The organism is Winogradskyella eximia (assembly GCF_003386165.1).
Lineage (GTDB): Bacteria > Bacteroidota > Bacteroidia > Flavobacteriales > Flavobacteriaceae > Winogradskyella > Winogradskyella eximia.
This window is the reverse complement of record NZ_QRDV01000002.1, coordinates 230,687-288,357: the sequence shown is the minus strand read 5'-3', so window position 1 is coordinate 288,357 and position 57,671 is coordinate 230,687. Positions and strand designations below refer to the sequence as shown.

Below are 57,671 nucleotides of genomic sequence, written 5' to 3'. Positions count from 1 at the left end.
CTAAGGCTAAATCTACCTGAAAATTTTGTTCATTTGTTAAGTTCTCATTTCCAATTTCATAACGGTTAGTGCCTTCATGAGTACCATCTGAGGCTAGTTCTGCAAGATTTGGTGCTCTAAATCCTGTGGCTAAATTTAATCTTGTAGTTACATTTTTTAAAATATTGGTTTTAAAACCTAACGCGCCATTAAAGGAATTATAAGTTTTATCAAAATTATTATCAATATCAATGGATCTAAAATCGTAACGTGCACCTAATTGTATATCAATTGTTTCAAAATGTATATGAGAAGTTGCTAAAACTCCAAAATCGTTGGTAGTTGCATCTGGTATTAAACTTTCTTCACCATGATTAGAATTAGTTTGGTTCATACCTTGCACACCAACAATAGTTTCAAATTTACCAATAGTTGGTAAATTGTATTTAACATCGTAGTTAAAGGTTTTTAGTTTCATGTTTAAAGCAGCTTCCAATTCTTCGTGTTCATCGTGCTCCTCATCTTCATGACCGTCTTCATCTTCATCATGATGATGTTCTTCTTCAAATTCTTTCCTATTATTATAGATAAAACCTAAAGTAACATCTAAACTAGAATTGTCAAAAAACAAAGTAGATTTTGAACTAAAAATATGATTGTCAATATTTTGATATGGTAATAACGGTGTTTTTGCAGTAGATTGAATTCCTATCTCTTCTGGTAAACCTAGCTTGGCGTTATTTAAATTATAACGAAATTCGGTTTTAAATTTTGAAGCTTGATAGCCAAAGCCAGCTTTAAAATCTTGTTCTCTGTAACGTGTATTCGTCACATGATAATCTTTTGTGTCGTAATCTGAATGTTCTGTTAAACTTCCTCTAAATAAAAACTTGAATCCGTTGCTAGACGCTTTGTAACCAGCATTTGTGCTATACCCTTTTGTATTAGTAAAATAATTAACAGAAGCATCAGCAGACGACGTTTCCATATTAGCAAAACGCTCTGGATTGAGATATAAAACACCACCTAAAGCATCGCTACCATAGAGTAGGGAAGCGGGACCTTTAATGACTTCAACACTCTCAATACCAGCGTCATTAATACCAAGACCATGTTCGCTACCAAATTGCTGATTTTCTAATCTAACTCCTTGTGTGTATACCAATACTCGGTTTGAGCTTAGCCCTCTAATTACTGGTTTGCCAATACTGTTTCCTGTGCTTACACTTTCTACACCTGCTATTGAGGTAATGCCTCCTGCAAGCGTAAGAGCACCAGATGCTTTTAATTCGGTCATCTTTTTCTGTTCTACTTTCATTACGTTTTCACTTTGTAGTTTGTGAAAAGGTGTAGAGATGATCACTTCTTCCATCTCCATGGCAGATTCAGATAATAAGAACGTTAAGGTCTCTTTAGAAGGAACAGTTATACTTAAAGATTGAGTTTGAAATCCGATGTAAGAAATAACAATTTTATAAGTTCCTTTTGAAAGCTCTAATGAGAATTCTCCTTTATCATTAGTCGTTGTTCCTGTTTCTAGTTCTGGTAAATATATAGTAGCGTAAGGTATTGCTGTTTGAGTTGTTTTGTCTAAAACTTTACCCTTAATTTTGTTTTGAGCATAGGTGTTTAAACACAGTATGCTGAATACGATGAATAGTAATCGATTCATAAATAAATGATTTAATAATTAATAAAAATGAAATTTTAATTTCTAAAATATTAAATCATTTGAGGAGGTCCTCGAAGTGCTGTTTGAAGTCTCTGGAAATCACTAACAAATTCGTATTGTGACTTTGAAATTTTGAAGTTATTTACAATCGAAATAATTTCGAAGGGTTGCAATGGCTTATAGTATTGCGTTGTTAATTTAAATTTATAAAAATCACAATCTAAATCAGACTCATGAAAGTGAGTTTGGTGATCGTTGTCTTTGTCACAAACCTCATGCTTATGATGATTAAATGCATGCGTTAATTTTACTGCAGAAGGTAATAATACGGCAAGAGCAAGTACAATTGCTGTAATATTAAATACTGATGTAATAATTAATTTTAAATTCAATCTAAAAACCGTTTAAGTCCAAATCTTCTAAGCATTTTCTTTTCAAATTTCCAGAAAAATTTGAATTGCCCAAAAAGCCATCCAAAGGATACTAAAAGAATCTGATAGAAAACGAGACCAATAATAATATATAAAACCCAATAAAGCATAGGATTTAAGTTTTCTTTAGTAATTCCGATGAGTTTTATTATAGGTCTACCTACAATTAAAGAAGATGAACCTGTAATTGCAAAAACCATGAATACACGGATCATTTCCCATTTGTAGTCTAGAATCCATTTCTTTTCTAGCTTTTTGAATATTATTAGAATGAATTTTAATAAAAGGAAAAAAACTAAAAGTGAAGCGACTATAGTTAAAGTTAATCCATAATTCTTTAAAAAAGCATTCGAGATTTTAAAAGCAGAATAACCTAATATAAGTAGACCAAAAAAGGGAAATAACAACTGCCAATTGTGTTGTATTTCCCATTGTTTTTTAAATTTTTCCATAGCATTAATTTCGTTTTGCAAAATTAATGAAATTAGATTTACTTATAGCTTAAATCCTCGGTGCAAAAGAAGACAATCGTTGTTTGTGTTTTATTTGAAAATATACAAAGTAGTTATATAATTTGTAATTCACTTCATAACCATAATCTGTTCTAGTATCATAATCTATACGAACCTCATAAAGATTTGGGTCGTAAGTTAATGGCTGCAGGTTCCGTTGATTCCAGGTTTGAACCATTAGTGCATTTCTAGATTCTAACCATTGTTGAGAATAATAGCCTTCTGGTCTAGCAGTACTGGCTAGCCATGCGTTAAAACCAGGTTCTATAATTATGATTTCATAATCATTTTCGTCACTATCAATTATAACAGTATCATTTTCAACTAAACTGTTGGTGTTATCATTATTGATAGTTGGTGTGTTATTGTAAGATTTACAACTTACAATAACTATGAGTACAATAATAAATGGGATAATCTTTTTCATAAGTATTAAAGGTATTAAAAAAAATGTGTGAGTGTTTAAAATTTTACTTCGATTTAACATTACAAAGCAACGTGATTAATGAAAGAAATACAATTGTGAATGTGTAAACACGGTGTTTCAATGCGTGACACTACCTTTTCTTGAAGGGAAATATTAAAGCATAAAAAAAAGCAGCTCGTTAGAACTGCTTTTGTATATATGGGTAGAGAATTTTACTTTCCAAATAAACCTCCTAAAAGACCACCAAGTCCTCCAGAGCTTTTGCTTCCGCCTAAAACCATACCAGCTACATCATCAATAACACTACCGTCACCATCTGCATCTAATATTTTTTCTAAGAAACTTTGTTCGTTTGCTGTATCGTTACCTCCAAGTAAACCTCCTAAAAGACCAGTGATACCACTTTGAGAATTTACATTGTTTTGGCTAGCTTGCTTACCTAGAACTCCCATTAAAATTGGAGCAGCAACTTGTAAGATACTTGCAACAGAGCTAGAATCTAAACCTGCTTTTTGTCCAATAACTTGCTCAACACCTTGTTGTTTGTTACCTAAAACATGACTAAGAATCTTTGAACCATCGTTTTTAACTTCTTCATCAACTCCACCACCAAATAGGCCACCTAGGTTATCTAAAATACTTCCATTATGTTTACCGCTTAATGCTCCCATTAGGCCTTGTGCACCTTCTGGAGTAGAAGCGTTACGTTCCATAGCTTTCATAAGTACAGGTAACGCCATTGTTAATACGCTACTTGTTTTATTTTGATCTGTTCCTGTAGATCCAGATACACCGCTAATAATTGTTTTTCCTAAGTCACTGTTTAATAAGTCTAAAATTCCTGCCATTTTGTAATAAGTTAATTGTTGTTAATATAAAATTGTTTGTTAAGGTACAAAAAAAGTCCCACGTTAGTAGGACTCATAATATTTGAATTGGTCACATTTTTATTTTAACCTAGTATAGAAATGATTTGTTCAGCCAGTTCTGTACCAATTCTATCTTGTGCTTCATTAGTAGCAGCACCAGTATGTGGAGTCAATGATAGAGCAGGATTCATTAATAACTGAATTTCTGGTTGTGGTTCTTTTTCAAACACATCTAATGCAGCTCTAGATACTTTACCACTTTCAATAGCTTTTACAAGTGCAACTTCGTTTACAACTCCGCCACGTGCAGCATTAGCGATAATAACACCATCTTTCATTTGGTTAAATTCAGCTTCATCAATCACGTAATCTTTTTGTGCTGGCACATGCAACGTTAAAAAGTCTGATTGCTTTAGTACTTCTTCTTTAGAAATGGTTTTAATTTCAAAATTCACTTTTTGACCATCAAAGAAATCTAATTGTAAATCTGCTTTTTCTAAAAACGGATCAAATGCAACAACTTTCATTCCTGCACCTAAAGCAACTTTAGCTGTGGCTTGACCAATACGACCAAATCCAAGAACACCAAGTGTTTTTCCTTTAAGTTCAGTTCCTTTAGCGTATGCTTTCTTTAAGTTTTTAAATTTTGAATCTCCTTCTAAAGGCATATCACGATTAGAGTTATGTAAGTAACGTGCTAATCCGTAAAAATGTCCAAACACTAATTCAGCAACAGAATGCGATGATGCAGCCGGAGTGTTAATAACGCTTAAACCTTTACTGCGTGCATAATCGACATCGATATTATCCATACCAACGCCACCACGACCAATTATTTTTAGGCTAGGGCAGTTGTCTATTAAATCTTTTCTTACGGTTGTTGCACTTCTTACTAAAAGAACATCAATATTTTTATCGTTTATGTAATTTTCTAATTGTTCTTGGGCTACTGTTGTTGTTAATACTTCGTAACCAGCAGCTTCTAATGCATTAATTCCACTTTGAGAAACTCCGTCGTTTGCTAATACTTTCATTTAAAAACTTGTTTTTTATTTCCGTAAAAAAGGAAATATCTTAATTTATTAATTTTTATACTTTTTTGAGTCACTTAATGTGTGGACTCCAAATTGTTTTATGCTTTACTTTCTAATTCACTCATAACTTCAACCAAAGCTTTTACGCTATCTAAAGACAATGCATTATACATTGAAGCTCTATAGCCACCAACACTTCTATGTCCATTAATACCACTAATACCAGCTTCTAAACACATGGCATCGAAGGTTTCTTTAAGGTTTTCATTTTCTAAAGTGAAAGTTGCATTCATCATTGAACGGTCTTCTTTTACTGCGTAACCTTTAAATAATGGGTTGAGATCTATTTCAGAATAAATTAAACGCGATTTTTTATCATTTGCTTCTTCAATAGCTTTTACACCACCAAGATTTTTTAACCATTCTAAGGTTAACATTGAAGTGTATACTGCAAAAACAGGCGGAGTATTAAACATACTACCCTTACTGATGTGCGTTTTATAATCCATCATTGATGGAATTTTACGAGATACTTTTCCTAAAATATCTTCTTTTATAATCACTAAAGTGGTACCAGCTGGTCCCATATTTTTTTGTGCTCCAGCATAGATTAAATCAAATTGTGAATAATCTATATGACGAGAAAAAATATCACTACTCATGTCACAAACCATAGGGATTGGAGACTTTGGGAAATTTTTCATCTGTGTTCCAAAAATGGTGTTGTTTGAAGTGCAATGAAAATAATCGTAATCTTCAGGAATATCGTAACCTTTAGGAATATAATTGTAGTTCGCATTTTTAGAAGATGCTACCTCATATATATCATCGTAAATTTTAGCTTCTTTGATGGCTTTATCTGCCCAAGTACCAGAGTTTAAATAGCCTGCTCTTTTTTCTAATAAGTTAAGAGCTACCATTAAAAATTGAGTACTTGCACCACCTTGAAGAAATAGCGCTTTATAACCTTTTCCTTCTAAGCCTAATAATTCTAATGCTAAAGAACGCGCATTCTCCATAACATCAACAAATGATTTGCTACGATGCGATATTTCTAAAATTGACAATCCATTATCAAAATTTAAAACTGCTTCTGAAGCTTTTTCCATTACCGATTTTGGTAATACACTTGGGCCTGCACTGAAATTATGTTTTATCATTAAAATTGTATTTTAATTTCCTTTTATCTATTCGTTTGTGATATTAGGAAAAGTTTGTTATTATTCTTTTATAGAGCTACAAAGGTGCTAATTTCTGATGTATAATTAATTATGAATTTCGTAAAATTTACCCTATATTTTTAATAAGAACTCAATAGTGTCTAAATTATCGGCATAATCAGATAGTTGTGGATTCTGTGTTTCACCAAAGGCTATGTCGCTATCTGTAAGCTTATTAGAAACAATACATTGTATTTTATCTTTATCGGCAATTAGTTTATCTTTTATTTCGTGGATATCATTATAATACTCATAAAATAATGTAGCGATAGGCGAGGCATAACTCTCATCTTCTTTAATCATTAAAAAGCCATTTTCTAACATTTCAAATTCACTCATTAAGTAAACAGCTTTGTTATAATCGTAATTGTTAGCATATTTTGATTCATTTATAATAGGATGCCACTTGTATACGGCATTAAAAAATGCATCGAAATTATAATTTTTAGGAATAAATATTTTAGAAACATTTCTACAACCTAAACCATAATACCTAAAAATATCATCGGATAAGGCTTCTAATTGTTCAGAGGTTTCGTTTCCGGTTAAAACGGCTACAGAATTTCTGTTTTTTCTAATTATTGAAGGTTTGTTTTTAAAATAATATTCAAAATAGCGCGCTGTATTATCGCTTCCTGTAGCGATAACAGCATCAAAATTTTCGAGTTTTTCTTCTGTAAATGTAATTCTGCCCTTAAAACTAGGTTCAATAACTTCTAAATATTTCGCTAAAAAAGGGAGTAGGTGTTTATCGTTAGATGATTGTTTTACTAAAACATTATGTCCGGAAATTAGCACAGATAAAAAATCATGAAAACCAACCAAAGGTATATTACCTGCCATTATTATGGCAACTGTTTTTGGGTTTTTACTATTAAAGTTGTACTTACTAGTCCAGCTGTTAATTTTACTGTCAGTTAGTTCTTTAGACCAAGAATTTAAAGTATAAACAATGTTGCTTTCAGTAAACCATCCATTATGTTCTTTAGCGAGTTTTATTTGATGTTTAAAGCCATCAAAAAACAAATCGTTTTGTAAAACATGTTCTTGTTTAGCGAATGGAATTGTTGCAAATTGGTTAATAAATTTACCTAATTCTACAAAAGCATTGCTTATGTAATTTTTGTTACTCATTATTATTTGTATAACAGCCTTTTTGGCTTTATTTTTGCAATTGCAAAATTACGGAAAGTAAAAAGAAAAGATAGAATACTATGGCAATTATAATAACAGACGAATGTATAAATTGTGGAGCGTGTGAGCCAGAATGTCCAAATACAGCTATATATGAAGGTGCTGACGATTGGCGTTATTCTGACGGTACAAGCTTATCTGGTAAAATAGTGCTAACTGATGGTAAAGAAGTTGATGCAGATGAAACGCAAGAACCTATAAGTGACGAAGTGTATTACATTTCTCCAGACAAATGTACAGAGTGTATGGGCTTTCATGAAGAGCCTCAATGTGCTGCTGTTTGTCCTGTGGATTGTTGTGTGCCAGATGAAGACCATGTAGAAACTGAAGAGCAATTATTAGCAAAACAACGTTTTATGCATCCAGACGGTCATTAAATAGTCGTTTGCAATATATAATATCAATCCTGAGTCTTTGGCTCAGGATTTTTTTGTTTCCAACTTCTTTTGCTTACTTTTTGCAATCCTCTAATCCCCATTTATCTAAACTTCTTAAAATAGCTTCCAAAGATTTGCCTCTAGGACTTAATCTGTATTCTACTTTAGGAGGTACTACTGGGAAAACAGTTCTGGTAATCAGTCCGTCTTTTTCTAATTCTCTAACTGTTTGTGTAAACATTTTGTTAGAAATACCTAAAATTTTCTTTTGCAAGACGCCAGAACGTAAACCTCCTTCTAATAGATGAAATAAAATTAGGGGTTTCCATTTTGTTCCTATTAAACTCATGGTATAATTTAATGGGCAAATAATATTTTTATTCAAAATAGTGTATTTATAATATTGGTAATCATTATTTTACTCTTTTTGGTTACTATACTACTTTTTAGTAAGTTATTGCCAAAAGGGTAAATATATGTTAATTTTGTAGTTCAAAATATAAAACATGAAATCGAAAAAAAATTATCCAAAATCATTTTCTCATATAGGAATAACCGTTCCAAATATAACCGAAGCCGTAAAATTCTATTCTGAAGTTATGGGATGGTACATTATTATGGAGCCTTCTTTAGTAAAAAAGGTAACTGAAACTGCTATTGGCCAAATGTGTATAGATGTGTTTGGTAACGACTGGGAAACTTTTGAAATTGCACATATGTCTACCTCAGACGGCATTGGTATTGAGTTGTTTTCGTTTCCAAATGGCTTAAAAGAAGCGCCAGAATTCAATCCTTTTAATACAGGTCTTTTTCATTTTTGTGTACAAGATCCAGATATTGAAGGTTTGACGCAAAAAATCGTTGAATATGGAGGGAAGCAACGTATGCCTATTCGTGAATATTACCCAGACGACAAACCCTATAAAATGGTGTATGTTCAGGATCCTTTTGGAATTGTGTTTGAAATTTATACACATAGTTACGAGTTAACGTACTCTTCTGGAGCTTATGCTAAATAAAGAATAATGTTATTAAGAACATTGGGAATAGCTTGAAGATTTTTTGTGATTAATTATTTATGGCGCATTGTTGTGGTATTATATTTAGAAGAACTAATTTCGCTGCGGAGCTTAATTGAGCTTTAACACAGATTAACTGAAAAAATATTACCTAAGACATGGAACAAGCAGAATTTTTAGAAAAAAATATATTTATAGATCTAGAAAACATGAATGATGGATTTGCAGATACGTCTATTCATTGTTTTTCTGAAGCGGATTTTAACACCGTTCTTAAAAAGTCCGAACACTTTGGTCTTAGTCTTTATACAATTGAAGCATGGTTTGAAGGAGCGGCATTTGATACGACCTCTCATGAAGCTTATAAGAAGAAAGCTACTGATCCAAAATGGTACACAAAAGCATTTTCAGACTTAAAAAAACGTCAAGAAGGATTAGTTTATTCTGCAACTTATAAAGTTTCTAAAAAATTATTAGAGCGAAATTAAAAGCTTAATAAATCAACTCTTATATTAAATAAAAATCCTGAGTCATAGACTTGGGATTTTATTTGTAAATTTATTAGTAGAAATTTAACTTAAGCTTAAAAATCTTGAGAACAGCTAATAAAGCTTAATATTATTATATATTTTTAATTATATGACATATCAAGATGTTTTTACGGTGTTCTGGGAACAAGTAAAAGAAAGTATAAAAGAAGGAACCTTTGCAAAGCTAACGATGGCAAAAACCATAGGTAAACCTGAATTAAAAAACATATTTATTAGACCAATTTATGCTGATGAAGACTTTAAGGTTCTACTTAAATACAGTTTTAGACCTAGAGAAGTAGAGGATATAGAAGAAGAGCTGTCTCTAGATGAGTCATTGACGATTGTAAAATCACATTTAAAAACCCATTTTTTATCAGTTTTATTATTTTCTACAGTAAAGGATGTTACTTTTAAAGTAAATAAGAAAGGATTAGGTAGTATTACCGAGACGTATCCGACATTTAAAAATGTAACACAAGCTTAGATTTTATTAAGTTCATTTTATTTAATAGAAATTATTCAAATAGACCTATTATATAAAAGAGATGTAGGACGAAATTCATTTAAGAATCATTTCAAAAAAATATAATTCAACTATTCCACTAATTAACTACATTTGCACTCGCAAAAAATAGATTCTCGTTATTACGGGAATAAAAAATATATTTTCAATGAAAGCCGGAATTGTAGGATTACCAAACGTAGGAAAATCAACCTTATTTAACTGTTTATCTAACGCTAAAGCGCAAAGTGCTAACTTTCCGTTTTGTACAATAGAGCCTAATATTGGTGTGGTAAATGTACCAGATCCAAGGTTAGAGAAATTAGAAGAATTGGTAAATCCAGAACGTGTATTACCAGCAACGGTTGAGATTGTTGATATTGCAGGTTTAGTAAAAGGTGCTTCTAAAGGTGAAGGTTTAGGAAATCAGTTCTTAGCCAACATTAGGGAAACTGATGCTATTTTACACGTTTTGCGTTGTTTTGATAACGAAAACATTGTTCATGTTGATGGTTCTGTAGATCCTATTAGAGATAAGGAAACTATTGATATGGAGTTGCAGTTAAAAGATTTAGAAACTGCAGATAAGAAGTTAGAAAAAGTGAAGCGTGCTGCTAAAACAGGAAATAAAGAAGCGCAAAAAGAAGAAGCTGTTCTTTTAAAGATAAAAGAAAACTTAGAAGCAGGTATTTCAGTTAGAGCATTAGAGTTTTCTGAAGAAGATTACGAAGATTACGTAAAGCCCTCTCAGTTTATTACGGACAAACCAGTAATGTATGTTTGTAATGTAGATGAAGGTGCTGCAACTACTGATAATGCTTATGTTGACAAAGTAAGAGAAGCAGTGAAAGACGAAAACGCAGAGGTTTTAGTTTTAGCTGTTGGTACAGAAGCTGATATTAATGAATTAGACGATTATGAAGAACGTCAAATGTTTTTGGCTGATATTGGTTTAGACGAACCTGGATCTGCAAAATTAATTCGTTCTGCATACAAACTTTTAAAACAACAAACCTATTTTACAGCAGGTGTAAAAGAAGTAAGAGCCTGGACAGTAAATGTTGGAGCAACAGGACCACAAGCGGCTGGTGTTATTCATACTGATTTTGAAAAAGGATTTATTAGAGCAGAGGTTATTGCTTATAATGATTTTGTAGAATACGGAAGTGAAGCTAAAGTAAAAGAAGCAGGTAAAATGCGAGTAGAAGGTAAGAATTACATTGTTAAAGATGGTGATGTAATGCACTTTTTGTTTAATGTGTAACTTGCATAAATGATAAACGATATAAAAAGAATAAGCTTTAAACAGATTTTATTTTTTTTGGTGTGTGTTTTGGTAGTTGAATTTTTACTACTAAAACACACACCTTTTTTTTGGGATGCTGTTAGTAAATCTGGTCGTGCCAGTTGGATTTATGCTCATGGTCTTTCGGAATTTATTGTGCCAACTGAACTTAATTCTGGTCATCCACCATTATGGGTCGGTTTATTGGCTGTTTTTTGGACTATATTTAATAAGGCTCTTTGGTCTTCAAGATTATTATTGCTGCTAGTTAACATAGGTGTTGTGTGGCAAATTATTGTACTGTGTAAAAATAATTTTTTAAAAACAGTTTCTGCTTTAGCTGTTTTTTTAGTCTGCTTAGAGCCTACTTTTTTAGCTCAAACAACAAATTTAAACAACGATATGCTATTGTTGTTTTTTACTTTATTAGCCTTAAATTCTCTTATTAAATCAAAATCAGTACTATTTACATTAGCATCAACAGGTTTGTTGTTTACCAACCTTAGAGGAATTTATATTGTAATTGCCATTGCTATAATTCATGTCATATATGCGAGATTCAAATTAATTGAAATTAAAAAGTCCATCTATTTTGGTTATCTATTTGCTGTGTTAACTTTTGCTGTGTTTTGCTATTTTCAATATGAAAAATTAGGATGGTTTATAATCAGTCAAAATGAAAACTATAATGAGCATAGGCAATCTGTAGGTTTAAAACAAATACTAACTAACATTGTTGTTTACGTTAAAATTTTTCTAGAATATGGACGGTTTATAATAGCCATATTTCTATTGCCATTACTCTTTAAATATCTAAAAGATAAAACAAGAAATGATGTTAGAATAGATAGAATGATTGTTGCCTTTTTTGTATTTGTATTGGTTTACTTTTTAGGGATGGTGCCATTTTCTAATCCATTTGGAGATCGGTATTTTATGATATGCTACCTATTAGCTATTGTATTGCTTGTTAATTTAATAGAGTATTATAATGTTCGTAAAAAAATAGTAATTTATACGCTGATAGTCTTCATGTTTGTTATAGGTCATTTTTGGATTTATCCGGCAACACTATCGCAATCTTGGGATAGCTCGTTAGCTTATTTAAATATTTATAATGTGGAAGAGCAAATGGAACATTATATAAATTCTAGAGGCATTAAACCTTCTGATATTGGAACACGAATTAATCTTAATAGCCGTGATTATTCAGAATTTAAGATGTTAGCAGAAACGGATCGTTATGCTCAATTTAATATAGAGACCAATAAATTTATATTGCTTTCAAATATTGAAAACCAGACTAAAGATGAAGAGTTAAATTACGTAATAACACATTGGAAGTTGGTTAAAACTTATTCTCAGTTAGGTGTTTTTATGTCTTTATATCAAAAGGAGTAGTCTAAATGATGGTTTTATAAAGTTTTTCGCATTATTCTATTTTTTGTTGATATTAAACCTATGCTTATCAAAAAAAACTAGAGGAATTAGCCGTGAGAAGACTAAATTATCAAGTTTTAAGATTATCTATTCAAAACATCAATGTTCTCAACATAGTAATGCATTATTGTTAATTACTTTACGTCAACCTTATTTCATGTTTTAAGGTATAGTCTTATATTAGCATTTCATCTAAATTTTACCAACTTTTATGTCAGAACAGTCTAATTATACTGAAGATAATATACGCTCACTCGATTGGAAAGAACACATCCGTATGCGACCAGGTATGTATATCGGGAAATTAGGAGATGGTTCTTCACCAGATGATGGTATTTATATTCTTCTAAAAGAGGTTTTAGACAACTCTATAGATGAGTATGTAATGGGCGCAGGTAAAACCATTGAGATTTCTGTGCAAGGCGAACGCGTTATAGTTAGAGATTATGGACGTGGAATTCCATTAGGAAAAGTGGTAGATGTTGTGTCTAAGATGAATACAGGTGGAAAGTACGATTCTAAAGCTTTTAAGAAATCAGTTGGTTTAAATGGTGTAGGTACTAAGGCTGTAAATGCACTGTCTTCATATTTTAGGGTAGAATCAACTAGAGATGGAAGATCTGCTTCTGCCGAATTTGAACAAGGAAATCTTACCAACCAAGATTTATTAGACGATACATCAAGAAGAAAAGGGACTAAGGTTTCGTTTATTCCAGATGAAATTATCTTTAAAAAATATAAGTATAGAAACGAGTATATCGTTAAAATGCTTAAAAATTATGTATACTTAAATCCAGGTTTAACCATAGTTTTTAATGGCGAAAAATATTTTAGTGAAAATGGCTTAAAGGATTTATTATCTGAAAATATAAATGAATCAGATATGCTGTATCCTATTATTCATCTTAAAGGTGATGATATAGAAATCGCTTTAACACATAGTAAAACGCAGTATAGTGAAGAATATCATTCATTTGTTAATGGTCAAAACACCACACAAGGTGGAACGCATTTAGCTGCCTTTAGAGAGTCTTTAGTAAAAACCATTAGAGAGTTTTATGGTAAAAGCTATGAAGCTTCGGATATTAGAAAGTCTGTAGTGTCTGCGATTGCTATTAAAGTGATGGAGCCTGTTTTTGAGAGTCAGACCAAAACCAAATTAGGTTCAACTGATATGGGAGGCGAATTGCCTACGGTTAGAACTTATATTAATGATTTTGTAAAGAAATATTTAGACAACTTTTTACATAAGAATCCAGATTCTGCTGAGAAAATTCAGCGTAAAATTCTTCAAGCTGAGCGAGAGCGTAAAGAATTATCTGGTATTAGAAAATTAGCAAAAGATAGAGCTAAGAAAGCGAGTCTTCATAATAAAAAGTTACGAGATTGTCGTGTGCATTTTGGTGATATAAAAAATGAACGCTATTTAGATACCACTTTGTTTATTACTGAGGGAGATTCGGCTTCTGGTAGTATTACAAAGTCTCGTGATGTCAACACTCAAGCGGTTTTTAGCTTAAAAGGAAAGCCCTTAAACTGTTATGGATTAAGTAAGAAGATTGTTTATGAAAATGAAGAATTCAATTTACTGCAGGCCGCTTTAAACATTGAAGAATCACTGGAAGATTTACGTTATAACAACGTTGTAATTGCAACAGATGCCGATGTCGATGGTATGCACATTCGTTTATTATTAATAACATTCTTCTTGCAATTTTTTCCAGAAGTGATAAAAGATGGTCATCTGTATATATTACAAACGCCATTGTTTAGAGTTAGAAACAAGAAGGAAACTATTTATTGTTATTCTGAAGAAGAACGAAGAAATGCCATGGAGAAATTGAAGCCAAAACCAGAAATTACTCGATTTAAAGGTTTAGGGGAAATTTCGCCAGATGAGTTTGTGCATTTTATAGGTGAAGATATTCGTTTAGATCCTGTAATGTTAGATAAGGATATGTCTATTGAAGAATTATTATCTTTCTATATGGGAAAAAACACACCTACACGTCAAGAATTTATAATTGACAATCTAAAAGTTGAATTAGATGTTGTTGAAGATACATTATGAGAACAGATAATCGAAACGTAAAAAACACCATAATTTCAATCTATTTTGTATTGGTAGTTGCTGCAGGTTTGTTAGCTACCGTTTTTAACTCTATTAACTTATTTGAAGGGAGTTCGTTGTTTGTTTTAGTGGGTTTGATTTTAGCAGTTATTATTGTTCATTTCTTAGCTAGGTATTTTGAATATGATAGTGATGGCTCTAAAATTGTGATTACTAATAGTGGATTAATCTTAACGGATTTTATTAACTACAGAGAAAACAAAGTAGAAATTTCTAAGCACAAATTAATGGGTTTTAAAATTCATAATTATTTGTTTTATAGGGTTTTGGTGGTTGCGATAGAAAACAGTGATGGTTCGTTTATTAAAGAACGTTTTAATATTACACTTTTAAAACGAAAAAAATTGAAGTACGTAAAACAATCATTACGCAAAATTTTAAAACAAAACATAAAGCATAAAGAAGGATAGATGTCAGAAGAACATGAAGAGTTGTTAAATGAAGATAATGGTAGCCAAGAAACGATTACAAAGGTTACCGGAATGTACAAAGAGTGGTTTCTAGATTATGCATCTTATGTAATCTTAGAGCGTGCTGTACCTGCTATTGAAGACGGTTTTAAACCAGTGCAGCGTCGTATAATGCATTCTATGAAAGATTTAGATGATGGACGTTACAATAAGGTAGCAAACATTGTTGGTCATACCATGCAATATCATCCGCATGGTGACGCAAGTATTGCAGATGCCATGGTGCAAATTGGACAGAAAGATTTGTTAATTGATACTCAAGGGAACTGGGGAAACATATTAACAGGTGATAGGGCAGCAGCATCTCGTTACATTGAAGCTCGTTTATCTAAGTTTGCTTTAGATGTTGTTTATAATCCTAAGATTACAGAATGGCAAGCATCTTATGATGGTAGACGTAAAGAACCAATAAATTTACCAGTAATGTTTCCTTTGCTTCTTGCACAAGGAGGAGAAGGTATTGCAGTAGGTTTATCTACAAAAATATTGCCTCATAATTTTATAGAACTTATTGATGCATCTGTAAAACATCTTAAAGGCAAACGATTCACTATTTTACCAGATTTTCCCACTGCCGGAATTGCAGATTTCACAAACTATAATGATGGTTTAAGAGGTGGAAAAGTTAGAGTTAGAGCACAAATTTCTCAGCGAGATAAGAATACTCTCGTCATTACAGAGATTCCTTTTGGTACTACAACATCTTCGCTTATAGATTCTATTCTTAAAGCGAATGATAAAGGTAAAATTAAGATTAAGAAAATTGAAGATAATACAGCTGCAGAAGTAGAAATCTTAATTCATTTACCTTCTGGTTTGTCGCCAGATAAGACAATAGATGCATTGTATGCTTTTACGAGTTGTGAAACGTCAATTTCTCCATTGGGTTGTGTTATTGAAGATAACAAGCCGTATTTTGTAGGTGTTACTGAAATGTTGCGTCGCTCAACTGATAATACAGTTCAACTTCTTAAGAGTGAATTAGAAATAAGGCTTGGTGAGTTTCAAGAGCAATGGCATTTTGCGTCATTAGAGCGTATTTTTATTGAAAAAAGAATCTATCGTGATATTGAGGAAGAGGAAACTTGGGATGGAGTTATTAGCGCTATAGATAAAGGACTTCAACCGCATATTAAACATTTAAAACGTGCTATTACAGTTGAAGATATTACACGTTTAACAGAAATTAGAATTAAGCGTATTTCTAAATTTGATATCGATAAAGCACAGCAAAAGATTGATGCTTTAGAAGATCAAATCGCTGAAGTAAAACATCACTTAGCTAATCTAATCGATTATGCTATAGCATATTTTGAAAGATTGAAAAAAGAATATGGTGAAGGAAAAGAGCGTAAGACCGAAATAAGAGTCTTTGAGGATGTTGATGCTACTAAGGTTGTCATTCGAAATACAAAGCTTTATGTTAATAGAGAAGAAGGTTTCATTGGCACTGCGTTAAAACGAGACGAATATGTTTGTGATTGTAGTGATATCGATGATATTATTGTGTTTACCAACGATGGCGTTATGATGGTGACAAAGGTAGATTCTAAAACTTTTATTGGTAAGAATATCATCCATGTAGCTGTCTTTAAGAAAAAAGACAAACGTACAGTCTACAATATGATTTATCGCGATGGTAAAGGCGGACCGTCTTACGTAAAACGATTTGCAGTAACTAGTATAACCAGAGATCGTGAATATGATTTAACTAATGGAAGTAAAGGTTCTGCGCTTTGGTATTTTTCTGCTAATCCAAATGGAGAAGCTGAAGTAGTTACTATTTTGTTACGTCAAGTAGGTGGAATTAAGAAATTGAAATGGGATTTAGATTTTGCAGATGTGCTAATTAAAGGAAGAGCATCTAAAGGTAATCGCGTAACAAAACATGCTATTAAACGTGTTGAATTAAAAGAAAGAGGTGTATCTACTCTTAAGCCACGTAAAATTTGGTTCGATGATACGGTTCAGCGATTAAATGTTGATGAAAGAGGAGAGTTGATTGGAGAATTTAGAGGAGAGGATAGATTGCTTATAATAAATCAATCTGGAATGGTTAAATGCATCATCCCAGAATTATCGACTCATTTTGATAGTGATATGATTGTTTTGGAAAAATGGATTCCTAAAAAACCAATTTCTGCTATATATTATGATGGTGAAAAAGAACGATATTATGTTAAGCGTTTTTTAATAGAGCAAGAAGGGAAAGAGGAGTCTTTTATTTCTGATCATGCAGATTCACAATTGGAGATTGTTTCTACGGATTGGAGACCTGTGGCAGATGTAGAATTTACCAAAGAACGTAGTAAAGAGCGCAAGCCAAATCTAGAAGTTAATCTTGAAGAATTTATTTCAGTGAAAGGAATTAATGCTCTTGGTAATCAGTTGACTAAGGATAAGATAAATCAAATTAATTTATTGGACCCATTGCCTTATGAAGAACCAGAAGAAGTGCATGCAGATGAGTTAGAAGTTGTTGATGAGGAAACCATTAACACTTCGGAAACTAGTTCTGAAAACATTAAAAATGAATCTGAGCCAAAGACAATAGTTAAAAAAGATGATGTTGATGATCAGGATTTAGATATTGATGATAAAGGGCAGGTGACGCTATTTTAAATTTTATTGGATTTATATTTATCTAATAAAAATATAGAAAAAGCTTCTGCTCCAGTTTTAGACATATGAGTTTTGTCTTTCCAATAGGAATTGTCTTTATTGTCTTTATATAGATTTGTGAAATCCCAATAGGTTAAGCCTAAATCTTGCATTATTTCTCCAAGCTTTTTATTGTCTGTACTGCAAGTGTCATTGTACATAGGTGAGGTTACAAACAAAAAGGTTTTATTCGGTGATTTTTCTGTAAACGTTTTAATGGATTTTAAATATCTTAAAGCTAAAGGATTAATTTTAGGATTATCCACGCATTCATCATTTTGATTGTCTTTGGACAATACTAAGTCTCTCATTGTTTCCTGATCTGAATTTACGATAAGTGGATCGTAGCCATTATGAGTTTTGTAATCATAACTAGGTTTAAAATAATTTTTTAAAATACCTATGGCATTTCCATTGTAATTCATGCTATAAAAAACGCGTTGTAATTGAGATAGCTCACCAGATTCATTTAAGGCATCAGTGATTTTATCATCTCTCTGGTATTTGGTTTTTAAACCTCTAATATCAGATCCGTCATAATTTGCATCAATGAAATTTTTAGTGTCAATATGTACTAGTATAAGTTGCTTTTTCTCTTCATTTAAAGTGTTAATGAGTGTACTATTATAAGCAATCCCTACACCATCAATTCCCATATTGAATCCATTATCACTAAACAATTCAACATCAATATGTCTGTTAGCTCTAGAATTTCCAAACACTAAAAAGTCAGTATTATCCTTTAATGATAAAAAATGATTGAGCTTGCCAATAGCTTGACCTGTCATTACTTTATCACTAATTTTGTTTAAACCAAAGAAAACTAGCTTATCTAGTCCATAACTAATTAATAGTGTTAAGACGACGATTTTTAAAAGCTTTTTAATTATTTCTGAATTCATAATCTAAAATTGAAAATAAATAAAGTTCTCAGCTGTAGAATAGAACAGACAAAGCATTAATATTATAATTGATACAATAATTGAAAGTTTAACCGAACTGAAGCGTGTGCCATACTCTTCTAAAGAAACATCTGATCTAAATATTTTTAAATCAATTAAAAAACCTATTAAAAGTAATAAAACAGCATTTACAAAGGCATTAATATTACCAATAAAAAGAGGGCCATAATCAAAGCTAAATATTTCAGTTATTATTGTTGATGCTGAATGAAAATCTGGTGCTCTAAAGAATATCCAGGCAACAAGGACAACAACAAAAGTATAGATGTAGCCAAAAGCATTAAATGTTTTTATATTTAGTGCTGAAAATGTATATTTTTCTAAACTCAAGAAAAGGCCATGAATGCCTCCCCAAATTACAAAATTCCAAGAACTACCATGCCATAAGCCACCAATTAGCATTGTTAATAGTAAATTTCTGTATGTAATAATAATGCCTTTTCTATTTCCACCTAAAGAAATGTATAAGTAATCTCTTAACCAAAATGAGAGCGACATGTGCCATCTTCTCCAAAATTCAGTAAGTGTTCTTGAGAAATATGGAAAATTAAAATTTCTATTAAATTTAAATCCAAAAAGCTTTGCGCTACCAATAGCAATATCTGAGTAGCCAGAAAAATCAAAATAAATTTGAAAAGCATAGAAAATAGTAGCAACCAATAATGTGGAGCTGTTGTGTATTTCGTAATTACTATAAACAGAATCTACATAAATCCCTAAATTGTCTGCAATAGCAACTTTTCTAAATAAGCCAATAAAAATTTGAAAAATACCAGTCTTTATTAGTGTAATATTAAGATTACGCTTTCTTTCTATTTGTGGTATTAAGTTAGAGGCTCTCTCAATTGGACCAGCAACTAGTTGAGGAAATAAACTAACAAAAGTAAAAAAGCCAACAATATCTCTGCTTGCCTTTATTTGATTGCGATATATATCTATACTATAGCTTAGTGTTTGAAAAGTATAAAAGCTGATACCAACAGGTAGGATTATATTTAACGTTAAATCGTTAACTTCCCAGCCTATGTTAGACATTGTGCTCGCAAACGAATCGGCGAAAAAGTTGTAATATTTAAAAACACCTAGTAATCCTAAATTAGAAAAAAGACTAACTAGTAACCAGTGTTTTTTGTTTTTATCTCCTATGGCATCTTCAATCTTTTGTCCAACAAAGTAATCTAAAAAAGAACTAAATATAATTAGTGACAAAAATCTATAATCCCACCAGCCATAGAATATGTAGCTAGATATAAGCAATAAGATATTCTGCTTTTTGTAGCTATTCTTAAGCAACCAATAGATAATAAAGACTACAGGTAAAAAAATGAGGTATTCTAGTGAGTTAAATAGCATTAACTTAGTGTTTTATAGATTTGGGTCTGTTTTAAAAACATGTTAATTTCGTCGAAATATAGTGATTCCAAATTGGCATATCCAAATAAGTGGTGTAAATTTAGTTAAGCGGAATAAAAACAACGTTCTATAGCTATAATACTAGAGAATCTATGATTTTTTATTTTTAACGGTTTTGAAATTAATAAATTCGACAAAAATCGAAAAGGCAATAGCAAAATATAAGTAGCCTTTAGGAATCGCTCCAACGGTTTTACCGAATAGTTCCGTTTCAGATAAATGTGCAGCTTCTGTGATAAGCATAAAGCCTATAAGAATTAAAAAGGCTAATCCTAAAATTTGAACACTTGGATGAGTGTCAATAAATTTTCTAATTGGATTTGCGAAGCCTATCATTATACCAATTGATATTATTACAGCAATAATCATTAGGATAAGCGTGTAATTATGATTTGGATGTAAGCCATTAGTCATACCTACAGCTGTAAGTATTGAGTCTATTGAAAAAATAAAATCAATGACCATTATTTGCACAACGGCATTACTTAATGATTTAATTGGTTTCGATTTTACTTGGTCTTCATCATGAGAAGGGTTTTCTACTTTTTCTCTAATTTCAGAAGTGCTTTTGTAAATTAAAAACAAGCCACCAGCAAATAATATTATTGCTTGCCAACTAATACCAACCGATAACCAACTCGTTTTAATAGAATAGAAAGGTTCACTAAGCCCAACTAAAAAAGACACAAAGAATAATAAGATTATACGCTGAACCATAGCAAGAAGCAACCCGACATTAGTCGCTTTACCTCTTTGGTGTTCTGGTAATTTATTTGCAGCAATAGAAATAAATACAATATTATCTATGCCAAGTATAATCTCTAAAAACGTTAAGGTTAATAATGCCATAATAGCATCGGAAGTCAGCAGAAAATCTAGCATAAGGCTAATTTATTTTAGTTGCCACACCTTTTTCAACATTTAAAGGTTTGTTTGGTCTTTTTGCAGCAAGTTTATATTCAAAAGTATAAGAGTTTTCTGAGGTGGATAGGATTTTCATATGAATAGCATCCTTCTCTGAATTACTTGTAGGATGTAGCTTTTTCAGTATGAATTCGCAATCATTAATCCAGCGCACTGAAGAAGAATCTGCAATACCATTATGATAATCTATATTGTAGTTTTCTGTTCTTTTAAATTTACTCGTTTGCTCAACACCATCAATAGTATAAGAGAACTCAAACGTACCCGTTTTAAAATCTGAACATTCTCTTTCAATAGAATAGCAGCTTGTTAATAATATTAATAGTAGTAGTACGGATAAGACTTTCATTTTAATCTTTTTACAAAGATAATAAATAGCCTAATAAAAATTACGGATGGTAACTCTTAAAAGTGCCGTCTTTATAAAAAATAACAATTTTTTCAATTTCAGAATCAGAACTAGGAATGGAGTCTGTTTTTGGAATGGAAGTTTGTGGTTTGGAAATTGACTTGGATGGAATAGAAACTGGAGCTTCTGATATTTTAGATGTGTTTGGGAAATCCCCTTTGCCATTCATTAGCCAATATAATTCTACTTCAGGATAGGAGTGAAGTACCTTCATTACAAAGTCTAAACTTGGCTTATTTCTGCCAGATAAAATATGAGAAATACTAGAGCGCTGTACACCAATTTTTTCAGCAAAACTAGAAGCTGTTTCGCTGTAAAAGTCTATCACTTTTTGTAGTCTTTCTGTAAATTCAGGGGAGTTTATCATTGTAAACTATGAGTTTAAATATATAACGTTACAAATGTAACAAATAGTATTGATATAGGTGTTACATATTTTATATATGACTCGTATTCATTAAACTTTTAGTTTGGTTAATTGGCTTAATTAGCTGATAAATAATATTTTATGAGCTTAAATTAATTTGTGGTATTTTTCTAGACTTAATAATACTGATTAGCTTAGGTTGGAGAATGCTATTTGTTTACTATTGTAACATATTTGCAAAATACAGTTGTTTACAATTGTAAAAAATCAAATGATTACATTTGTAACATCAAAATTATAATATGAATTTAGAGCTTTTGAATGCTGTATTTGCATCAGTAAAAACACCCGAATTACTTGGTCGTTATATCACCAATTCTCACATTGAAAAATGCTTCAATAAATTTCCTGAATCTATAATTTCCAGGATCGGAATATCGGTAGAAGAGCGACCAATTTATAGTTTAAAATTTGGTAATGGTCCAATCAAAATATTACTATGGTCTCAAATGCATGGTAACGAATCTACATCGACAAAAGCTCTTTTTGATTGTTTTAATTTATTTAAAAACGGTAGTAAGATCACAGAGCACATTCTTAATAAATGCACTTTGGTAGTTATTCCTATATTAAATCCTGATGGAGCGGAAAGATATACACGTATAAATGCTAACCTTATAGACTTAAATAGGGATGCGCAAGATTTATCTCAACCAGAAAGTAAGGTGTTAAGAGAAGTGTATAATAATTTTAAACCTGATTTTTGTTTTAATCTTCACGGGCAGCGAACTATTTTTAGTGCCGGAGAAACTAATAATGTGGCGACACTGTCGTTTTTGTCACCTGCTCAAGACAAAGAGCGATTACTAACTCCCAATAGAAAAGTGGCAATGGCCATTATTGGAGAATTAAATGCAATGTTACAGAATGAAATTCCTAATAATATAGGTCGATATGATGATGGGTTTAATCTGAATTGTGTTGGTGATACCTTTCAGAATTTTGGAGTACCAACGTTATTATATGAAGCTGGTCATTTTGCTAATGACTATGATAGGGAAGAAGTAAGGCGTTTAATGTTTATTGCTATTTTAAAAGGTCTCGATTCAATTAGTAAAGGTGTAACTGAAGTGAATTATAAAGCTTATTTTGATATTCCTGAAAACGAAAAGTGTTTTTATGATATAATTATAAGGAATGCAAAGCTAAATGAATCGGATAGTAATTTAGTGGATATTGCTATTCAGTACGATGAAGTTTTGATTGATGGTGAAATACAATTTACACCTAAAATTTCTGAAATTTCTAAATCAAATTCAAAGTTTGGCCATAAAGAAATAAATGCGAATGGTCGTATTTTGCAAATGACAGAAAATTCCGTGTTAAATTTAGGTAACGAAATCGATTTCGTAATGCTGAATAATGAAAGAATCTCACTAAAACCGTAAAATAATTCATTTATAATACATAATCGTTAAATTAAATGTCTTATTTTTGCGTTTACCTTAAAGATTATATAATTATGGCAAAGTTTAAATTAGACGAAGTAGATCATCAAATCCTTGATATGCTTATTGATAATACACGTATTCCTTTTACTGATATAGCAAAGAAATTATTGATTTCTGCAGGTACAGTTCATGTTCGTGTAAAGAAAATGGAAGAAGCAGGTATTATTATGGGATCTTCATTAACATTAGATTATCAAAAACTTGATTATTCATTCATCGCTTATGTTGGTGTTTATCTTCAAAATACGTCACAGACAAAATTTGTTTTAGAGCGTATTTATAATATTCCTTATGTAACAGTTGCTCATATTACAACTGGTAAATTTAATATCTTCTGTAAGATTAGAGCTAAAGATACTATGCACGCTAAGGATATTATCTTTTTGTTAGATGATATTGAAGGTGTTTATAGAACAGAAACTATGATTTCTCTAGAGGAAAGCTTAAATGACAAAAAACGATTAATGCATACCATTTTTAATGAATTGTAATTAATTTATTATACGATACACAAAAGCCCTTACTTTAATTGATAAGGGCTTTTTTAATTTATAAACTATGATTTCTACCAATCTAAATTCTAATGAATTCCACCCTTACTATAAGTTATATATTGATAATGCTACTGATTTAAATATCATTGAAAGTTTAAAGCAAAATTTAGATTCAGTAGTGTCTTTTTATAACGGTATTACTGAAGAAAAGCATGATTATTCTTATGCGGAAGGTAAATGGACTATAAAAGATGTTTTACTTCATATTATTGATACAGAGCGCATTTTTACTTATAGAGCCTTACGTATTGCAAGGCTAGATAAAACCCCTTTACCTGGTTATGAGCAAGACGATTTTGCAATAACCGCTAAAGCAACCAAGCGCTCTTTAGAGAGTATACTTGACGAATACAAAGCGGTAAGGCATGCATCAATTGCATTGTTTAATAGTTTTGATGCTGAGACTTTAGAGCAAATAGGTGAGGCAAGTGGTTCTCCAATCTCTGTAAGAGCTATAGGTTATATTTTAACAGGTCATGAGAATCATCACAACCAAGTGATAAAAGAACGATACCTTTAGTTTGCGTAATAATCAAAAGCTTCTGCGATAAGTGCGTCACTAACAATACAATCAGTTTTTGGTTGTCCGATAGCCTCAAGAAGTACAAATTTTACGATGCCATGGCTATTTTTCTTGTCGTATTGTAATAAATCTATGATGTGTTTTTGATCATTTTTATTTATTTCAACTTTTGAAAACGTTTTTAAAATACCTTCCGATATTATTTCTAATTCTTGGGTACTTAATCCACAAACCTTAGTAGATAAATACGTTTCTAATAGCATGCCAATAGCAACAGCTTCTCCATGTAATAAAGGTGTTTTGTCTGCATTTTCTAAAAAATAACTTTCTATGGCATGGCCTAAAGTATGTCCAAAATTCAATATTTTTCTAAGGCCTTGTTCTTTAGGATCAGATGTAACAACCTTATTTTTAATAACAATGGACTCATAAATTAGTTGGTCTAAATCTGAAAGATCTAAGTTTTCAAGGTGTGTTAACGTGTTCCAATACGCTTTATCGTAAATTAAACCATGTTTTAACATTTCGGCAAATCCAGAAACCATTTCGTTTTGCGGAAGTGTATCTAAAAAGGAGGTATCTACACCAACTATTTCACCTTCATTTATAATACCAATTTGGTTTTTTAGGGATCCTAAGTCGACTCCTGTTTTTCCACCAACAGAAGCATCTACCATAGCTAATAATGACGTTGGAATATTAATGTAAGTAATGCCTCGCATATATGTGCTTGCAACAAAACCACCTAAATCCGTGACAACTCCACCTCCTAAGTTTATTAATACACTTTTTCTGTCCGCATTATATTCAGACAATGCTTCCCATACACCTGTACAAATATCTATGGTTTTATGGTCTTCTCCATTAGGCATTTCCATAACTTCAATGTTAATGTCACCAGATTCTAGGCGTTCTAAAAATTTAGGTAAACAATAATCATGTGTATTGGTATCTACTAATATAAATATCTTGGAAGGTTTATTCGTTTTTATATAGTTATTTAACTCTGTATATACTTCTGAATTAAAAAATACTGTAGCGTTATTTGTTGAAATTGACTTCATGATAGATCTTCTCTAAATTTTAATGTGAAAATACTTCCTTTTTTTAAAAAAAAGTAAAGCTAATAATAAATATATTTGTAGATATATTATTTAGCTAATGATTAATCACTCTCTTTTTGAAAACACAGATACAGCTTTTACATTAAAGTCAGACTCTGAACTAGAACGTGCCTATTTTTTGTTTAAAATGATTTCTTCTGAACCTTTGGTTCGCATAGGAACTGCAGCAACTAATTTTGCGTTAAAAGCCCATTTACCTGTCGAAAAACTAATTCGCGCTACTGTTTTTGATCATTTTTGTGGAGGAGTAAATGAAGACGATTGTCTGTCTGTTATAGATAAATTATATACAGAACGGGTTTGTTCTGTTTTAGATTATTCTGTAGAGGGGAAATCTGTGGAAAATCAGTTTGATAATGCATTAGAGAAAATATTAAAAATCATTAATTTCTGTGACGAAAGAGAGGCGATGCCTATAGTGGTGTTTAAGCCAACAGGGTTTGGTCGTTTTTTATTGTATCAGAAAAAGACTGAAGGTGTTGAATTAACGGAAGAAGAAGAAGCTGAGTGGAATAGGATAGTAGTTCGTTTTGATACGGTTTGCAAACTTGCAAAAGAAAAAGATGTAGAGGTATTAATTGATGCTGAAGAGAGTTGGATGCAAACTGCAGCCGATGATTTGGTAGAAGAGATGATGCAGCGTTATAATAAGGATGTTACAGTAGTTTATAACACGCTACAATTGTATAGATGGGATCGTTTAGATTACTTAAAACAATTACACCAGCGCGCAAAGGCTAATGGTTTTAAAATTGGCATGAAGATAGTTAGGGGAGCGTACATGGAAAAAGAACGAGAAAGAGCGCTAGATAAAGGATACGATTCGCCAATTTGTGAAAATAAAAAAGCAACCGATGATAATTTTAATGAAACACTAAGTTATATTCTTAATAATTTAAAAGAAATTTCTGTATTTATAGGTACGCATAATGAAGCTAGTTGCTATTTAGCTTTAGAATTAATGGAGACTCTTAATATCTCAAAACAAGATAATAATGTGTGGTTTGGACAATTATATGGCATGAGTGATCATATTAGTTTTAACTTGGCTGCAGAAGGTTATAACGTAGCTAAATATATTCCTTTTGGTCCTGTGAAAGATGTTATGCCTTATTTAATAAGAAGAGCAGAAGAGAATACATCTGTAGCTGGACAAACTAGTAGAGAGTTATCACTTTTAAAAGCGGAAAGAAAAAGACGTAAACTTTGATTAAATAATTACGATATTTTAAAGTAAAATAAGAAAGCCACTACTTCAGTAGTGGCTTTCTTATTAGTAGTATAAATTATGATTTACCAAACTGATACCATTTTTTCTTTTTTAAAGGATTGTTTCCGTAACCATAGCCATAACCATAGCCACCATATCCTTTTTTGCCAACTTTAATACCGTTTAATAACATGGTCATGTTAGGTAATCGTTGTTCCTTATGCAATGGCTCTGCAACATGTTTTAATAATCGTTTATCTATTTTATCCACACTTACTACATATACAAATATGTCTGCTAAATGTGAAATAAGTAAAGTGTCGCTAACTATACCTACAGCAGAAGTATCTGCAATAATGTAATCGTATTTAGTATCAAAATGATTAAACAACTCTTCAACTCTATCATTCATCAATAATTCTGAAGGATTTGGTGGAATTGTACCAGATGAAATTATGTCTAAGAACTTATTATCTTTATGTTTAATGACCACATCTTCAGGCTTTAAAGATGTATCAGCTATATAGTCTGAAAGCCCTTGTTGTTGGCTTTCAAGTCCTAAATAATCTAAAATCTTAGGAACTCTAATATCTGTTTCAACTAAAAGAACGGATTTGCCCGCATAGGCAATTGAGGATGCTAGATTAGTACTCGTATGAGATTTCCCTTCTTGTGGTATGGTTGATGTTATGAATATTTTTTTAGAACGTCCTTTAATGTTTCGAAGCATAAAATCTATATTAGATTTTACAATTCTAAACGCTTCTGCTTTAGGCGAATAATCAACTTTTTTAACTAATTGTTGTTTTTTTGAACTTTTTGGAATATCCCCTAAATACGGAATATTTAATATGGACATTAAATCCTCTTTTCTATAAAGCTTAGTATTGAGTAGATCTGCAATATAAATAAAGGCAATAGGTACTCCCATACCAAATATTAAAGAAGCGATATATACAATCATAGTATTTGGAGCTATAGGCTTGTGGGAAGAATATGCTCTATCTACGATTTTAGCGGTAGGAGCATACATTCCTAATCTAATAGCAGATTCTTCTTTTTTCTCCAATAGATAGAGGAAAAGAGATTCTTTAATGTCTTGCTGTCTTTTTATATCTTTAAATTGTCGCTCTTTTGTAGGAGCGGAGTACAGTCTTCCTTGTATTCTCGAATTTTCTCTATTTAGGTTACTTAAAGTTAATTGAGATGTCGCTTTAATATTTTTTAAAGAATTTTGAAGATTCCTTTTTAACGATGCAATTTGATTATTCAATTGAATAACTGTAGGGTTCTTTTCTGTTGAGTTTTTTAGAAGTCTATCACGTTCAGCAACTAATTCATTATGGCTTTTTATAACTTGCGATGTATTTGAATCGCCAATACCTATATCTGCAGGTAATAAATCACTTGTTTTATTCTCACTAGAGATTTCTTCTTCTAAATAAGAAATCATTTGAATACTATTTGCAGTAGAAGATATTTGTGATTGAATATGTTGACCAGTTTGGAGGTTGAGATCTGCCTGAGAACTTAAAGCAGTAAGATTATTTTTTTGTTGTAATTCCTCAGCGGTAAAGTCAACCTTTTCCAATTCAGACGAGACTTGCAATAGTCTATTGTTTATAAAATCTGAAGTAGACTTAACTACAGCTTCCTTGTCTAATAATACATCTTTATTATATTCTTCAATGAGTTGATTTAAAATATCTGCGGCTTTGTATGAATTACTATCTTTTAAATCTAATTTAATGACACTAGAGCCTGTCTCTGTAGATACTTTTATTTTCTGTTGATAGCTATTTACAATATTGCGAACTGAAGAAATTGATATTTTTAAATTACTACCTATTATTGGCGCGTGTTCACCAACGTTTGGAATTAATACAATATCACCAAATCCTGTTTTAATTCTAGATCCAAAATCATAGGACTTGCCTTTTTGTTCATCTCTATCTATAAGAGATTTACCTTCATTTTTAAAAGCTAAAAATTGAGTAGGGGATTTTACTTTTATATATAATGTAGTATCAAGATTATATAAAACAGAATCATTAGCAAAAAAACTTAGCTTTACGGGTGGGTTATTATAGATTTCACGTTCTTTTATACTTCCTTCCGCGAAACATCTAATATTAAGTTTTAATTCTTTTACTACATTCTCGATTAAAGTTCTAGACTGAATGGTTTCAATTTCATCTTTAATTTTATTAGTACCATCAGAAAACAAACCTTTACCTGAGGATTCTCCATTAGTTTCTAATTTTTGAGATTGTTTTTCATCCCTTATTTTTATTGTTGCACTAGCGCTATATTGATATGTTGTATAGCGTAAATACGTATAGCCAAGAAAAAGGGCTACAGCGCAGCAAAAAAGTAATAGTTTCCAGTGTGACAGAAATAAATCTACACTTTGTCTAATTTCATTAGGGCTTGAAACAGGTTTAGATTCCATAAAAGATTTTAATTGATACTATTTTATTAAGAATACCGCTAATATTGTAGTTAGTGTACCTATTGCAGAGATTAATACTCCATTATTTTGGTTATATGTAGAAGACCTAATTTTTGCGTTGTTTGGTTCTACGTAAATTATGTCATTCTGTTGTAAATAATAGAGGTGAGAATTTACTGTATTTATAGATGTCAAATCAATATTAGCAAATTTCTTCTTTCCATCTACTTCTCTTATTAATTTAACATTCTTACGTTTACCAAATATAGTTAAATCATTGGCATAACCAAGGGCCTCAATAAGCGTAACTCTTTCGTCTTGCATAGTAAAAGTTCCAGGATTACTAACTTCACCAATTACTGTAATGGTAAAATTCACCAATCTAACATTTACAATAGGTTCGTTTGCCATTTCTTTAATACGATCAACTAGTAATGCAGTTAAATCTGTGCGTGTTAAACCTTCAACTTTTATGGTTCCTAAAACTGGAAATTCAATATTACCATTATAATCTACTAAGTAGGTTTGCTGTTGTAAAGTACCTTGAGCACTTCTTAAATCACTTGTATTGTTTGATACCGTTGGTAAATTAAAAGGTCTTACAGTATCTGGATCTAAAGCAGAAACGTTGATAGTTAAAATATCATCTGGTTTATAGATTAATTGTGTTGGCTCAGACGTAAGTTGCCCTTCTTCTAAAGGTTCATCCTGAAAATAAACAATGCTCTTTCTAGATGCACAAGAAGTAGCGGTGATTATTGCTAAAATCGATATAATAAGAATACGTGTTTTCATTTGAGTCAATTTATAGGTTTCCTAAAAATGGGTTATTTTTTTATGTCTAATACTTCATAAGTAGAATTATTAGAAATATATTCTGGTATTAAAAATTTAATCGAAGATACTATTTCTAAAGGCTGTGTTAAAGAATTAATAGTGGTAAGTTTATTAATTTGATTTTCTACACTAACAATATCAACATGTCTTGATTTTGCAATCATTATTTTTTCATGGTAAGTTTTCTTTGTGTTTTCACCATCAGCTAGTAATTCTTCATATATTTTTTCACCTGGCCTTAATCCCGTGATTTTTATATCAATATCTTCAGGATAGCGCAAACCAGAAAGAATAATCATATTGGTTGCTAAGTTAAATATCTTAATAGGTTCTCCCATGTCAAAGACAAAAATCTCACCACCATTACCCATCGCTGCAGCTTCTAAAACAAGCTGACAAGCTTCTGGTATTGTCATAAAATAGCGTGTAATGTCTTTGTGAGTTACGGTTAACGGTCCACCTTTTTCAATTTGCTTTTTAAATAAAGGTATTACAGAACCATTTGATCCTAAAACATTTCCAAATCTTGTGGTAATAAACTTTGTGTGACCTTTACCTTTAAGACATGTAGCGTAAAGCTCTGCAATTCGTTTTGTAGCACCCATAACATTTGTTGGGTTTACTGCTTTATCTGTTGAGATTAAAACAAACTTATCTACACTGTGTTTTACAGCAATATCTGCTACGTTTTTAGTCCCACCAATATTAACACTAACCGCTTCAAAAGGATTGTTCTCCATTAAAGGTACATGCTTATATGCGGCAGCATGAAAAACAATTTTAGGCTTATATTGATTAAATATTTGGTCTATTCGGGTTCTATTACGGACATCGGCAACAATGGCTTCAATATTCTCTAAGCCTTGTTGTCTAAATTCTTGTTGAATATCATAAAGTGCTGATTCTGCATTATCTACTAGAATTAACTTTTTGTAATTGTAGAGGCTAACTTTTCTACAGATTTCACTTCCAATTGAACCAGCTGCACCAGTAATTAGTATGACTTTATTATCATACTGTTCTTCTAAATCCGGATTTTTTATACTTATTGGATCTCTTCCTAAAAGGTCTTCAATCTTAACTTCTTTTATTTGGCCAACGCTTAAGTCTCCATCAATCCAACTTTGAACAGGAGGAACAATCTTAACTTTTAGTCCCAGCGAAAAAAGATTCCCTGTAATTTGTAGTAAACGAGAAGGGTCTATATTTTGAATTGAAATAATAACATCTTCAACTTTATTCTTTTCAATGAATTCCTTGTCGATGGCTTCAATATTATAAACTTTTAATAGGTTTATTTTTTTTCCTATTTTTCTTTCGTCATCATCAACAAAACCAACAACTTCAACACCGTTTTTAGTGTCATTTTGAATGGCATCATAAGTAAGCATACCAGAATTACCTGCTCCAAAAATTAAGACATTAGAAATTGATTGAAAATCTTGAGTAATATGAATATAAAGTGATTTTATAAACAATTTCGCTCCAATCAAAAATAAGATGTTAAGTAATAAATGGATATATATAATTGAACCCGATATATCAAAAATATTCCCTTCTTCAAAAAACTCTCTACTTACAAAAGTACAGCAGATGAGTATTGTAGCTAAAATATTTGCTCCTATAATGAGATTAACAATATCTTTAAAACCTGTAAACCTAACAACTCCTTTGTAAGAGCCAACAGAGATAAGACTAATTGCTGCTATAATAGCTACATAAGGTATTTGTTTAAAAAGTGTTGCAAAGTCAAACTCAATTGTAAAATTAAACCGAATTAAATAGGCCATGAAAAATGTAGCAACTATTATAGCTATATCAAATAGGAGCACAAGCCATTTTGATGCATATTTTTCCGATATTTTATTTAGAAATTGAATTAACATGTTACAAAATACGTATTTATTGCAGAAACTACTCTATCTAATTCAGCATCAGTTAAATTTGATCCACTAGGCAAGCATAAACCTTTTTCAAATAATTCGTCTGAAACTCCATTAAGATAACTTGGAGAATCTTTAAATACCGGTTGTTGATGCATTGGTTTCCATAATGGTCTAGACTCAATATTCTCTTTTTCTAAAGCCAGTCTTAAGCCTTCTCTAGTGCTTTCTGAATCTAAAAGAATACAACTTAACCATCGATTAGAAAAGTAACCTTCTGGCTCTTTTAAAAATGTAATTTTATCATTCTCTTTAAAACTATTTACATAAAATTCATGGTTAGAACGACGCTTGGCTACATGGCTATCTAATATGGTCATTTGTCCACGACCTATACCAGCAACAATGTTAGACATTCTATAATTATAACCAATTTGAGAGTGTAAATAGTGAGGTGCATTATCCCTTGCTTGTGTAGCTAGAAATACTGCTTTTTGTTTATTTTCTAAAGTCTTAGATACTAAAGCACCACCACCAGATGTGGTTATTATCTTATTACCATTAAATGATAATATTGAAAATTCACCAAATGTGCCGCAGTTTTTGCCTTTATATGTGCTTCCTAACGATTCTGCACTATCTTCTACTACAGGAATGTTGTATTTTGAAGCAATATCATTAATTTCAGTAACCTTGTAAGGCATACCGTATAAATGAACGGCAATAATCGCTTTAGGTTTATTTCCTTTTTCTATTCTATCTTTAATAGCTATTTCTAATTGAATAGGGCACATGTTCCATGTGTCTCTTTCACTATCTACAAAAACAGGTGTAGCACCTTGATATACTATAGGATTTGCAGATGCAGAAAACGTTTTACTTTGGCAGATGACTTCATCACCATGACTAACACCTAGTAATATTAGGCTCAGATGTAGTGCGGACGTACCAGAAGCTAATGCAGCCACATGGCAGTCTTCTTTTAAATAAGATTTTAAATCGTTTTCAAAGTTGTTAACGTTTGGTCCTAGTGGAGCTACCCAATTAGTATCAAATGCTTCTTTTACGTAAGATTGTTCATTACCACTCATGTGTGGTGATGAGAGCCATATTTTTTCATTCATAGGTTAATGCTTTAAGTTAGTACCTAAAGGTTATAATTTAAAGGTGTTTGGGACCCGTTAATTAATTGCATTACAGATGGCTAATATAAGTCCTAATAATTTAAACCATGAAACAAAAATAATAATTTACGACAAACTGTAAAAATTACACGATATATAAGAATTTTACTATTCTTAAGTGTATAAAAATCAGATGAAAAGCATCGATATAACTTAAGGTTTTTAAGTAATTACACTTAAATTAACTAGATTATGCGGTTGATGACTAATTTTAAGTCCTTCTTTTATAAATTAGAACATTGTCTTTACTTATCTTATTATATGAAAATACTCCTAGGTGAAATTTAAGTTCTGAGTTTTAAATGAAGTTAAATTGTACTCTAATTAAATTTTTAAGATCGATATTTAGGGAAGAAGTCGGTCTCATTTTTAGATTGAGATAACTGATCGTAAACCATCTGATTAACAATGTATTTCCAAACTTTAAAAGTTCTAAAATCTTTTGAAAAAGAGGCTTTAAATTCAAATAATGAATCGTGCTCGCTTCCTAATCCACCTCCTAAATTAAAAACTTTATAACCTTGTTCTGTGGCTTGTAGTCTCATTTCATCTAAGAATAGTTTTGAAGGTTTTAATCTTAAATGTTCTGTACGTGTACCAGATAAGTGATATTGGACTATGTTTTTGGTTTTAACAAACATAGAACCCGCAACAAATTCGTTAGACTCTAAATGTTTAACTAATAGGATATCTGTATCAAAATCAGTAATATTCATGAAGTTAAGGAAATACTCTTTACTGAAGAAATAACTTTCTTTAGCATCAAGACGTTTCATGTTTTCATAGTAAATATCTACAAATTCTAGAATTTCTTCTTCGGTTTCAGCTTTAACTACTTCGCACTGTTTTCTTAGCTTATTAATTTGGTTTTTATTAGATTTTCCATAAGCCATGCGAGATTGCTCAATTGGTAAAGACACATCAATATTAACAACATCACCTAAACTAACTGTATCACCTAAATTCTCTAATATTTTATCTTGTTGGATGTAAGGATGTAATCGGCTAAATACAGACACAATATTCTTTGCTTCTAAATAAGTATTAAAAGCGGCCTTAAAATCATCAAAATTATATGTTTCTGTGTCTACATTACTAAGCGGACCTGCATATCCGTAAACTGATGTAAGATCATAATATTCTGTATTTGGTATTTGACGAAGTAATAAAGGTAAAACTATGATTGCTTTTTCTTTCTTATAAGTCAACAATACAGGTGTTTCATCTTCATTTTTAGAAATGTTATGATAATCGTAAGTGTGGTAAAAATCGTAGTCTTCTATTTGTTTTAAAATAGAATTCCATTCTGCTTTATCCTTAATTTCTATCATTTTTTAATAAACTTTATAAAATATAGTTATCAGTCTTGAGTAGTTTTTGTTCCTGTAAACATTGGCATATCTAAAGTTTCAGAACTGTTAATGTCACTTTTTTTAATGACTTTATAAAATGTTAGCCAAAGTATTTTTAAATCTAAAAAAAATGACTGATTATCAACATAATATACGTCGTATTCAAATTTCTGTTCCCATGTAATCGTATTGCGGCCATTAATTTGAGCCCATCCTGTAATACCTGGCATTACCTCATGTCTTCTGTTTTGTTCTTTATTATAGTGCTCTAAGTATTCAGGAAGTAGTGGGCGAGGACCAATTAAACTCATATCTCCTTTTAAAATATTTAGTAATTGTGGAATTTCATCTAACGAGTATTTTCTACAAATATCTCCTGTTTTTGTTACACGCTCTAATGCTGGAAGTAATTCACCATTAGCATCGGTTTTATCTGTCATGGTTTTTAACTTAATAATTGTAAAAAGTTTACCATGTTTACCTGTTCTGCGTTGATAAAAAAACGGTTTACCATTATTAGATATACTTAATATAATAATGAGTACCAAAAATATTGGAGAAATTAGAATTAAACCTATTAATGCGGCCGTAAAATCTAATAAGCGTTTTAAGAGATTTCTATATAGCTTCATATTATAATTACATTTTAAGCTCTCGCTTTATTAAAGTGATTAAATCATTGTTAATAATATCAACATCAAATCGTTCTTCAGCATATTTTCTACTGTTTATTCCCATTTCCTTGATTTTTTCAGGGTTAGTAATAAAGAATTCCATGGGCTTTACTAAAGCATCAAGATTTTGAGGTTCTATTAAAAAACCATTTATTCCTTCTTTTACAGATTCCCTACAACCTACGGAGTCTGTTGTAATAATAGGGTTTCCACTTGCACAAGCTTCAAGTGTAGTTCTTGGTAATCCTTCTCTATAATAACTTGGGAGAACAAATATGTCTCTTTCTTTTAAATGATCTGGTATATTATTTTGAGGTCCATGAAAAACAATTATCCCTTTCTCATGTAACTCATTAATTTCATCAATACTAATTGCAGAAGGTGATGTTTCTGGTATGCCAATTAAATGAAATTCTGTTTTAGGATATTTAGCTTTTAAAATTCTAGCAGCATCCATATACAAAGCAATACCTTTTTCTTTTATTAACCTTGCAACCAAAAGAAAACTGACTTTGTCTGTTGCATCTTTTTCTTTAAATGAAAACTGTTTAAGGTTTACACCAGAGCCACTTACAAAATCAACTTTTTGTTGTTTTGATATTACTTTTCTATCTAAAAATAATTGATAATCGTCTTTATTTTGAAAAACAATTACCTTGTTCTTACGAATTGATAATTTATATAAATTCTCATTAAAGCGCTGTAAAAGTCTAGCTTTTGCTGTTAAACCAGTAAATGCATAACCCAAACCTGTGATTAACGAAATCACTGGAACGTTACACATATTTGCAGCCATTGAGCCATAGATAACAGGTTTTACTGTGTATGGAAAAACAAGATCTATTTTATGGTCTTTCATTAAAGATTTTAACTCTAATATAGATTTAAAATCCTTGAAGGGATTTAGTCCTGTACGTTGTAAATTAAACTCTAAAGGTGTTGCGCCTAGGGCTTTAATTTCTTCATAGAAGTTTTCAGTATAGCCTGGTGCTGCGGTAAATACCTCAAAACCATTATCAACCAAACTTTTAATAAAATCACCTCTAAATCTAATGAGAGAGCCATCATAAGATGCTATAAGTAAAATTCTTTTTTTCTCCATTTTGATTTAGTTTTGTTTAAGGAAATTAAATTTGTACCATTTCTGGAAACAGTAGTAAGACCATACTCTAAATGTACTATCCTTTTTACTGTCTAAATGATCTTGAACCAATTTAGTAATTACCTCAATATTAAATATGCCTTGAGATTTTAATAATTCAGGCTCTATATAGCTTTCTATTTCTTTTCTAAGGCTTTGTCTTAACCAATCTCCTGTTGGTGAGCCAAATCCACTTTTACTTTTTTCTAAGAACTCTGCTGGAAATTGATCCCTAAACGCTTCTTTAAGAATGTGTTTTTTGTTCCACCCTTTCATTAAATAATCTTCAGGTAAGGTGTTTGCAAACTCCCATAGCTCTTTATTTAGAAAAGGAGCTCTACACTCTAAAGACGTCATCATACTTGTTCTGTCTACTTTTGCTAACATGCCTCCTTCTAGACTTAATATTTTATCTACCAATCTAAAATCAGTTAAAGATGTAATTTTTTGTTTGCCCAAAACATCTTTATATTCTTGAAAAATATTAGAATCATAAAAATCAGGAGACATAATCTCTTCGAGCTGAGAGCTAGTGTTTGCTAAAGAAATAATATCCCAATAAAAATCACCTTCGTAATCAATAGCATTTAATAATTTATTAATCTGAAATTTTTTACCTCTTGTGTCGTCCTTATTAATCAGGTATTTATTACTTAAACCAGCAATCGTTTTATGTATGCCTTTAGGTACAACTCCAGTATATCTGTTGTTCATTTTACCTATGTAGTACTTGTTGTAGCCACCAAAAACTTCATCACCACCATCACCAGTTAATGCCACTGTAACATGCTCTCTAGTTTTTTCTGAAAGCAAATGTGTTGGAAGTGCAGCTGTATCTGAAAAGGGTTCATCAAAATTGACTAAAATTTCATGAATGTTGTTTTTAAGATCGTCTTCATCAATAATAAATTCATGATGATTACTATTTACCATATCTGCAACCACTCTAGATTTATCAGTCTCATCATAAGACGCTTTTTTAAATCCAATAGAAAATGTATCTATTTTTTTATCTGTAGATTGTGCTAAACAAAGTGAAATAATAGAAGAGTCAACACCTCCAGATAAAAAAGTTCCTAAACCAACATCTGCAATAGATCTGCTGTCTACACTTTTATAGACTAAATCCTTCGTTTTAGCTTTAGCGTCTTCAAAAGAAATATTGATAGCTTTTGGTTTAGGCTCTGCATTAATTTTGTGAATTGTGGTATTGTTTGTTGCTAAATCATATTCTATATAATGATTGGCTTGTAACTTGTATATATTATCGTAAATGGTGTGTGGAGCAGGAATGTAAGTTAGTCTGAAATAAAGATTCAATCCTTTTTTTGAAATATTTGGAGTAAAATCAATAGTCTTGATAATTGATTTTAATTCTGAAGCCCAAATAAATTCTTTATCGGTATGTGTGTAATACAATGGTTTTTCTCCAAAGAAATCACGAGCGATAAATAGCTTATTTATGTTTTTATCATAAATACTAAAACCATACATACCATCTAACCACTGAAAAGATTCAACGCCATATTTTTCGTAGGCTTTTAAAATCACTTCAGTATCACTAGAGGTATTAAAAGTTACACCTTCAGCTAATAATTTTGCTTTTAATATTTTGTAATTATAAATTTCCCCATTAAAAACGATAACAATTTGTTTATCGTCTGAAAATATAGGTTGCTTACCTGAAGACAAATCAATAATAGATAATCTTCGCATTCCCATACCAACAGTAAATTGATCATTTTCTTCTGCAAATAAACCATCTTGATCTGGTCCTCTATGAATAATTAAATTATTCATATTATTAAGAACAGTCAAGATATCTTCCTTATTTCTATAGGTTTTGGCTATAATGCCGTTAATTCCACACATACTTTAATTCGTTTTGTCTAATTAGCTATGGTTGTGCTATTTATTAGATCTATATATTTTTTTAAAATGGTATCTTTTTCGAAGTCTTTAATCCGACTTTTACTGTTTGTTTTACACGTTTCGGCGTAATTGCTGTTTTCTACAAAATAGCTAATCCCTTTCGCCATTAGGTCGGTATTTTTAATTGGCACTAAGATGCCATAATCGGTAATCATTATGTCCTCTTTCACCGTTTTTAATTCCATTATTTCACTAGGTCCAGATTGACAATTGGTACTTAATATTGGTAAATCACAAGCCATTGCTTCTAATAATACGTTTGGAAATCCTTCATGATTTGAGCCAAATATAAATAAATCTGCTGATTTTAAATATTGATAAGGGTTTGGACTAAAGCCCATTAAGAAAACTTGTTCTTTTAATCCTAGTTCTTCAATAAGTTTTTCTAAATGCTCATGTAAATCGCCAACTCCAAAAATATATAAATGCAATATAGGATTTTGTAGTTGATGAATAGCTCTTATAAGCATTTCATGATTCTTTCCTATATCTAAACGACCAAGTGTTATGATGTTGTATTTTTCAGAATCAAAAAATGATAAATTTGACTCTGTATTTTCTATTTTACCTAAATCAATAGGGTTATGAATTACTTTCATTTTTTCTGAAGGTACTTCAAAATTGTCAACCAAGTCACCAGCATTGCCGTAAGAATTAGAAATCACTAAATCAGACTTTTTATAAAGTGATTTAATTAAGGTTTTATTAAAACTTGACTGAAAGCCTTTATAACTGTATTGTAGGCTAGGGAAGGCCCTCTCGTTAGTAATCACCTTAAACTTATACGATGTTAGTTTACTAGCGATGACATTAATAAAAGAAGGTCTTGTTAAAAAGCTTAAGCTATGTGTTAATTTTAGTTCTTTTACTAGTTTGGCATATTTATAAGCTAAAACAGGTATTTTTAATGCTTTCTTAATGCCGCTTTCGCTAGGATCTGATTTTTCTATGTAATGAATCTTTGTGCTTTTTGGCACATTGTACTTTATTGTTGGATTCATTAAAATTAAATGAACATCAATATTATTGCTTACACAATATGATACAAGATATGAAACCACACGTTCTGCGCCTCCTCCAGATAATGAATAAATTAAAATACCAAGTCTCATTTTAGTTATGTATAATATTTTCAAACAAGTCTTCGTATTGTTTAAGAATAACGTTTTTATTAAATTTTTTAACGACGGAAGCTCTTACATGTTCAGGATTCCATTCTTTAAAATTGTTTAGTTTTTCTAAAAACTCTTCTTCATTTTCAACTAAAAAACCATTGATATTGTTTTCTACTATTTCTTTGGTACCACCTGGTGCATTAAATGCAATTACTGGTGTACCAACAACACAACTTTCTAATAAAGCATTAGGAAATCCTTCAACAAAAGAACCTTGTAAAAATAAATCGTGTTTTGAAATGTACTCATTTACCTCATTAGTAAATGGCACATGCTCAATACTGTCATAGATACCTAGCTCTTTTGCCTTTAGTAAAATGGCGTCTTTTAATCCACCACTTCCTACAATAGTATAATTAAAGGGGTGGTTAAATTTTGAAAGGATATCTAAAAGTCTTAAATGTCCTTTAACTTCAGTTAATCTACCTACGGTAATAAATTTTCTAACTTCTGTAAAAGGTTGTAAAGGCTTTACATCTGGTAGATTAGAAATTGGATTATTAATGACATGAATATGATCCTCTGGAATATTGAAGTTAGTTATCATGTCTTCAGCCATATCATGTGACTGGCAAATTAAGGCATCTAAATTTTTAAATCCATTTGGTAACAATCTAAAAGGAGACCATTGTCTTATCTTCTTTTCATTACTTCGTTTACTTAATACCGTAGCTTCTCTACCAATAAATTTAGTTTTCTTAAAAAAAGGCGAAAGCATTGACATCGCTGTATTAACATGCGAAATAGAGCTTACTACAATTTTTGGTTTGTTTTTTTTAATAAGACTAACAATAGAAGGTAAAGCGGTTAAAATTCGAGGTTTATTTAGGTAAATAACTTCAACATTGCTAACGTCGTACACTGAGTCTTTTTCAAAACCAGCAATGACTAACTGTGGTTGAAACTTCTTTTTATCAATGTTTTGAGATACAAATGAAATCACCCTTTCTGCACCACCTGCACTAAGTGATGGAAGAATAAACATTATTTTTATTTTGGGTTGATTGCTCATTTATATTAATTGAAATCTAAATTATAGATTATTCTATTTTAATAAAGCATTAGAAATTTGCTTTGCCACTTGTTCATGGCCGTAACAAGTCCAGTGGCTATCGTGATCAAATACCCATTTTTTATCATCTTTGCTAGAGTCTAAAACAATTATATTAAAGCCAAGATTTTTACATTGTTCAATAATTTCGGTATTACTATTAGGGTGAAATACAAAGACTTTATCTTTAGTGGAATAGTTATCTTTTATATAATTAATTAAATTAAATACTTCAGACTTTGATTTTAATATATCGTTATTCTCTTCAATAGCTTCACTAACTGTAGGTGCTTCTGCATTTTCTGATTGATTATTTAAAGGAAATCGAGTATAGAAATAGTAAAGTAATTTCCAATTATATAAAATCTTTTTAAATAAAGGTGCTTTCATTTTACCGTAAGCAATTGTTCCATTTTTAAGATTAACTTGCGTTATATCTTGTAAAGGTTGAATGTCTCTAATACTTTCATAAAAATCATTATTGTTTACGTAAACTAGTGTTTTTACTGGTTTTAAAGAATCTAAGTTTTTACTAATTTCCATAGCTTCAATAAGTGACACACCAGAACGACCGGCTTCCATGAAATTATACATTTTCATGTTTTTCTTTAAGAATGCTGATTGGTGACATTCATTGGGATTCATAAAATTTTCAATATATGAATCTCCAATTATCATGATAAGATTATCATAACTATTTGGTAATTCTCCTGGCCAACCTAATTTATTAATGCCCCATTTATGATCACCACCTTTCCAGTAACCTTCTTGGTTGGGGTAATATTTTTGTATCCCATTCTCGTCAATAACTCTTTGGGGAATATCAGACATTGTGTGTGTCACTCTAACAACAGTTTCTCCAACTATTAAAGCTAGAAGAAAAAATATTATTATATTTTTTAAGAATTTCTTCATGATTTAGAATTGAAAGTAAATAAATTGTTGTTCTTCTCCAGTAAAAGCAAACATTAATACAATTAGTAGTAGGTAAAATCCCCAACGTACAGGTCTATTTATAAAATCTACTTTTTCAATAGCATATTCTCCGCTTCTTCCTAACCATTCTGTAATGATGAAAAAGAATACTAAACCTAAAATGGTACTCGGGAAAATTTCTACCCAAGAAAATAGAGATCCTGAAAAGATACCTTTTAAATAAGAAAATGCATGTGTAACGTTATCTGCTCTAAAAAACACCCAAGCTATTAATGTTAATAAAAAGGTAAATCCCATCTGACCAAGCTCTTTTATACTTGGTAAATATTTTCCTTCAGCAACTAAGTTTGTGTTAACTCTATTTTTATTAGCTAATAATAACGGTAAAAAGTATAGAGCGTTTAGAGCTCCCCAGATTACAAAGGTCCAATTTGCTCCATGCCAAAAACCACTAACAATGAAGATGATAAATGTATTTCTGACCTTCATACTTGTGCCGCCTCTGCTTCCTCCTAATGGAATATAAAGGTAATCTCTAAACCATGTAGAAAGTGATATATGCCAACGTCTCCAGAACTCTGCGATATCTCTAGAGAAGTAAGGGAACGCAAAGTTTCTTTTTAAGTTAAAGCCAAATAATCTTGAAATACCAATAGCAATATCAGAATATCCTGAGAAATCTCCATAAATCTGAAATGCAAAGAAAAAAGCACCTAGTAGCAGTGTACTTCCATTATACTCTGTATGGTTATTAAATATTATGTTAGCATATTTAGCACAATTATCTGCAATTACTATTTTTTTAAATAATCCCCAAAGTACTTGTCTTAAACCATCGACCGCGTTCCTATAATCAAATTTTCGTTCAACTGAAAACTGAGGTAATAGGTTGGTCGCTCTTTCAATTGGACCAGCGACTAATTGCGGAAAAAAGCTAACAAAAGCCATGAAGCCTACAAAATCTTTAGTTGGTTCTAGCTTTCTGTTGTAAACATCTATAGTATAACTTAATGTTTGAAACGTATAAAAGCTAATTCCTACTGGTAATATAATATTAAGTGTATTTATACTGAATTCTGAGCCAAAAAACGTGAAGGAATTAATTAAGCTATCTACAAAGAAATTATAATATTTAAAAAAACCTAAGAAGCCAAGATTAACACAGATACTAATCCAAAGTAATGTTTTTCTAGTAGAGGGTTTCTCGTTTTTACCAAGCGCTATTCCTATAGAATAGTCAACTAAAGAGCTAAATAATATGAGTGACAGAAATCTCCAATCCCACCAGCCATAAAAAACGTAACTCGCAGCGGCAACAAGAAGATTTTGGGTTTTAATATTTTTACCACCAATGAGCCAATAAAGCGCAAAAACAATAGGTAGAAATATGAAAAATTCTATTGAATTAAAAAACATATATGGTTAAAATTTGGGTCATCATTATAATTGACTATAAATCCGAAATGTAAAGATGTCACAAGTGTGTAAAAGTATCAAAATTATTCTTTGAATGGACATTATATACTACTATCTGCAAGAAATTGCAAAAAGAGAAGATGAATTATTCTTCTATTTCTTGATTTAGAATGGGTTCGAGTATTTTTTTCCATTGATTGTAGCCGGAAGCAGTTAGGTGAATTCCATCTAATGAATATTGACTTTTTAGAGTGTAATTGTCTGAAAATGATTCATTAAGATTAATGAATGAAATGTCATTAGTTAAGCAAATACTTTCAAGATTTATGTTTACTTCATTGATTAATGAATTGAGTTTTTTATAATCTTTTTGAGTATCTGAAGTGTATAGAATTGAGCAAATAATGGGTTTAATATTATTGGTTTTTAATTCCTTAATTATAGTATCTATGTTTAACACTATAGTTTCTGTTTCTATGCCTTTTAATATATCATTAATACCTCCCATTACAACACAAACTTTAGGATTAACCCTATAGACATCATCTAATCTATTAAGCATACCTAAAGTAATATCATTACCAATTCCTCGATTAGCAATGTCATTTCTATTGAGTAGTTCATTCCAATCTACACGATAAGTGATTGAATTTCCTAACATAACTATATTCGCTTGTTTAGTGTAGAATTTATATAATTTTGTGTTGTGCTGATACTCCCAAGTATTTTGAAAATTATTTTCCGCCAAACTTTTAGGCTTTAGTTTATTGAGTAAACTATAGTAGAGTCCTCCTTTATAAATAACAAATAGCAACGTAATTAAAAGAATGATATTGATTAACATGCTATATTTAAGTTTCATTGGGAGTGTGTTTTAAAAACAAACTTAATAAAAAGAATATGTAAATTAAACCAATTCCCTTTCCTTATCATCAATTAGATAAGCCATATAAACAAAAAGAGCCATTAAATAAGTTTGATTAATAACACTCTGCAAGCTTAACATAAATATACACATCACTAACAATAATGGTAGAACAAAATAACGAATATCTGGTGCACTTCGTAACGTTTCTAAAAAGTAACGACCTAGCATAAATAAGAAAAAGAGTAGCGTAAAAATTCCCGCATCAGCCCAAACACCAACAATAGTATTATGGGCATGCTGTGAAATAGCAAAGTCTACACCATTACCAAGTATAGGGTTTTCAAAAACGTAATCATTTATAAGTTTCATGACTAATTCATTTCTTCCAGAATCATCAACCTCACTAGTATTAAAAGTAACAATATTAACTATGTTATTTATTTTATCTCTTTGTTGGCCAACCAAGTTTAAGTTTGCTGTTATTGTATTTAAGTTCGCTAAAGCTAAATATACAAAAGGAAGTAAGGAAACACCAACGATTAATTTAACCCCAGTAAAAAACTTGTGATTTAACATTACTAAACAAATAATGAAAACCATAAATCCTGTATTAGAAAATGTTAATAGCAATCCATAAACCATTACAGCAAGAATTATAAGCTTAAATAGTTTAAAAAATTTCTTTTGAGGATTATACAATTTAAATACTAAAATAAATGATATTATCGCTGCCAAAGCCGTGTTATTAGCATCCGCATAAACACCTCCTGAACGGTCAATTTTATATATGTATATTCCGCCATGGTCTAAATCAAAATTTATATTATATAGATGAATACTTAGAATACCTGATAAAACAAAAGCAATAACGGCTACATTTCTAAATACCTTTCTGTTCTCAGGAATACTTAGATAAACGTAAAATGCTAATACATAGAATAGAGGAATAATACTTACTAAAATATTAGCAGGATTGAAATGAATAGCGCTCGCCAAAATTGCGAACACAAAATACATGAGATAAAAAATAATCCATAAACGAGCTGTTTTAGACAATGGACCTCTGTCTTTTATGCATAAAGCAATACCCAGCAATAACAACCCCAAATTTCCATAAGCTATTATTTGAGCTAGAGCAATCGATACTAATCGTGTAACAAAAACTTGTAGATTAAAAACAGTTAGTACAAATGGTAGCAAAAAGCAGATATGAATAACGAGGCTCTTCTTCATTATTTTAGAATATTTTCAAAAATATTTAAATAATTATTATAAACAGCATCCATTTTATATCTATCTAAAGAATTAACGGCTTCACTTGTTAATTTAATTCTTAGCTCTGGATTATTTATTAGTTTATCTAAACCATCAGCCATTGCATTAAAGTTTTGGTCTTCTATAAGAATACCGTTCTTATCAGGGTTTATAATATCTGAAGGACCCGTAACACAATCGAAAGCAATACAGGCTGTTCCTCTCGCAAAAGCTTCGAGTATTACCATAGGTAATCCTTCTGTTCTGGAGGATAGCACGTAAATCTCAGATTCTGTCATAATTTCTGATACTTTTGTAGAATAACCTTCAAAAATAACTTGATCCTCTATTTGATGCTCTTTTGCTAGCTCTTTTAGAAATTTTGTACCTTCATCACCACCACCAACAAGCTTTAATTTCCAATCTTTATTTTTCTTTAAAACAGGAGAAATTAACATAATTAGGTTGTCAAAACCTTTATGATGATATCTATTTAAATCTCCAACGGCTAATATTATTTTCTTTCTATTCCTTTCGATTTCATTATATATATCAAACGTACATGGATTAGGCATTACATACACATTAACACCTTTGCTTTTATAATGTTGCTCATCAAATTTTGTAAGTACAGTTAGAGCATCAGATTTACGATACATATACTTTCTGGCTAATTTGCCTATAAAATCTGTTTCTCTTAAATGATTATTGTGTTCAGCGGAAACCACTTTAATACCTCTAAGTTTTCCTATGAGTGCACCAATGAAATTAGTTTGAGTCATAAAGGGCATTAGAATATCTGGTCTATTTTTTTTCTCAGAATAGAACTTATACAAGTTTATGATGCTTCTTATGGTATGATTTTTTATTTTACCATCATGTAATCTAATACGCTTAACCGATGAATTAGCCGAGAAGACTTCTGGTTCATTAAATGTAATAATGGTAACATCATGTCCTTTTTTATCAAAATGATTGGCCAATAAGATTAGTACACGTTCTGCACCACCAGCAACTAAAGAGCTTACTACAAAATCTATTTTCATTACCTAATCTTTTTATATTGTTTGTAAGTATAGCTGAAATAAAACACACTACCCAACATCAATACTATTGTTGTACTCATTACTAGTCCGTAAACCTCGTAATATTTCATTAGAATAATGTTCAAAATAATATTTATCGCTAAGTTTACTAATGAAACCCATGCCATAAATTTATTTTTATTAATGCTGGTTAAAAACTTAACCATAATTAATGTACACAGATTAAAAGGTACACTAATTAATAAAATTTGCTGAATTCTAGAAACCTTTAAAGTATCTTGATGAGTAAATTCTCCTCTTTCTAACCAAAGTTCTACAAACCAATCAGACATAAAAATACCGATTGCAATAACAACAAGTCCTGCTCCAAGAATAATTTTTAATGTTTTAAAAAGTTGATGATATGCAGATTTTAAATCTTCATTTACTAAACGCGAAAAGTGAGGAAGTATGACACTACCAATAGCCATAATTACAATTGTAACACCGAAAGCTGGGATGCTGTTTCCATACCTTAATGCAGAAATTGATCCTGCAACTAGTGAACCCACAAAGAATTGATCGATATAATTATTCATTGCAGAGAGAAAACTCGACGATATTTTTGGTGGTAACTGTTTAATCATCAGTCTAGAGTTGTCATTCATCACAGGTTTACTGATTTCAAAGTCATTAAATTTTATAGAAAAGAATAATAGATAAATAAAACCAACAATACTACCTGCTAAAGTTCCATAAGCCAATACCATTTGTCCAAAATCATCTATTAGAAATATTAAAAAGAAAATCATTGTAAGCAAAGAAAATAATTCAGCTAAAGTTGATACTAAAAAACGGTTAGCCACCTCTAATAAACCACCTAGCATTGAAGACATTCCCCAAAGAAATAAGGCTGGTAAAACAAAATTTAATTGTTTTTTTACAAGTATGTAATAAGATGCTTCTTTTCCTGGGTAAACAAGCTCTAAAATTATATCTATAGAAAAATAAGCTATTAAAACAGAAATTAATGAAATGATTATAGTTATAATAAAAATTATGGATTGAAAACTACCTTTATTACCCTCGTTTTTTAATTCTGTAATATAATTAGGAATGAAAATGTTTTTAAGCGAATTTATAAAGACACTTTGTATAAATGTTGGTACTAAAATCGCAATCATAAAAGTATCTAAAGCTTCACCTAATCCAAAACTACCAGCAATAATAGTTTCTTTATAAAAAGCAATGGCTTTAATAACGACACCAATTACTGCAACGGTAACCATGCTCTTTATGAGTGGGTTGCGTAATGAGGTGTTAACCTTATCAAATATATCTTTTAGTTTAAATGATGGCATTTTTGTAGAGTTACTTGCGCTAAAATTTAGTTTTAAGCTTTAAAAGAAGAGGGCTTGCTTTTAGCTTGTTTCTCATAAAGGTTCCTAATGGTTTTTCTATTTTTTTACTAATTAAATACGAAGCAACAAGCATTATTGCTATTACTAGAATTAACAACATCCATTTATTTACGGTATTTCCGAAATTATTAAAAATAATATAACCAATATTTTGATGTAATAAATAAAGAGGATAGGTTAGTACTCCAAGCGACATAAAAACACGCTTATTTAAAAATTGTAGTTTCCCTGTACTTATTAAAAATGTTGATATGAAAAAAATAGTAATCAATAATATAACTACCTCATTAGAAAATCCGTAACCATATTCCTCATTTCTAAAATTAACAGTTAAAATCGCATATCGCAAAGAAACACCATAAGCAATAATTACAGGAATAATATTCTTTATTATATTTTTTTCTGATTTCATTAAGAAAAAGAACATGCCTGCAACAAAGTAAGGATTCCAACGTGCAAATGTTACATAATAGATGACTTGAAGAAATTTTGGTGCGCCTGCAAACGGAATTATTAATTGTAGTATTGAGATAGCTAATAATAAATAGCCTAAGAATTTGATATACTTAAGCTTTTTGAAAAATAATATTATTCCTACAAGAATATAAAACTTTAATTCTATTACGAGAGACCAATAAACACCATCTACATGTTCTACGCCAAAAAAGCCGTTAAACATAGTTAAGTTAAATAACACTTGATTTAATGTAATATTAAAAACAGATCCACCAAATAGTGCTATTACAATAGCTGATATAACTACACAGAACCAAAATGCAGGATATAATCTTGTAAATCTTGAAATACAAAAATCTATTAAATTAGAATTTCTAACGGACATTAAAATTACAAAACCACTAATGATAAAAAATAAATCAACACCTAAATAACCATATTTAGAAAAGCTTTCTAATGGTTTAAATTCTAAAATAGAAAGACCATCCTTAGCGTAACCTCTAAAGCAATAATGATAAAATACAACGTATAGTGCAGCTATAAAACGAATTAAATCAAGATGATATAATCGATCTGATTTTGCTTTGGTTGCAATACTCATAATATGTAGGTTAAAATTTATTGTGGCAAATATGACTAAAAGGAATTAATCTGCACTCTTTTTAAGTTGATTGGAAATTAATTTCGTTAAAACAATGGTTTCCTATTTAATATAGCAACTCAAATTATATTAAAATTTAGAAAAACCGATTTCTCTTTATTTTAATATCGCTGATATAAAGTTGTTCTGCAGAATTAAAAGAATGTGTACAATTAATAGATTTGCTCCAGTCTGGTTTAATAGCAGCAATTATAGTTTCTTTAAAATCATTATTACTTAAAGTAGTAATTTCAGATATATTTAATCCATATCCATAATGATTGGAACAATTTTGAGAAGGTCTATAAAGTTTGTTTTTGGCTTTAAATAGCTTTCCTGCTGGTCTTGCTGTTTTAATATCAGAAACTATAGGGTTTAATGGGTGTGGCACCCACTCATCTGCAAATAATGAATTAGAAGAGAATAAATTAAGTTCTACATGTTTAGATTCACCTTTGTGTTTTTTTATGTTAGTGAACATCCAATAAGTATCATCTTCTTTATATATTGTGGTATCTACTGCAACAACATCTTTCATTATTACTTTTTCCAATTCCCATTTTAAAGGAAAATTAGTGGCTTTATATAATTGAATATCATTATTTCCACTTGTTTCTGGTATCATATAAAAATTCCCATTATCCTGAAAAACAAAAGGATAAGAGAGGTGATAATCTTTAACTAATATGGTTTGTGGTTTTGTGTAATTTCCTTCATCATCTATTTCCATAACAGCTAAATGACCAAGTTTATTTTTGTAAATTAATTCTTCAATAAATAGATAGGTGATGTCATTGTGTTTAATTAAAAAGGGATCTGCCCAAAAACGATCTTTCGGTGGTAATATTTTAGTATACTTTTTTAAATCGTAAGGATTTTCATTGTTTTTATTATTAAAAAAAATTAATGCCCACTGATCAAATTGAAACTTACTTTTTATTACTTGAAAAGCTTTCTTTAAATATAATGACGTGCCAAAACCTAAAATCTCAATATTTGATGGAGGTAAGAAAGGTATAGTTATTGGTTTATCGCTATAAATAGAAGCGTTAGAATTTAGTTTTTTATCAAATAATTCTATATAGGTAGACAAAAGTTTAAGATTTCTTTTCACTAAAGAATGAGATTGCCATAAAATATCATTTAGATTTCTTTTGTAGCTTAATCTATCTGTACAAGAAAATGTTTGATCTATAGTCTTAGGAAATTGCATTCCTGTGTTTATATATCTAAGAACACTAGTCATTTCAGGCTCTTTGTTTAACATCTCCCAAATACCATAAGGACGTTTGTTAATAGTTTCTAAATTACAATGATTTAAAAACCAAACTCCATATTTGGTTACATCTGCCAAGTCTGTTGGAGTACTATTATCAGTAAGGTTAATTATAACATCTAAATCGTAATCTTCAAGTTCACCAAAATTGCAACCCTGTGTAATCTTAAATAGAGGCATGTCTCTCAATAAATCTGATGTAATTGTTTCTTTTAAAGCATTAGGTGTCGGATTGAAAAACTTAGAATCAATTTTAAAAAAAATTTTCAATAAAAATGGTATTTTTTTATTGGAATTTCTATTCGTATTATCGTCAGCTTTGACGTTTATGTTCAATACTATTTCTGAAAAAGGAGAACTAATCAATTCGTCAATAATAGTTTTTTGCCAAGCAAAAGAGTGGACGTTTGTGATTAAAGCAATTCGTAATTTTTTCATAAAAAGAAAATTGAGAAATATTTAGGTAAATCAATTATAGTATAATAATTGCAAAAAAAACATTTTTAGCGTTAATGAACTAATTTGTACTGATAATAATAGACTCTAAATCTACCAATCTAATTAATCTTAGTAAAAATTAGTATTTATAACATAATACACTACTAACCTTTAAGTTAATAATATAACATAATTAAAAAAATCTGAGTTTAAGTTTGTTAATAACTCTGTATAACTAAAGAAATCACTTTGCTATTTGTTTACTATCATCATTATTTTTGTAAAAAAATCCGACAAAGTGTTAAATGTTTAACTGATATGGTCTAAACTCTTTGCATCACCGTATATGATTAAAGATTAAAATCATAACAATGATGTGTGTTTTTCCTTACATTTATTTACTTTTTAACGAAAAAATTAACAATTAATTGCGTTTCGTCGAATATTTAAGCGCTTAAACACATTATGATTTTATTATTTTCTAAATTGCAAAACCTACTTAAAATTATAATGTCCCAAAAATTTATGAGAACTAGCATACAACCCCTAAAAACAATTGGCTATAAATTAATACTTATTTTACTCCTTTTTTCTTCTACATTAAATGCGCAACAATTAGCGTTTCCAACAGCAAAAGGAGCAGGTGCATATACTATTGGTGGGCGTGGAGGTCAAGTTATACATGTAACAACCTTAGATTGGAATGCGCCAGGGGGTTTAAAAGAAGCCATACAGACACCTGGTCCTCGAATCATTGTATTTGATGTGAGTGGTGAAATAGACGCTACAAGTCAGTGGGATTACACACCAATTATAAGTGGATCAAATTATGACAATATAACAATAGCAGGACAATCGGCTCCAGCTGGAGGGATTACTATTTTAACATCTGAATTTATGTTTCAGAACGTTAGTAATGTTATAATCAGATATGTTCGTTTCAGAAGTAATCCATCAAGTATTCAAGACGCTTTTTGGTTTACTGGAGGAAGTAATATTATTGTGGATCACTGTACTTTTAGTCATGGTGGTGACGAATCTGGAAGTTTAGCTTCAAGTAGCGGAACAATGGGTAATATTACAATGCAAAATTGTTTTTTTCAAGATAGTAAAACAGGAACAATATTAGGAGTAGATAACGAAGATGGTGATTTTACATTCGTTAATAATGTATTTAGTAACATTTCACATAGATTTCCAAACCCTAAAGGGGATGGTCAGTACGATATTATAAATAATATAGTTTACAATTGGAAATATAGACTTGTACGTATTTCAGGAGGTGGAACATATAATGTTGTTAATAACTATTACAAAACTGCAGTAAATGGAATAAGACTTCCTGGTTGGTTTGGTGATGAATACATCTCTTCTAGATTTCTACAAAAAGTACAGACAACTTCTCACGATAATCCTTTAATTTATGCTGCTGGTAGTTTAGTAACAGGACAAAGAGAAACACCTTTATCTGATGATAGAGATATGTGGTCAGTTTTTGCAGGATCACATTTAACTGAGAATATACAAGTACCAGATCAGTATTTTACAAATACGCCCTTTGCATTAGTAGGTCAAAATTTTGCAATAAAGCCAGCTAATCAAGTTTATATTGATTTGCTAAATGATGTAGGTGCAGATAAAACACTAAATGCAAATGGATCTATTTATCCTTACCGCGATGATAAAGATGCAAGCGATATTTTAATGATTCAGAATGACACTTATGAAGGTAGTTATTATGATAGTAAGACTTCAATACCTTATCCAACGGTTCCTCAAAATACAAGACCATCAGGTTTTGATAGTAATAATGATGGAATGCCAGACGTATGGAAAACAGCAAGAGGTTTTGCCGCAGATGAAGATTTATCTAATTATGCTTGGCCAAGCGGGTATATTGGTGTAGAAGAATATTTAAATGAAATTGATCTTAATGGAATTGAGATAATTGAAGCTACTGGAGTAGAAGTAACCCCAGAAATTGCAACAGTAAATATGCCAAACACAATTAGTTTAACTGCAACAATATTTCCAGAAGATGCAACAAACAAAAATGGTACATGGAGTAGTAGTGATGAAACAATTGCTACAGTAAATTCAGGTGGTGTAGTTACACCCGTTTCTGAAGGAGTAGTAACGATAACTTTTACATCAATGGATGGTGGATTTACAGATACTACAGAATTAACAGTTACAAATATTGTTATCTCATTAGAATCTTTATTAATTACACCCGAAACTTCGATTCTAGAACTCGGCGAAAGTGTTCAATTAACAACAGAGTTTTTCCCTTCTAATACTTCAGACATTACGGGGATCTGGTCAAGTAGTGATGAATCAATTGCTATTGTAAATGAAAACGGTTTAGTTTCTGCAATTGCTGAAGGTGAAGTAGAAATAATATTTACTGCAAATGATGGTGGTATTACTAATAATTCAATCATTACCGTAGTAGATGAGTTTTATGGAACTTATGTTCTTTATAATGCAGAAACAGATTTGGTTATTCAAAATATAGAATCAGATGCAACGATTAATCTAGAAGAAGAAGGTGATAGAATAAATTTTAGATGTATTCCAGAAGGTGGTGATGATAGTACAGAAGTTGAAAGTGTAGGTGTTACGTGGACTGGACCAACTAATGGAAGCTGGATTGAGAGTGATGCTATTTATGCAGGACTTCCAAATGGACATGTTGGTTTAAATTTCGAACCTTACTTAGTTGAAGAAGGCACCTATAACTTTACAGTAACTTATTACAGTGCAAATGGAGGTTTAGGAAGTATTGTTGCTATTGATGATTTTTCTCTAAACTTTTTTTTTGATTTACTACCTGTGGCAGATGCAGGTTTAGATCAAAACATTTGTGAAGGAGAAACAACGATATTGGAGGCCGCAGGAGGATCGAATTTTTTATGGGATAATGGTGAAACTACTTCAACTATAGAGGTTAATCCTACAGAAACAACAACCTATACTGTAACTGTCTCTGATGATGAAGGAAACTCAGACGAGGATAGTGTTACAGTTACTGTGGGTTTATTACCATTGGCAGAAGCTGGTGAAGATCAAATTATTTGTGAGGGAGAATTTGCTACTTTAACAGCAACTGGAGGAACATCATATCTATGGAGTACAGGAGATACAACTGCATCTATTGAAGTTAGTCCTGAATTAGAAACCACATATATAGTAGAAGTAATTTCTAATAATTGCTCTAGTACAGATGAAGTGACCGTTTTTGTTAACGATGCACCTAATATTTCTATTACAGAAGATTTAGTAATTGTAGAAGGTGAAACAACAACCTTAACTGCAAGTGGAGGAGATAATTACGAATGGGATACTGGTGAAACAACAGAGTCTATTACAGTAACACCAGACGTTACAACAACTTATTCTGTTAGTTCTCTTGGTGCAAATGGCTGTATATCTACTGTGAATGTTACAGTTACTGTAGTGCCGGAGGTTATTGCCAATGCAGGAGATGATATAACTATTTGTAATGGGGAAACCATTACACTGTCTGCTTCAGGTGGCTCAACGTATTTGTGGGATAATGGTGAAGATGTTTCGGATCTTGTTGTTAGTCCAGAAACAACAACAACTTATACTGTTACAGTTGAAGATGATTTTGGTTTTACAGATACAGATACAGTTACAGTTTTTGTAAATGAAATTCCAAGTATTACAGCCAATGAAGACGTGTTTGTTATGTTCGGAAATTCTGTAACGCTAACAGCTAGCGGTGGAGTTTCTTATTTATGGAGTACAGGTGAAACAACAGCAGAAATAACAGTAAGTCCAGAAGTAAATACAACATATTCAGTAACTGGATATTCTGAAAATGGTTGTCAAAATACTATTGAAATACTAGTAACTGTAGTGGATGTTTTAAGTGCTAATGCAGGCGAAGATGTTTCAATATGCCTAGGAGAAAGTATTACTTTAAATGCATCAGGTGGAGTAATTTATACATGGAACACCGGAAATTCAGGTTCATCTCCAACGTTTACACCTTTAGAAACGATAACATATACAGTTACAGTTGAAGATGGGTTTGGAAATTCTGATTCGGATGAAGTGACCGTAACTGTTAACCCTATACCAATAGCTAATGCTGGTGAGGATCAAATAATTTGTAATGGAGAATCTGTTGTTTTAACAGCAGAAGGTGGAGATTCATATTTGTGGAGCACGGGAGATACTACTGCATCTATTACAGTAAACCCTAACGAAGACACAAATTATAGTGTTGAAGTAACTACTAATAACTGTTCGTCTACTGACGATGTTATGGTTACTGTGTTACCAACACCTGAAATTATTATAAGTGAGGATACTGTTATCATTACAGGTAACTCCACTACACTTGAAGTTTCAGGAGGAGATTCGTATTTATGGAATACTGGTGAAACCACAGATACTTTAGTAGTAAATCCAATTGAAACAACAACATATACCGTTACTGCTTTTATGGAAAATGGTTGTGAAAGCACTTCTGAAGTTATTGTTACGGTAATTCCAGAAGTAGTTGCAGAAGCAGGTGACGATGTTGCTATTTGTAGTGGCGAAAATATTGTTTTAAATGCTTCAGGAGGTTTAACATACCTTTGGGATACTGGAGATACAAGTAGTACTATAACTGTTAGTCCAACTGAAACAATAACATATACTGTTACTGTAACTGATGATTATGGTAATTCTGACTCTGATAATGTTACAGTTACAGTAAATGAATTACCAAATTTAACGGTTAGTGAAAACGTTATTATTTATGAAGGTGAGAGTACAAATTTAATTGCTGATGGAGCGGACACATATCTATGGAGTACTGAAGAAAATTCTAGCTCTATTAACGTTAGTCCTTTAGAAACAACAACCTATTCTGTTACAGGTTTTTCAGGTAATGGTTGTTCAACTACATTACAAGTGGTAGTTACTGTAATACCAGAAGTTATAGCAAACGCCGGCAATGATGTTACAATTTGCCAAGGTGAATACGTGATTTTAAGCGCAACTGGAGGTTCTAACTTTTTATGGAGCACAGGACAAAATAGTGCATCAATAACCATAAATCCAACGGAAACAACAACCTTTACAGTGACAGTTAGTGATGATTACGGAAATTCTGATACTGATAGTGTTACTGTTGTAGTTAATGATTTACCAAGTCTTAACTTGAATGAAGAAATTACAATCTTAGAGGGTGAAAGTGCTAACTTAGTAGTAAGTGGAGCTAATACTTACCTTTGGGATACAGGAGAAACAACAGCATCAATTTCTGTGAGTCCTACAGAATCAACAATATACAGCGTTACTGGTTTTTCAAGTAATGGTTGTCAAATTACAGAAGAAATATTGGTTGTTGTAGCATCAATTGTAGTTGCTGATGCAGGTAATAATGTGGTAATTTGTAATAGCCAAAATGTTACCTTAACTGCTTCTGGTAGCTCTTATTTTTCTTGGAGTACAGGAGAAACAACAGCTTCAATTGTTGTAAGTCCAACAGAAACCACAACGTATACAGTAGTTGTAAGTGATGATTATGGAAATATTGATTCAGATCATGTTACTATTACTGTACCTGATTTAACAAATGTAAGTGTTAGTGATAATATTACAATTATTGAGGGGGAGGCTACCACATTAACAGCTAGTGGAGCAAATGTCTTTCTATGGAGTACTGGTGAAAATTCTAGTTCTATCTCAGTAAGTCCAAGTGAGACCACAACATATACTGTTGTTGGCTCTTCATATAATTGTGAAAGTGAAGAATTACAAGTAACTGTTACGGTAATACCTGAGGTTGTGGCTAATGCAGGCAACAATCTTACAATATGTAATGGAGAAAGTGTAACTTTAAATGCATCAGGAGGTGCTAATTATTTATGGAGTACAGGGGATACTTCGGCTTCAATTATTATAAATCCAACTGAAACAACAATATATACAGTTACAGTATTTGATAATTATGGAAATTCTGATTCCGATAGTGTTACAGTCACTGTAGATAATGTTCCTGTTATTACCTTAAGTGAGGATATTACAATAATAGAAGGAGAAAGTGCAACATTAATAGCAAGTGGAGCTAATGCATATTTATGGAGTACTAGTCAGGATTCTAGTACAATTACTGTAAGTCCTACAGAAACTATGACATATACAGCAATAGGATATTCTTCTATTAATAGTTGTGAGAGTGAAGAAGCTCAAGTCACAGTTACAGTGATCCCAAGTTTAATAGCTAATGCTGGTAATGACGTTTCAATATGTAATGGAGAAAGTGTAACTTTAAATGCAACAGGAGGTTCTAATTATTTATGGAGTACAGGAGAAACTTCAGCTTCATTTACTATAAACCCAGCTGAAACTACAGTATATACAGTTACAGTATCTGATAATTATGGAAATTCTGATTCCGATAGTGTTACAGTCACTGTAGATAATGTTCCTGTTATTACCTTAAGTGAGGATATTACAATAATTGAAGGAGAAAGTTCAATATTAACAGCAAGTGGAGCAAATGCATATTTATGGAGTACAGGTCAGGATTCTAGTACAATTACTGTAAGTCCTACAGTAACTACAACCTATACAGCAGTTGGCTATTCTTCTTTAAATAGTTGTGAAAGTGAAGAGGTTCAAGTCACAGTTACAGTGATCCCAAGTTTAATAGCTAATGCTGGTAATGACGTTTCAATATGTAATGGAGAAAGTATTATCTTGAATGCTTCTGGAGGTTCTAATTATATTTGGAACACAGGACAATCCGGTGAATCAATTTCAGTGAATCCAACAGAAACTACGACATATACAGTTACAGTATCTGATAATTTTGGAAATTCAGATACTGATAGTGTTACTGTCACTGTAAATGAATTACCTAATTTGAATGTAAGTGAGAATATTACAATAATTGAAGGAGAAAGTGCTAATTTATTAGTAAGTGGTGCTGAAACATATTTATGGAGTACTGGAGAAACAGAAGATTCAATTACTGTAAGCCCACTAGAAACGACAACTTTTGTTGTTACAGGTACAAGTAATACTTGTAGCGTTCAAGAAGAAATAACAGTTACGGTGATACCATTATTTATAGCATCTGCTGGTTCTGATGCATTTGTTTGTGATAATACTACTTATGAGGTTATATTAACAGCAAATGAAGGTGATAGTTATTTATGGAGTACAGGAGAAACGACACAGAGTATTATAGTCAGTCCATTATCAACAACATCATATACAGTAACTGTTATAAATGGTGAACAAGAAGATTCTGATGATGTTATGGTTTATGTTGACCTTAGTCCAATTGTAAATATTCTTAATGGAGAAAGTATTGAAATTTTAAATGGTGATTTTGTGACTTTATCTGCTACTGGAGCAAATAGTTATGAATGGAATAATGGAGCAACACAACCAAATATAGCAGTTAGTCCTTCTGTTACTACCACATACGAAGTAAAAGGTTATATAGGTGATTGCTATGATGAAAAGCAAATCG

47 protein-coding genes (2 of these 47 running past the window's edge) are annotated in these 57,671 nt (G+C 31.1%); 14 read left to right on the top strand and 33 right to left on the bottom strand.

Annotation, left to right across the window (positions count from 1 at the left end; all coding sequences use genetic code 11):
• From DFQ10_RS06970 to DFQ10_RS06935, 8 genes are all read right to left on the bottom strand, one after another.
• On the bottom strand, nucleotides 1–1,651 hold the 5' portion of the coding sequence (locus DFQ10_RS06970) for a TonB-dependent receptor (protein WP_115816686.1). 572 nt of this gene lie to the left of the window's left edge; only the first 1,651 of its 2,223 coding nucleotides appear in the window; the start codon lies at nucleotides 1,649–1,651; the stop codon falls past the left edge of the window.
• Nucleotides 1,652–1,701: 50 nt separating this feature from the next.
• A complete protein-coding gene (locus DFQ10_RS06965; protein ID WP_245940640.1) occupies nucleotides 1,702–2,043 on the bottom strand; it encodes a hypothetical protein in 342 nt (113 codons plus the stop codon).
• Complete coding sequence (locus tag DFQ10_RS06960) at nucleotides 2,040–2,534, bottom strand: DUF6787 family protein (protein WP_115816685.1); 495 nt, start codon at nucleotides 2,532–2,534, stop codon at nucleotides 2,040–2,042. Before DFQ10_RS06960 ends, DFQ10_RS06965 begins: the two co-directional genes overlap by 4 nt.
• 49 nt (nucleotides 2,535–2,583) lie before the next feature.
• Nucleotides 2,584–3,021, bottom strand: a complete 438-nt coding sequence (locus tag DFQ10_RS06955) for a DUF6146 family protein (protein WP_115816925.1) — start codon at nucleotides 3,019–3,021, stop codon at nucleotides 2,584–2,586.
• A 212-nt stretch (nucleotides 3,022–3,233) separates the two neighbouring features.
• Complete coding sequence (locus tag DFQ10_RS06950; RefSeq protein ID WP_115816684.1) at nucleotides 3,234–3,869, bottom strand: DUF937 domain-containing protein; 636 nt, start codon at nucleotides 3,867–3,869, stop codon at nucleotides 3,234–3,236.
• Between the two features lie 104 nt (nucleotides 3,870–3,973).
• Nucleotides 3,974–4,924: a D-2-hydroxyacid dehydrogenase gene (locus tag DFQ10_RS06945; RefSeq protein ID WP_115816683.1), complete on the bottom strand. Its 951-nt coding sequence runs from the start codon at nucleotides 4,922–4,924 to the stop codon at nucleotides 3,974–3,976.
• Between the two features lie 98 nt (nucleotides 4,925–5,022).
• Nucleotides 5,023–6,084 (bottom strand): 3-phosphoserine/phosphohydroxythreonine transaminase, encoded by a 1,062-nt coding sequence (serC, locus tag DFQ10_RS06940; RefSeq protein WP_115816682.1) that lies wholly within the window; start codon nucleotides 6,082–6,084, stop codon nucleotides 5,023–5,025.
• A 132-nt stretch (nucleotides 6,085–6,216) separates the two neighbouring features.
• The gene (locus DFQ10_RS06935) at nucleotides 6,217–7,278 is read right to left on the bottom strand and encodes an acyl-CoA reductase (RefSeq protein WP_115816681.1); all 1,062 of its coding nucleotides are present in this window, start codon (nucleotides 7,276–7,278) and stop codon (nucleotides 6,217–6,219) included.
• Between the two features lie 80 nt (nucleotides 7,279–7,358).
• On the opposite strand from DFQ10_RS06935, the gene DFQ10_RS06930 reads away from it, so the two are divergent.
• Nucleotides 7,359–7,715, top strand: a complete 357-nt coding sequence (locus DFQ10_RS06930; RefSeq protein WP_115816680.1) for a 4Fe-4S dicluster domain-containing protein — start codon at nucleotides 7,359–7,361, stop codon at nucleotides 7,713–7,715.
• A gap of 73 nt (nucleotides 7,716–7,788) precedes the next feature.
• Here DFQ10_RS06930 and DFQ10_RS06925 read toward each other — a convergent pair whose 3' ends face one another.
• Nucleotides 7,789–8,064 (bottom strand): winged helix-turn-helix transcriptional regulator, encoded by a 276-nt coding sequence (locus DFQ10_RS06925; protein WP_220352437.1) that lies wholly within the window; start codon nucleotides 8,062–8,064, stop codon nucleotides 7,789–7,791.
• Nucleotides 8,065–8,221: 157 nt separating this feature from the next.
• Here DFQ10_RS06925 and DFQ10_RS06920 point away from each other — a divergent pair, with 157 nt between their 5' ends.
• From DFQ10_RS06920 to DFQ10_RS06885, 8 genes are all read left to right on the top strand, one after another.
• Nucleotides 8,222–8,734, top strand: a complete 513-nt coding sequence (locus DFQ10_RS06920) for a VOC family protein (protein ID WP_115816678.1) — start codon at nucleotides 8,222–8,224, stop codon at nucleotides 8,732–8,734.
• A gap of 158 nt (nucleotides 8,735–8,892) precedes the next feature.
• A complete protein-coding gene (locus DFQ10_RS06915) occupies nucleotides 8,893–9,222 on the top strand; it encodes a hypothetical protein (protein ID WP_115816677.1) in 330 nt (109 codons plus the stop codon).
• Between the two features lie 151 nt (nucleotides 9,223–9,373).
• Nucleotides 9,374–9,751: a hypothetical protein gene (locus DFQ10_RS06910; RefSeq protein ID WP_115816676.1), complete on the top strand. Its 378-nt coding sequence runs from the start codon at nucleotides 9,374–9,376 to the stop codon at nucleotides 9,749–9,751.
• Nucleotides 9,752–9,938: 187 nt separating this feature from the next.
• Nucleotides 9,939–11,033, top strand: a complete 1,095-nt coding sequence (ychF, locus tag DFQ10_RS06905) for a redox-regulated ATPase YchF (protein WP_115816675.1) — start codon at nucleotides 9,939–9,941, stop codon at nucleotides 11,031–11,033.
• 9 nt (nucleotides 11,034–11,042) lie between these two features.
• Entirely contained in the window at nucleotides 11,043–12,455 is a 1,413-nt protein-coding gene (locus tag DFQ10_RS06900; protein ID WP_115816674.1) for a hypothetical protein, read from the top strand.
• 250 nt (nucleotides 12,456–12,705) lie between these two features.
• Nucleotides 12,706–14,565 (top strand): DNA topoisomerase IV subunit B, encoded by a 1,860-nt coding sequence (locus tag DFQ10_RS06895; protein ID WP_115816673.1) that lies wholly within the window; start codon nucleotides 12,706–12,708, stop codon nucleotides 14,563–14,565.
• On the top strand, nucleotides 14,562–15,035 hold the full coding sequence (locus tag DFQ10_RS06890; RefSeq protein WP_115816672.1) for a hypothetical protein: 474 nt from the start codon (nucleotides 14,562–14,564) through the stop codon (nucleotides 15,033–15,035). Before DFQ10_RS06895 ends, DFQ10_RS06890 begins: the two co-directional genes overlap by 4 nt.
• A complete protein-coding gene (locus DFQ10_RS06885) occupies nucleotides 15,036–17,717 on the top strand; it encodes a DNA gyrase/topoisomerase IV subunit A (protein WP_115816671.1) in 2,682 nt (893 codons plus the stop codon).
• Here DFQ10_RS06885 and DFQ10_RS06880 read toward each other — a convergent pair.
• The 5 genes from DFQ10_RS06880 to DFQ10_RS06860 form a co-directional block, all read right to left on the bottom strand.
• The gene (locus DFQ10_RS06880; protein WP_115816670.1) at nucleotides 17,714–18,658 is read right to left on the bottom strand and encodes a hypothetical protein; all 945 of its coding nucleotides are present in this window, start codon (nucleotides 18,656–18,658) and stop codon (nucleotides 17,714–17,716) included. The genes DFQ10_RS06885 and DFQ10_RS06880 overlap by 4 nt on opposite strands.
• A gap of 3 nt (nucleotides 18,659–18,661) precedes the next feature.
• Entirely contained in the window at nucleotides 18,662–20,071 is a 1,410-nt protein-coding gene (locus DFQ10_RS06875) for an MBOAT family O-acyltransferase (RefSeq protein ID WP_115816669.1), read from the bottom strand.
• A 150-nt stretch (nucleotides 20,072–20,221) separates the two neighbouring features.
• Nucleotides 20,222–21,013 carry a TerC family protein gene (locus DFQ10_RS06870; protein WP_115816668.1) on the bottom strand — a complete coding sequence of 264 codons (792 nt, stop codon included), beginning with the start codon at nucleotides 21,011–21,013 and terminating at the stop codon, nucleotides 20,222–20,224.
• Between the two features lie 4 nt (nucleotides 21,014–21,017).
• Nucleotides 21,018–21,404, bottom strand: a complete 387-nt coding sequence (locus DFQ10_RS06865) for a hypothetical protein (protein ID WP_115816667.1) — start codon at nucleotides 21,402–21,404, stop codon at nucleotides 21,018–21,020.
• Nucleotides 21,405–21,444: 40 nt separating this feature from the next.
• Nucleotides 21,445–21,831 (bottom strand): helix-turn-helix domain-containing protein, encoded by a 387-nt coding sequence (locus tag DFQ10_RS06860; protein WP_115816666.1) that lies wholly within the window; start codon nucleotides 21,829–21,831, stop codon nucleotides 21,445–21,447.
• Between the two features lie 302 nt (nucleotides 21,832–22,133).
• Between DFQ10_RS06860 and DFQ10_RS06855 the strand changes: the two genes are divergently transcribed.
• The 3 genes from DFQ10_RS06855 to DFQ10_RS06845 all read left to right on the top strand — a co-directional run bounded on the left by DFQ10_RS06855 (nucleotide 22,134) and on the right by DFQ10_RS06845 (nucleotide 24,416).
• Complete coding sequence (locus DFQ10_RS06855) at nucleotides 22,134–23,279, top strand: M14 family zinc carboxypeptidase (protein ID WP_115816665.1); 1,146 nt, start codon at nucleotides 22,134–22,136, stop codon at nucleotides 23,277–23,279.
• A gap of 74 nt (nucleotides 23,280–23,353) precedes the next feature.
• Nucleotides 23,354–23,833, top strand: a complete 480-nt coding sequence (locus DFQ10_RS06850; RefSeq protein ID WP_115816664.1) for an Lrp/AsnC family transcriptional regulator — start codon at nucleotides 23,354–23,356, stop codon at nucleotides 23,831–23,833.
• 67 nt (nucleotides 23,834–23,900) lie between these two features.
• Complete coding sequence (locus DFQ10_RS06845) at nucleotides 23,901–24,416, top strand: DinB family protein (protein ID WP_115816663.1); 516 nt, start codon at nucleotides 23,901–23,903, stop codon at nucleotides 24,414–24,416.
• Here DFQ10_RS06845 and aroB read toward each other — a convergent pair.
• A complete protein-coding gene (gene aroB, locus DFQ10_RS06840) occupies nucleotides 24,413–25,483 on the bottom strand; it encodes a 3-dehydroquinate synthase (RefSeq protein ID WP_115816662.1) in 1,071 nt (356 codons plus the stop codon). The two genes, DFQ10_RS06845 and aroB, sit on opposite strands and share 4 nt — an antisense overlap.
• 97 nt (nucleotides 25,484–25,580) lie before the next feature.
• On the opposite strand from aroB, the gene DFQ10_RS06835 reads away from it, so the two are divergent.
• Nucleotides 25,581–26,753 (top strand): proline dehydrogenase family protein, encoded by a 1,173-nt coding sequence (locus DFQ10_RS06835; protein WP_115816661.1) that lies wholly within the window; start codon nucleotides 25,581–25,583, stop codon nucleotides 26,751–26,753.
• 76 nt (nucleotides 26,754–26,829) lie between these two features.
• Here DFQ10_RS06835 and DFQ10_RS06830 read toward each other — a convergent pair whose 3' ends face one another.
• The 18 genes from DFQ10_RS06830 to DFQ10_RS06745 all read right to left on the bottom strand — a co-directional run bounded on the left by DFQ10_RS06830 (nucleotide 26,830) and on the right by DFQ10_RS06745 (nucleotide 50,164).
• The gene (locus DFQ10_RS06830; RefSeq protein ID WP_115816660.1) at nucleotides 26,830–29,205 is read right to left on the bottom strand and encodes a GumC family protein; all 2,376 of its coding nucleotides are present in this window, start codon (nucleotides 29,203–29,205) and stop codon (nucleotides 26,830–26,832) included.
• An 18-nt stretch (nucleotides 29,206–29,223) separates the two neighbouring features.
• Nucleotides 29,224–30,000, bottom strand: coding sequence for a polysaccharide biosynthesis/export family protein (locus DFQ10_RS06825; protein WP_115816659.1), 777 nt, complete (start codon nucleotides 29,998–30,000; stop codon nucleotides 29,224–29,226).
• A 32-nt stretch (nucleotides 30,001–30,032) separates the two neighbouring features.
• Nucleotides 30,033–31,928, bottom strand: a complete 1,896-nt coding sequence (locus DFQ10_RS06820) for a polysaccharide biosynthesis protein (RefSeq protein WP_115816658.1) — start codon at nucleotides 31,926–31,928, stop codon at nucleotides 30,033–30,035.
• Nucleotides 31,922–33,049: a DegT/DnrJ/EryC1/StrS family aminotransferase gene (locus tag DFQ10_RS06815; RefSeq protein ID WP_115816657.1), complete on the bottom strand. Its 1,128-nt coding sequence runs from the start codon at nucleotides 33,047–33,049 to the stop codon at nucleotides 31,922–31,924. Before DFQ10_RS06815 ends, DFQ10_RS06820 begins: the two co-directional genes overlap by 7 nt.
• Nucleotides 33,050–33,441: 392 nt before the next feature.
• Nucleotides 33,442–34,440, bottom strand: a complete 999-nt coding sequence (locus DFQ10_RS06810) for a peptidoglycan bridge formation glycyltransferase FemA/FemB family protein (protein ID WP_115816656.1) — start codon at nucleotides 34,438–34,440, stop codon at nucleotides 33,442–33,444.
• 29 nt (nucleotides 34,441–34,469) lie between these two features.
• On the bottom strand, nucleotides 34,470–35,093 hold the full coding sequence (locus DFQ10_RS06805; protein WP_115816655.1) for a sugar transferase: 624 nt from the start codon (nucleotides 35,091–35,093) through the stop codon (nucleotides 34,470–34,472).
• Between the two features lie 7 nt (nucleotides 35,094–35,100).
• A complete protein-coding gene (locus DFQ10_RS06800) occupies nucleotides 35,101–36,237 on the bottom strand; it encodes a glycosyltransferase family 4 protein (RefSeq protein WP_115816654.1) in 1,137 nt (378 codons plus the stop codon).
• Between the two features lie 6 nt (nucleotides 36,238–36,243).
• Nucleotides 36,244–38,148: an asparagine synthase (glutamine-hydrolyzing) gene (gene asnB / locus DFQ10_RS06795; protein ID WP_115816653.1), complete on the bottom strand. Its 1,905-nt coding sequence runs from the start codon at nucleotides 38,146–38,148 to the stop codon at nucleotides 36,244–36,246.
• Between the two features lie 17 nt (nucleotides 38,149–38,165).
• Nucleotides 38,166–39,320 carry a glycosyltransferase gene (locus DFQ10_RS06790; protein WP_115816652.1) on the bottom strand — a complete coding sequence of 385 codons (1,155 nt, stop codon included), beginning with the start codon at nucleotides 39,318–39,320 and terminating at the stop codon, nucleotides 38,166–38,168.
• Between the two features lies 1 nt (nucleotide 39,321).
• Complete coding sequence (locus DFQ10_RS06785) at nucleotides 39,322–40,395, bottom strand: glycosyltransferase (protein WP_115816651.1); 1,074 nt, start codon at nucleotides 40,393–40,395, stop codon at nucleotides 39,322–39,324.
• A gap of 33 nt (nucleotides 40,396–40,428) precedes the next feature.
• Complete coding sequence (locus DFQ10_RS06780) at nucleotides 40,429–41,349, bottom strand: hypothetical protein (protein WP_115816650.1); 921 nt, start codon at nucleotides 41,347–41,349, stop codon at nucleotides 40,429–40,431.
• Between the two features lie 3 nt (nucleotides 41,350–41,352).
• Entirely contained in the window at nucleotides 41,353–42,786 is a 1,434-nt protein-coding gene (locus DFQ10_RS06775) for an MBOAT family O-acyltransferase (protein WP_115816649.1), read from the bottom strand.
• A 145-nt stretch (nucleotides 42,787–42,931) separates the two neighbouring features.
• Nucleotides 42,932–43,648, bottom strand: a complete 717-nt coding sequence (locus DFQ10_RS06770; RefSeq protein WP_115816648.1) for a GDSL-type esterase/lipase family protein — start codon at nucleotides 43,646–43,648, stop codon at nucleotides 42,932–42,934.
• A 45-nt stretch (nucleotides 43,649–43,693) separates the two neighbouring features.
• Nucleotides 43,694–44,887: a hypothetical protein gene (locus tag DFQ10_RS06765; RefSeq protein WP_115816647.1), complete on the bottom strand. Its 1,194-nt coding sequence runs from the start codon at nucleotides 44,885–44,887 to the stop codon at nucleotides 43,694–43,696.
• Nucleotides 44,887–45,954: a glycosyltransferase family 4 protein gene (locus DFQ10_RS06760; RefSeq protein WP_115816646.1), complete on the bottom strand. Its 1,068-nt coding sequence runs from the start codon at nucleotides 45,952–45,954 to the stop codon at nucleotides 44,887–44,889. Before DFQ10_RS06760 ends, DFQ10_RS06765 begins: the two co-directional genes overlap by 1 nt.
• The gene (murJ, locus tag DFQ10_RS06755) at nucleotides 45,954–47,294 is read right to left on the bottom strand and encodes a murein biosynthesis integral membrane protein MurJ (protein WP_115816645.1); all 1,341 of its coding nucleotides are present in this window, start codon (nucleotides 47,292–47,294) and stop codon (nucleotides 45,954–45,956) included. Before murJ ends, DFQ10_RS06760 begins: the two co-directional genes overlap by 1 nt.
• A gap of 19 nt (nucleotides 47,295–47,313) precedes the next feature.
• Nucleotides 47,314–48,411, bottom strand: coding sequence for an acyltransferase family protein (locus tag DFQ10_RS06750; protein ID WP_115816644.1), 1,098 nt, complete (start codon nucleotides 48,409–48,411; stop codon nucleotides 47,314–47,316).
• Between the two features lie 136 nt (nucleotides 48,412–48,547).
• Nucleotides 48,548–50,164, bottom strand: coding sequence for a glucosamine inositolphosphorylceramide transferase family protein (locus DFQ10_RS06745; protein ID WP_115816643.1), 1,617 nt, complete (start codon nucleotides 50,162–50,164; stop codon nucleotides 48,548–48,550).
• A 525-nt stretch (nucleotides 50,165–50,689) separates the two neighbouring features.
• Between DFQ10_RS06745 and DFQ10_RS06740 the strand changes: the two genes are divergently transcribed.
• Nucleotides 50,690–57,671, top strand: partial view of an Ig-like domain-containing protein gene (locus tag DFQ10_RS06740; protein ID WP_181897601.1) — the 5' portion only. Its footprint extends 524 nt past the window's final position; 6,982 of the gene's 7,506 nt are visible here — the first part of the coding sequence; the start codon lies at nucleotides 50,690–50,692; its stop codon lies beyond the right edge, outside the window.

Coding starts and splice junctions, on each gene's coding strand:
- DFQ10_RS06960 (WP_115816685.1), bottom strand. CDS start 2,534: ATGGAAAAATTTAAAAAACAATGGGAAATACAACACAATTGGCAGTTG.
- DFQ10_RS06955 (WP_115816925.1), bottom strand. CDS start 3,021: ATGAAAAAGATTATCCCATTTATTATTGTACTCATAGTTATTGTAAGT.
- DFQ10_RS06950 (WP_115816684.1), bottom strand. CDS start 3,869: ATGGCAGGAATTTTAGACTTATTAAACAGTGACTTAGGAAAAACAATT.
- DFQ10_RS06945 (WP_115816683.1), bottom strand. CDS start 4,924: ATGAAAGTATTAGCAAACGACGGAGTTTCTCAAAGTGGAATTAATGCA.
- serC (WP_115816682.1), bottom strand. CDS start 6,084: ATGATAAAACATAATTTCAGTGCAGGCCCAAGTGTATTACCAAAATCG.
- DFQ10_RS06935 (WP_115816681.1), bottom strand. CDS start 7,278: ATGAGTAACAAAAATTACATAAGCAATGCTTTTGTAGAATTAGGTAAA.
- DFQ10_RS06930 (WP_115816680.1), top strand. CDS start 7,359: ATGGCAATTATAATAACAGACGAATGTATAAATTGTGGAGCGTGTGAG.
- DFQ10_RS06925 (WP_220352437.1), bottom strand. CDS start 8,064: ATGAGTTTAATAGGAACAAAATGGAAACCCCTAATTTTATTTCATCTA.
- DFQ10_RS06920 (WP_115816678.1), top strand. CDS start 8,222: ATGAAATCGAAAAAAAATTATCCAAAATCATTTTCTCATATAGGAATA.
- DFQ10_RS06915 (WP_115816677.1), top strand. CDS start 8,893: ATGGAACAAGCAGAATTTTTAGAAAAAAATATATTTATAGATCTAGAA.
- DFQ10_RS06910 (WP_115816676.1), top strand. CDS start 9,374: ATGACATATCAAGATGTTTTTACGGTGTTCTGGGAACAAGTAAAAGAA.
- ychF (WP_115816675.1), top strand. CDS start 9,939: ATGAAAGCCGGAATTGTAGGATTACCAAACGTAGGAAAATCAACCTTA.
- DFQ10_RS06900 (WP_115816674.1), top strand. CDS start 11,043: ATGATAAACGATATAAAAAGAATAAGCTTTAAACAGATTTTATTTTTT.
- DFQ10_RS06895 (WP_115816673.1), top strand. CDS start 12,706: ATGTCAGAACAGTCTAATTATACTGAAGATAATATACGCTCACTCGAT.
- DFQ10_RS06890 (WP_115816672.1), top strand. CDS start 14,562: ATGAGAACAGATAATCGAAACGTAAAAAACACCATAATTTCAATCTAT.
- DFQ10_RS06885 (WP_115816671.1), top strand. CDS start 15,036: ATGTCAGAAGAACATGAAGAGTTGTTAAATGAAGATAATGGTAGCCAA.
- DFQ10_RS06880 (WP_115816670.1), bottom strand. CDS start 18,658: ATGAATTCAGAAATAATTAAAAAGCTTTTAAAAATCGTCGTCTTAACA.
- DFQ10_RS06875 (WP_115816669.1), bottom strand. CDS start 20,071: ATGCTATTTAACTCACTAGAATACCTCATTTTTTTACCTGTAGTCTTT.
- DFQ10_RS06870 (WP_115816668.1), bottom strand. CDS start 21,013: ATGCTAGATTTTCTGCTGACTTCCGATGCTATTATGGCATTATTAACC.
- DFQ10_RS06865 (WP_115816667.1), bottom strand. CDS start 21,404: ATGAAAGTCTTATCCGTACTACTACTATTAATATTATTAACAAGCTGC.
- DFQ10_RS06860 (WP_115816666.1), bottom strand. CDS start 21,831: ATGATAAACTCCCCTGAATTTACAGAAAGACTACAAAAAGTGATAGAC.
- DFQ10_RS06855 (WP_115816665.1), top strand. CDS start 22,134: ATGAATTTAGAGCTTTTGAATGCTGTATTTGCATCAGTAAAAACACCC.
- DFQ10_RS06850 (WP_115816664.1), top strand. CDS start 23,354: ATGGCAAAGTTTAAATTAGACGAAGTAGATCATCAAATCCTTGATATG.
- DFQ10_RS06845 (WP_115816663.1), top strand. CDS start 23,901: ATGATTTCTACCAATCTAAATTCTAATGAATTCCACCCTTACTATAAG.
- aroB (WP_115816662.1), bottom strand. CDS start 25,483: ATGAAGTCAATTTCAACAAATAACGCTACAGTATTTTTTAATTCAGAA.
- DFQ10_RS06835 (WP_115816661.1), top strand. CDS start 25,581: ATGATTAATCACTCTCTTTTTGAAAACACAGATACAGCTTTTACATTA.
- DFQ10_RS06830 (WP_115816660.1), bottom strand. CDS start 29,205: ATGGAATCTAAACCTGTTTCAAGCCCTAATGAAATTAGACAAAGTGTA.
- DFQ10_RS06825 (WP_115816659.1), bottom strand. CDS start 30,000: ATGAAAACACGTATTCTTATTATATCGATTTTAGCAATAATCACCGCT.
- DFQ10_RS06820 (WP_115816658.1), bottom strand. CDS start 31,928: ATGTTAATTCAATTTCTAAATAAAATATCGGAAAAATATGCATCAAAA.
- DFQ10_RS06815 (WP_115816657.1), bottom strand. CDS start 33,049: ATGAATGAAAAAATATGGCTCTCATCACCACACATGAGTGGTAATGAA.
- DFQ10_RS06810 (WP_115816656.1), bottom strand. CDS start 34,440: ATGATAGAAATTAAGGATAAAGCAGAATGGAATTCTATTTTAAAACAA.
- DFQ10_RS06805 (WP_115816655.1), bottom strand. CDS start 35,093: ATGAAGCTATATAGAAATCTCTTAAAACGCTTATTAGATTTTACGGCC.
- DFQ10_RS06800 (WP_115816654.1), bottom strand. CDS start 36,237: ATGGAGAAAAAAAGAATTTTACTTATAGCATCTTATGATGGCTCTCTC.
- asnB (WP_115816653.1), bottom strand. CDS start 38,148: ATGTGTGGAATTAACGGCATTATAGCCAAAACCTATAGAAATAAGGAA.
- DFQ10_RS06790 (WP_115816652.1), bottom strand. CDS start 39,320: ATGAGACTTGGTATTTTAATTTATTCATTATCTGGAGGAGGCGCAGAA.
- DFQ10_RS06785 (WP_115816651.1), bottom strand. CDS start 40,395: ATGAGCAATCAACCCAAAATAAAAATAATGTTTATTCTTCCATCACTT.
- DFQ10_RS06780 (WP_115816650.1), bottom strand. CDS start 41,349: ATGAAGAAATTCTTAAAAAATATAATAATATTTTTTCTTCTAGCTTTA.
- DFQ10_RS06775 (WP_115816649.1), bottom strand. CDS start 42,786: ATGTTTTTTAATTCAATAGAATTTTTCATATTTCTACCTATTGTTTTT.
- DFQ10_RS06770 (WP_115816648.1), bottom strand. CDS start 43,648: ATGAAACTTAAATATAGCATGTTAATCAATATCATTCTTTTAATTACG.
- DFQ10_RS06765 (WP_115816647.1), bottom strand. CDS start 44,887: ATGAAGAAGAGCCTCGTTATTCATATCTGCTTTTTGCTACCATTTGTA.
- DFQ10_RS06760 (WP_115816646.1), bottom strand. CDS start 45,954: ATGAAAATAGATTTTGTAGTAAGCTCTTTAGTTGCTGGTGGTGCAGAA.
- murJ (WP_115816645.1), bottom strand. CDS start 47,294: ATGCCATCATTTAAACTAAAAGATATATTTGATAAGGTTAACACCTCA.
- DFQ10_RS06750 (WP_115816644.1), bottom strand. CDS start 48,411: ATGAGTATTGCAACCAAAGCAAAATCAGATCGATTATATCATCTTGAT.
- DFQ10_RS06745 (WP_115816643.1), bottom strand. CDS start 50,164: ATGAAAAAATTACGAATTGCTTTAATCACAAACGTCCACTCTTTTGCT.